Origin of the sequence: Stenotrophomonas forensis (assembly GCF_028752115.1) — a bacterium.
Classification (GTDB): Bacteria; Pseudomonadota; Gammaproteobacteria; order Xanthomonadales; family Xanthomonadaceae; genus Stenotrophomonas; species Stenotrophomonas forensis.
Genome location: NZ_CP082270.1, coordinates 4,141,952 through 4,198,184, shown reverse-complemented (window position 1 = coordinate 4,198,184; position 56,233 = coordinate 4,141,952). Strand labels below are relative to the sequence as shown.

Sequence of the window (56,233 nt, the reverse complement as noted above, 5' to 3'; positions counted from 1 at the left end):
TTTGCGCCGGTAACCGCATCAAGTGGGACAGTCGCCGGTCGTTCTGTCCGCCGCCGGCAGGCCGCAATCAATCTTTAATGCGCAATGCCGCCTGTATTCAGCGGCGGTTTCAGCCGCGGTGCCATTCTCTGGATCGTCGCTTGGTTCCCACGACGAACTGTCCTATCGATGCCGGTAGTGACCGATGGTCGCAGTCGTAGAATCGATCTGACCGAGGCATGGGTTGTGCGGTTGAACCCACCTCGTTCGCGTTGCAGTACGTCGCCTGCCGATGCATCTCCCAGGGCGGGCACGTGCGCCAGACGTGCGCTGAAAGGTCTGTTCCCGGGGAGGGGGCGTATCGGAAGAGCACACTTTTTTGACTTCAGTGACCTGCACCAGGAAACAAGAATGAACGTCCGCGAACTCCTGCAATCCAAGAAAGAAGCTGTCATCACCATCGACGCCGAAGACACCATCGGTGCCGCCGCCCACAAGATGAGCGCGAACAGGATCGCTGCGCTGGTGGTGATGAAGGACGATGCCCCGGTCGGCATCATTTCCGAAAAGGACATCGTGCGTACCCTGGCCGATGACGGCCCGCAGGCCGGCCGCCGGGTGATTTCCAGCGTGCCGACCACCGGCCTGGAAGGCATTGCGCCGGAAGCGACCCTGAAGCAGGCCATGTCGTTGATGACGTACTCGCGGCGCCGTCATCTGATGGTCACCGAGGGCACCCGCCTGGTCGGCATCCTCAGCCTGGGCGACATCGTGAAGAACCTGCTGGGCGAGCTGGAGCTGGAAAAGGCCGTGCTTCAGGACATCTACATGGCCGCTCACTGAAGCGGCATGAGTTGCTGATTGGTTGGGTCGGCCCATCCAGCGTGGGCCGACCTCGATTGTTCTCCCTCTGCAGGATTTCAGGGGCGTGCCAGTCCCAGAGCGGCAGCGTCGATTGATTCTGCTCACTGATTGCCAGATGCTCCTTGAAATGGAGATTCGAGCAGGGGTGGAGAAGTGAACCGGACGGGTGGCGCGCTCGACGCGGATGAAGGGGTGCCGTTGGAGCAGTTACGGGAGCCGATGGGGCGGCAGCTGGAGCTTGTCGCCCATCCCAAGAGCGTTCGCCTTCCTCTGCAGGACATCACGCCTGAGAACTTCGAGAAGCTCGTAGCGCGACTGGCAAACTGCGCGCCCAGTGCCATGTTCAGGGCGCAGCGGATCGGAAAGTCGGGCTCCGCCCAGTCGGGAATTGACGTTCAGTGCAGGGTTTTTGATAGCGATCGCTTTGACTGCTACGAGGCAAAACGGGTCGTCGAGATCCGCCGAGGTACGTTGAAGAAGTGGGTCGGCAGTTTTCTTGAGGGAACGCACGCCGACACGGCTGCCAGTTTCCACCTCTGCACCACTTACGCCGTTTCCGACGAAACGGCCTTGCAGGAAGAGTGGAAGGACTGCGAACGGCTGTTACTGGATCGTCAGATCCATCCTCACCTCTGGGACCGCGCAGTACTCAATGACCTGCTCAGGGAGCAGTGGCAGATCGTTGCTGAGCTTTATGGTGAGGGGGTAGCGAATGGCTTCTGCGTATCTGCCGCGCCGCCGTTGCCGGTTCCCCAGGAAAGCAGCTTCGCCATTCGCAAAGAGACTCTCTACGGCCCGTCGCTCCAGCTCCAAAACCGCAGCATTGCCTGCTCAGTTCATCTTCCTGAGCGTCTTGACCGGCAACTTTCAGCTGCGCTGTCCTTCTCGCGGGCGGACATTTCAGGGATATCCATAGCGCTGTCTTCCCGGGAGCTGCTGGGCTGGGCCCACTGGAGGGTGCATGCAGATGCGTCAATGGAGCGTCCCTATGCCATCCCGCATGCCAACCGTGCAGGGGCATTTTTGCTGATGGGGCGCCACGCAAGACTTTCATTGAACGAGGCGGAGGTGGCGGACCTTGACTGGATTCTCGAGCGCGCCTGGAAGCACATCCATCAGGCTTGCCTGGCGTACGTTTCCGCGTTTCGCTCTTTCGATTTCGAATTGATTCAACATCATCCTTCGGCGGTTGGGCTGATTTCGGTGAAGCCTTGGCTGTGGGCCCAGATGCTGGCATTCGCACGTATTCATGACACCGCACGGGGGGACGGACCATGGCATGTGTTCGACGCATCACGGTCTCTCCTGAAGATCTACACCTGCCGTGACGGAGAGCGCTTCGACCAGGGCTACCACGCAATCATGTACGCGTATTCCGAAGGTGTTATGTGGTCAGACACGCGCAGCAACATCACCATCGGTTGGAGCCCGACGGATCCGCGGACGGCGTGTTCCGTACGAAGGCAATGGGATGCTCGCTTCACTCACGATTGGCTTTTGCAGGAGCTGATCCCGGAAGTGATCCGCTGGGTGGGTTCGGAGGAAAAACGCGGTGCTGCGGCGGCATGGTGGCGCATGCCATCCCGCTCCGCGCAGACGTTGCCACCGCAGGTCTCTGATCTGGCACATTCACTGGCCCGGGAGGGGAAGATGGACGCATGGACCGACGCGGCAAGTGACACGCTGCAGGCTCATGTTGGCGTACTGCAGTCGCACTTCACTTGCCAGGCATCAAAGGCGCCGCTCGGGTTGGAGTGCATGCGCAACGTGTTGGATTGTATTGACTGTGCCCTGCCTTTCTCCCGTCTTCCTACCGAGGGCTACTTGCGCGGGAGTCTGGGGCTCAATGACGCAGGGGATCTGGCCAAGGCAATCCGGAACAAGGCCAGTACTCTTGAAGCAGGTGTCGATTGTTCCGCAATGGATTTTGCCCTGCGTGGTTTGTTGGAAGTGCTTTGCTATGCGCCGAGCCTTCCCATGAGCAATCGGAATCACATTGAACAACTGCTGCAGCCGCTATGGGACCGACGCAACGAGGACGTACTTTGCGAACTTTTCAGTCGGTAGCCCTGGCTGAGGCATCCGTCTGATCACTGGCAGCCTCGTTGCGCGATCTGCCTTCTAGAACGTGACCCTTACCGAGTCGGCGCTGTAGCTCGCCGGGCCGTGGTAGACCACTTCGATGTTGTTGCCGTCCGGGTCGAGCACGAAGGCGCCGTAGTAGCCCGGGTGGTAGGGGCGTTCGCCCGGCGCGCCGTTGTCGGTGCCGCCTGCGGCCAGGGCAGCGGTGTGGAAGGCATCGACCGTGGCCGCATCACGCGCCTGGAACGCCAGATGGTGGCGTCCGGTCAGCTGGCCGGCGGCGGCCTCGCTGCTGGCGCTGGATATGAACAGCTCATCGGCCCAGAAGTAATCATCGCCTTCGCCGGCGATCGGCACGCCAATGGTATCGAACACCGCCTGGTAGAAGCGGCGGCTGGCGGCCAGGTCACGCACCACCAGCTGCAGATGGTCGATCAGTCGCCCGCGGTGCAGTTCCATCGTTTCCATACCAACCTCGCAAAAAAGGGGACGGAGGGGATTAAGTCGCTTCCGGCCAATAGTGCCAGAAACGGCTTAATCCCCTCCGTCCCCTTTCTGGTCAGTTGGCGATGATCTCGACCCAGTAGCCGTCCGGGTCCTTGATGAAGGCCAGGTTCTTCATGCGGCCGTCGGTCAGGCGCTTCTGGAAGGTCACGCCGAGGTCCTCGAAGCGCTGGCAGGCGGCTTCGATGTCCGGCACCGACACGCAGATGTGGCCGAAGCCGCGCGGGTCGCTGTTGCCATCGTGGTAGACCGCGCCGTCCTGGGCCTCGGTGCCATGGTTGTGGGTCAGTTCCAGCACGCCCGGCAGGCCGGCCATCCACAGGCGGCGCTGGGCGTCGTCTTCCGGTACCGCGGCGCCAGCCGGCACGTAGGCCAGGAAGTACAGGCTGAACTGGGCCTCCGGGAAGTCGCGCTTGTCGATCAGCTGGTAACCGAGCACGCGGGTGTAGAAGTCCAGCGAGGCGGTGATGTCCTTCACTCGCAGCATGGTGTGGTTGAACACGAAGCCGCGGGTCTCGGCCGGGGCCTGGGCGGCGACGCCGGGGACATCGCGCAGGGCGGGAATGGTCATGGGGGGAGATCCTTCAGACAGGGCCGTTGCCGGCCGGATGTCCCCATTCTAGCGAGCAGCACCTGACCGCACCGCGACGTACAATGGTCGGATCGCACCGTTCCGTCCCGATACCGATGGCCCGCCATGTCGCAGCGTGAATGGGTGGCTGCTGCCATCCGCAAGATCGAAGCTGATTTCAACCGTTCCGCCGATACCCACCTGATTCCTCTGGCGCTGCCTGGGTTCGAGGGCATCGAGCTGTACCTGAAGGATGAATCGAGCCATCCCACCGGAAGCCTGAAGCACCGGTTGGCGCGCTCGCTGTTCCTGTATGCGCTGGCCAATGGCTGGCTGCGCGAGGGCCGGCCGGTGATCGAGGCCTCCAGCGGCTCGACCGCGGTGTCCGAAGCCTATTTCGCGCGCCTGCTCGGGCTGCCGTTCATCGCGGTGATCCCGGCCACCACCTCGCCGGAGAAGATTGCGGCGATCGAATTCCATGGTGGCCGCTGCCACCTGGTCGAGCGCGCCTGCGACCTCAACTGCGATTCGGAAAAACTGGCCCGCGAAACCGGCGGCCACTTCATGGATCAGTTCACCTACGCCGAGCGCGCCACCGACTGGCGTGCCAACAACAACATCGCCGAATCCATCTTCAAGCAGATGGCCGAGGAACCCAGCCCGATCCCGGAATGGATCGTGTGCAGCCCCGGTACCGGTGGTACCGCCGCGACGCTGGGCCGCTATGTCAGCTATCGCCGGCACGACACCCGCATCCTGTGCGCGGACCCGGAAGTCTCGGTGTTCTTCGATGGCTACAAGGCTGCCGTGGCCGGTGAGCCGGACTGGCGAGGCCTGACCTGCAGCGGTGGTTCGCGCGTGGAAGGCATTGGCCGGCCGCGGGTGGAGCCGAGCTTCATCCCGACCAGTGTCGATGCGATGGTGAAGGTGCCCGACGCGCTGAGCCTGGCCGCGATGCGCCATGTCAGCCGCCAGCTCGGCCGCCGCGTCGGTGGTTCCACCGGCACCAACTTCATCGGCGTACTGCAGGCCGCGCAGTGGATGCGCGAGGCCGGTCACCACGGCAGCATCGTCAGCATCCTGTGCGACAGCGGCGAGCGTTACGCGCAAAGCTATTACGACCCGGCGTGGTACGTGCGGCAGGGCATTGATGTCGAGCGCGCCGATGCGCTGCTGGCGGCAGCGGTGGCCGGGCAGGGCTTGCCGGAACTGCCGTGGAGCAGTCTGGAAGCGCTGTAGCGGCCGTGTAGAGTCGAGCCATGCTCGACTCCGGTAAAGAGCCGTCGAGCATGGCTCGACGCTACATATTCAGTACCCCGCCGCGGTGAACGCATCCAGCACCGCATCACGCAAGGCATCGGGCAGCGCCTCGATGTCCATCGCGCGATCATCCAGGTGCAGGCTGGGGTCCAGCGTGCTGGCGCGGCCCTGGGCCAGGGCCTGCAGCCACAGCAGCACGCAGATCACGAACTCGCGTTCATGGCCCAGCTGCAGCTGGCTGGCGCCGCGCTCGATCACCTCGAACGGGTACCACTCCTGGGCGTCATTGAACGTGCCGCCCTGCTGCAGCACCGCCTGCAGCTGCTGCAGGTGGCGCGGGGCGTCGTCCCCGGCATCGCACAGCGCGGCGATCCAGGTCAGTTCGGCCGGGCTGGCAGACAACGCCAGTGACCGCGCCGCTGGGGCGGATGCAACTGCAGCCAGACCTTCCATGTAGGGCCTCGTTCGGTACGTACCGCTGCGGACTCCCCCGCAGCCAAAGCTTCGAACCGCGACCGTAAGGCCGACGTGAATGCCAGGCGTCACCCCCTTGTCAGCCACGTCCGCCAGCGCCATATGTACCAGGCTGCCCGACTGCCGGGCCCGTACCCTGGAGATCTGCCGTGACCGCTGCCAACCCCCTGCTCGATTTTTCCGGCCTGCCGCGCTTCGAGGCGATCCGCCCCGAGCACGTGGCGCCGGCGCTGGATGTGCTGCTGGCCGAGGCCGAAGCGGCCGTCAGCGCCGCGGAGCAGGTGCAGCCGGTGCGCTGGGAGAGCTTCGTCGCCCCGCTGGATGACGCCACCGAGCGTCTGTGGCGCGCCTGGGGCCTGGTCGGCCACCTGCAGGGCGTGGTCAACACCCCGGAACTGCGCGAGGCCTACAACAGCAACCTGCCGCGGGTGACCCGCTTCGCCAGCGCGCTGGGCCAGAACCTGGCGCTGTACCGCCAGTACCAGGCGCTGGCCGCCAGCCCGGAGGCCGCAGGTTTCGACGAGGCCCAGCGCAAGGTGCTGGACAACACCCTGCGTGATTTCCGCCTGGGTGGTGCCGAGCTGGCGCCCGAGGCGCAGCAGCGCTTCGCAGAGATCAAGGAGGAACTGTCGGCACTGTCGGCGAAGTTCTCGCAGAACGTGCTGGACGCCACCGATGCGTGGTCGCTGATCATCGAGGATGAAGCGCGCCTGGCCGGCCTGCCGGAGGACGTGAAGGCCGCCGCGCACGCTGCGGCGGAAAAGGACGGAAAGCAGGGCTGGAAGCTGACCCTGCAGATGCCGTGCTACCTGCCGGTGCAGACCTGGGCCGAAGACCGTGACCTGCGCGAGATCCTGTACCGTGCCAGTGCGCAGCGTGCGTCCGAATTCGGCGACGACGCGCTGGACAACAGCGGCAACATTGACCGCATCCTGGCCCTGCGTGCGCAGCTGGCCGCGCTGCTCGGCTTCGCTTCCTACGGCGATTATTCGGTAGCGACCAAGATGGCGCAGGACCCGGCCGAGGTGCTGGGTTTCCTGCGTGACCTGGCCACGCGTGCCAAGCCGTTCGCGGCCAAGGATCGCGCCGAGCTGGAGCAGTTCGCGCGTGAACAGCTGGGCATCGACAGCCTGCAGGCCTGGGACCTGGCGTTCGCCGCCGACCGCCTGAAGCAGGCGCGCTACAGCTATTCCGAGCAGGACGTGAAGCAGTACTTCACCGAACCGAAGGTACTGGGCGGCCTGTTCTCGGTGATCGAGCAGCTGTACGGCCTGCGCGCGCAGGAAGACGGCGCGCCGGTCTGGCATGAGGATGTTCGCTTCTTCCGCCTGGTCGATGCGCAGGGCGCGCTGGTCGGCCAGTTCTACCTGGACCTGTATGCGCGCGAAGGCAAGCGCGGTGGCGCGTGGATGGATGATTGCCGCAACCGTCGCGTGCGTGCCGACGGCAGCGTGCAGACGCCGCTGGTCTACCTGGTGTGCAACTTTGGTCGCGGTGCCAATGGCAAGCCGGCTACCTTCAGCCACAACGAAGTGACCACGCTGTTCCATGAAATGGGCCATGGCCTGCACCAGCTGTTGACCCGCATCGGTGAACTGGGCGTGGCCGGCATCAATGGCGTGGAGTGGGATGCGGTGGAACTGCCGAGCCAGTTCATGGAGAACTTCTGCTGGGAATGGGACCACCTGCAGGGCATGACCGCGCACGTCGATAGCGGCGAGCCGCTGCCGCGCGCGCTGTACGAGCGCATGCTGGCCGCGCGCAATTTCCACAGCGGCATGGCCACCGTGCGCCAGCTGGAATTCGGCTTGTTCGACATGCTGCTGCACAGCCAGTTCGAACCGGCGCAGGACAGCGTGCTGGCTCTGCTGGACCGCGTACGCGCGGACGTGGCGGTGAACCATCCGCCGGTCTGGAACCGCTTCCCGCACCAGTTCAGCCACATTTTCGCCGGTGGCTACGCGGCGGGTTACTACAGCTACAAGTGGGCCGAGGTGCTCAGCGCCGATGCCTACGCCGCGTTCGAGGAAGCACCGCAGGCACTGGCTGAAACCGGTGCGCGCTTCCGCGATGAAATCCTGTCGCGCGGCGGCAGCCGTCCGGCTGCGGAGAACTTCAAGGCCTTCCGTGGCCGCGCGCCGCAGATCGACGCGCTGCTGCGCCATTCGGGCATGGCGTAAACCGTTGTGGTGGGTGCCAACCTTGGTTGGCACGTTACCGCTATCCACGCATGGCGTGGATCTACCGGAATGCCGGCCAGCGGCCGGCACTACCGGAGGCCGGTCATTCGGCGTAGATCATCTTCCGGCTCATGCCGCCGTCGACGATGAAGTCCTGGCCGGTGGTGAAGCCGGACAGCGACGACAGCAGGTACACCGCCAGCGCGCCGATGTCCTCGGGGCGGCCAACACGGCCGACCGGGTGCTGGGCGTGATCGGTGGCCGAGTAGTCGGGTTGGTGGCGCCGCGAGGGCGCCTGCCAGGCCGAGGTGCCGATCCAGCCGGGGCTGATGCTGTTGACCCGCACCGCCGGGCCGCTGCTGATCGCCAGCGCGTGGGTGAAGGCGACCAGCCCGCCCTTGGCCGCCGCATAGGCCTCGCTGTGCGCTTCGGACTGCCAGGCGCGGGTCGAGGCGATGTTGATGATCGCGCCCTCAGTGCGGGCCGAGAGTGCCGGCAGCGCGTGCTTGCTGCACAGGAAGGCACCGTGCAGTGACGACAGGCGGCGCTGCCATTCCTCCCACGCCATGTCCTGCAGCAATGTGCCATGCGGGCCGGCCATGCCGGCGTTGTTGACCAGTCCGTCGATACGGCCGAACCGCTGCAGGGCCACGGCGACGAAGTCGCGCACGCTGGCTTCGTCGGTGATGTCCAGGCGCTGGAACGCGGCATCGTCACCGCGCTGCCATTCCGCCAGACACGCCTCGCCGGCCTCCACGTCCAGGTCGCCGATCAGCACGCGTCCGCCGGCGCCGAGCACGGCCTGGGCGACGCCACGGCCGATGCCGTTGGCGCCGCCGGTGACCAGCACCACCTTGCCCGACAGCGGCGCGGCCGGCCATGCGGCAATCGGCGGCACCGTACTCACGTCAGGTCTTCGCCGCGCAGGCGGCGATGCCAGCCGTCCACGCCGATGCGGTCCAGGGTCTGGATGTTGCGCTCGACGATCACGTCCGGGTCCGGATAGACATCCACCGCGCGCGCCACGCTGTCTTCGCGCAGCAGGTGCAGGGTGGGGAAGGGCGCCCGGTTGGTGTAGTTGCTGGCGTCGTCCGCGGCCACGCCGTCGAACTGATAGTCCGGGTGGAAGCTGGCCACCTGCAGGATGCCCTGCAGGTCCAGCGCCTCGATCGCGGCGTCGGCGTTGTCGAGGAAGTCGTTGTAGTCGAGGAAATCGGTCAGCACCTGCGGGTGCACGATCAGCGTGGTGTCGATCTGCTCGGCCGGGGTATCGCGCAGCAGCACCAGCTCTTCGGCCAGTTGTTCGACCAGCGCCTCGGGCGTGGTCGCATCGCTCAGCACGATGCGGACCTGGTCCTTCACGTACACCGCCTTGGCGAACGGACACAGGTTCAGGCCGATCACGATGCGCTCCAGCCACAGGCGGGTGGCGGCGATCGGATCATCGGTGGGCATGTGGGAATGGGTCATGGCGGGCACGTCGGCTGGCGGGGCGGCCATTGTAGGCGCGTCGCCGGCAACGCGCCGTCGTACCTGCCGGTGGCAGCGCCGGGTCACGCCCGGCGCAGGCCTCAGTCGCGGAAGTTGTTGAACTGCAGCGGCAGCTCGAACTTGCCGGCCTTGAGCACGGCAATGGCGTCCTGCAGGTCGTCGCGCTTCTTGCCCTGCACGCGCAGCTTGTCGCCGTTGATCTGGCTTTCCACCTTCAGCTTGGCGTCCTTCAGTGCAGCGGCGATCTTCTTGGCGATCTTCTGCTCGATGCCCTGCTTGACGGTGATCTTCTGTCGGGCCTGGGCCAGGTTGGTCTCGATGTCGCCGAATTCCAGGCTGAGCACGTCGATGCCGCGCGCGGCCAGGCGGGCGCGCAGGATGTCGTTCATCTGCTTGAGCTGGAACTCGGTCGGCGCGGTCTGGTTGATGACATCGCCATCGCGTTCGAATTTCGCCTCCACGCCCTTGAAGTCGAAGCGGGTGGCCAGCTCGCGGTTGGCCTGGTCGATGGCGTTGGTCAGTTCGTGGGTGTCGACTTCGGACACGACGTCGAAGGAAGGCATGGGCGCGGCTCCGCAGGATTCAGTGAGGGCCATTCTATCGTGCCCGACTGCCGCCCTTCTGTAGAGTCGAGCTTGCTCGACTGTTTTGTGAAGAGCAGTCGAGCAAGCTCGACTCTACAGAACGGCGCCAGTCGAGCAAGCTCGACTCTACAGAAGGGCGGCAGTCGGGCATGGCTCGGCTCTACAATCCGGCGCGGTCGGCGATAATGGGCCATGAACGTGCAACGCTCCCCCTCGCGCGCGGTGGCCTGGATGGTCGCGGCAGTCGCCTGTTTCTCGCTGATGGACGCTGGCATGAAGCAGCTGTCGGCCAGCTATCCAACCCTGGAAGTGACCTTCCTGCGCGGCGCGGCCTCATTGCCATTCGTGCTGGTCTGGGTGCTGGTCAGCGCCGGCCCGCGATCGCTGGTACCGCGACGCTGGGGCCTGCACCTGCTGCGTGGCGCGCTGGGCATGGCGATGATCGGCTGCTTCGTGTTCGCCCTGCGCGACCTGCCGCTGTCCACCGCCTACACCATCTATTTCGTCGCCCCGCTGCTGATCGCCGCACTGTCGGTGCCGCTGCTGGGCGAACGGGTCGGGCCGCGGCGCTGGGTCGCCATCGGCATCGGCCTGGTCGGCGTGCTGGTGGTGCTGCGGCCGGGCGTGGACGGCTTCATTTCGGTGCCGGGGTTGATGGTGCTGGCCGCGGCCACCGCCTACGCCGTGGCCGCGATCACGGTCAGCCTGCTGACCCGCACCGATACCTCGCAGTCGATGGTGGTGTGGTTCCTGGTGATCATGGCCGTTGGCGCCGGCCTGCTGGCCCTGCCCGGCTGGGTGCCGCTGCAATTGGCGCACGCGCCGTTGATCGCCGGCATGGGCCTGGCCGGGGCGTTGGGCCAGATCGCCCTGACCAAGGCCTTCCAGCTGGGCGAAGCCTCGATGATCGCGCCGCTGGAGTACAGCGGCCTGGTCTGGGTGATCGGCTGGGATCTGGCCTTCTGGGGCCAGCTGCCGGACGGCTACACCTGGGTGGGCGCGGCGATTATTGTCGCTTCCGGCCTGTACCTGCTGCACCGTGAGCGGGTGAACCGGCAGGAGCCGCCAAAGCCGCTGGACCACCCGTAAGGCGGTTGCCGGCCAGCGGGCGGCACGACCGGGCTGGGCGGCTTAGAACCAAAAGGAATAACATTCCGGCTTATGGCGCGGGCGCGTGAGCGCCGGCGCTGGTAGGCTGCACGCCCCCTTCCGTCACCCAGCCGGTGAGCCACGCCCGTGATCGAGTTCCAGCGCCTGCACAAATCCTATGCCGTTGCCGGCCGCGAAGTCAGCGCGCTGCAACCGCTGGACCTGACCATCGAGGCCGGTGAGGTCTTCGGCATCATCGGCCATTCCGGCGCGGGCAAGTCGACCCTGATCCGCATGATCAACCGCCTGGAAGAACCCAGTGGCGGCCGGTTGCTGATCGGTGGCGAGGATGTCACCGCACTGGACGCCGATGGCCTGCGCGCGCTGCGGCGGCGCATCGGCATGATCTTCCAGCACTTCAACCTGTTGTCGTCGCGCACGGTGGCCGGCAATGTCGCCTTCCCGCTGGAGCTGGCCGGCACGCCGAAGGCGGAGATCGACGCGCGCGTGGCCGAGCTGTTGCAGACCGTGGGCCTGGAGGCGCATGCGCAGAAGTACCCGGCGCAGCTGTCCGGTGGCCAGAAGCAGCGCGTCGGCATCGCCCGCGCGCTGGCGACGCGCCCGCAGATCCTGCTGTGCGACGAAGCCACCAGCGCGCTCGACCCGCAGACCACCGCCTCGGTGCTGTCGCTGCTGTCGAAGATCAACCGCGAGCTGGGCCTGACCATCGTGCTGATCACCCACGAGATGGACGTGATCCGTCGCGTCTGCGATCGCGTCGCCGTGCTCGATGCCGGGCAGATGGTCGAGACCGGACCGGTCACCCGGGTGTTCCTGCACCCGCAGCACCCGACCACGCGCCGATTCGTCAGTGAATCGGAGCATGTCGACGAAGGCGCGCTGCACCGTGATTTCGACGCCGTTGGTGGCCGCATCGTGCGCTTGACCTTCCTCGGCGGCGACACCTACGAGCCCTTGCTGGGCAGCGTCGCGCGCGAGACCGGTGTCGATTACAACATCCTGTCCGGCCGCATCGACCGGATCAAGGACACTCCGTATGGCCAGCTGGTGGTCGCCCTGGTGGGCGGTGACCAGTCCGCCGCGCAGGCCGCGTTCGTGGCCGCCGGCGTGCACGTTGAGGAACTGCGTCGATGATCATCGCCACTGCCGGCGGCTTCTTCCGCCACCTGGATGCGGGCAAGTGGGCCGATATCGGCCAGGCCACCCTCGACACCCTGCTGATGCTGCTCGGTTCGCTGCCACTGACCCTGGCCATAGGCCTGCCGCTGGGCGTGCTGCTGTACCTGTTCGGGGCGCCGCAGATGAAGCGCCGGCCGCTGGCCTATGGCGTGCTGGCGCTGGTGGTGAACCTGCTGCGCTCGGTGCCTTTCATCATCCTGATGATCGTGCTGATCCCGGTCACCCTGTTCCTGATGGGCACCTCGCTGGGCGTGCGCGGCGCGATCGTGCCGCTGGTCATTGGTGCTGCGCCGTTCTATGCGCGCCTGGTCGAGACCGCGCTGCGCGAGGTTGACCGCGGTGTGATCGAAGCGACCCAGGCGATGGGCGCCACCACCTGGCAGCTGGTCACCCGCGTGCTGCTGCCGGAAGCGCGTCCCGGCCTGATCGCCGGTGCCACGGTCACCACCGTGGCCCTGATCGGCTTCACCGCCATGGGCGGTGCGATCGGTTCCGGTGGCCTGGGCGACCTGGCCTTCCGCGACGGCTACCAGCGGTCGCACACCGACGTGGCCCTGGTCACCGTGGTCCTGCTGCTGGTGCTGGTGCAGCTGCTGCAGATGCTGGGCGACCGCCTGGTCGCGCATTACAGCCGCAAGTAACGGGGTGCCGGGCGACGCCCGGCATCGCTCGGGTAGTGCCGGCCGCTGGCCGGCAACCTGCAGAACGTCGATATTGGGCTTGTCATAGCGCGGGACTCTGGAAGCCGCCACGCCCATCAGGAATCGATATCGCCAGACTGGGACTGGCAGCACAGCGCCTTCCTTGGTATGTTCCGTTCAACGTAATACGTTGAACGGAATGATCCGTTCATTCCGCTGCAAGCAGACCCGCGCCCTGTTTGAAGGAACCTGCCCCCGTGCCTGGCGTCCAATCCGGCGCGTGGCAGAACGCAAATTGCAACTGCTCGATTCGGCACAGACGTTGGCCTTCCTTCGCAGCCCGCCCGGGAACCGCCTGGAGGCGCTGTCAGGCGATCGGAGAGGGCAATACAGCCTTCGTATCAACGATCAGTGGCGGCTCTGCTTTACCTGGACCGACAGCGGCGCCGACGCCGTGGAAATTGTTGACTATCACTGAGGTGCCCGCCATGAAGCGTCCCCACAACGGCATGCGCGCCATCCATCCTGGCGAGATCCTGCGCGAAGAGTTCCTGCTGCCCCTGGCGCTGAGCGTGAATGCGCTGGCGAAGGCCTTGGATGTGCCCGCAACGCGACTGCACGCCATCGTGCACGGCCAACGCAGCATTTCGGCGGATACAGCGGCGCGGCTGGCGCGGCATTTCGGTGGGGATGCCGCGTCCTGGCTCGCGATGCAGGCGGCCTACGATCTGAAGACCTTGCCAACACGCAGCGAAATCGAACGCCGGGTGCAGCCACGCGCGGCGTGAAGCCGGTCGCACGGACCCGGCTCCGCAGCCACGATCCGATCAGCGCACGTTCGGTACTTCGTAGCCCAGCTTGCCGACCTGGTCGGGATGCTGCGGCACGCGCTTGAGCTTGTCGGTATTCACGCCGTACTCGTCGCGCAGGCGCTCGGCCAGCTCCTTGTACAGGGCCTTGTCCATGTCCGGCTTGCGCGCGAAGATCCAGGCCATCTCGCGGCCCGGGTAACCGATCAGCGCCCAGGAATAGTCCGGGGCCACTTCCAGCACGCGCGAATGGGTCGGCACGACACGGTAGAACCAGGTACGCCAGCCGTGGTTGCCGCTGTCCGGATCGACACTGGCGCGTGCGCGTACCTCCTGCACCGGTTCACCGAAGCCGTCGCGGTAGCGGTAGGTGATGCCGACCTTGTGCGTGTCGCGAAGCTCGTATTCGTTGACGCTGGCGACATGCCCGCGTTCGATGAAGTTCGGCACGCGGCCGATCACGTACCAGGTCCCCATGAAGCGCTTCAGGTCGATCGGCGCGTCCAGAGCGGCCGCGTCGGTGGCGCGGGACGATGGCGGCTCACTGGCGGCCACGGCGGGGCCCGCCAGCGACAGGGCCAGCAGCACGGCGCAGAACGGGCGGATCGAAGTCATGCGGGAGCGGGCTCCAGTGGGCTTGCACGCGCATGGTCGACTGTGTGCACGCGATCCGTCAATGGTGTCGCAGTCCGTGAGAAGGCCCTTGCCCACGCTGTGTTGCATTGTCCACCGGAGAAGCCCCATGAACGTACGTACCGTCCGTCGCCCTGCAACTGAACGCGTCATCTTCGAGCGCGCCGATCCACGCCTGCTGCGCGGCGTGCAGCAGGTGGCGCTGGCCGGCGTGGCACTGGTGCTGGTCTGGCCGGCCGCACGCGGCAGCAGCGCCTGGCTGGGCTGGCTGCCGATGTGGCTGGTCGGCATGCCGCTGGTGGCGTGGTGGGCACTGCTGCGTTTCCCGCTGCCGCGCCTGTCATGGCTGCGGCTGGCACGTCGTACCGGTGGACAGGCGCGGCGCCGTCCGGCTTCGGCTGCGCGCGGTCGACGCCGCCCGGCGGCCACGGCCTGACCTTCGACACGGGGGCGACCGCGACATTCCGTGCTAGCGTTCCGCGGCTTATGACTGCCTGGAGCTGCAATGTCACGACTCGCTTCCGCCTGCCTGCTGGCCGGCATGATGACCGCTGCCTCGGTGGGGACCGCCGTGGCCGCTGAAGACACCGATCGCTACGCCTGGCTGGAGGACGTCACCGGCGACAAGCCGCTGTCCTGGGTCAAGGAACAGAACGCCAAGTCCGAGGCGCGCCTGGCGCAGACCCCGGCCTTCAAGCAGATGGAGACCAGCATCCGCGAGGTGCTCGACTCCGATGCCAAGATCCCCGGCGTGCAGAAGATCGGCGACTACTACTACAACTTCTGGAAGGACCAGCAGCACGAGCGCGGCCTGTGGCGGCGCACCACGCTGGCCGAGTACCGCAAGGCCTCGCCGCAGTGGGAGACCGTGCTCGACCTGGACGCGCTGAACAAGGCCGAGGGCGAGAACTGGGTCTGGCACGGCGCCGACTGCCTGCGCCCGGACTACAGCCGCTGCCTGATCGCGCTGTCGCGCGGCGGCGCCGATGCCGACGTCACCCGCGAGTTCGACCTGGCCAACAAGACCTGGATCAAGGACGGCTTCTTCCGTCCGGAGTCGAAGGGTGGCCTGAACTGGATCGACCGCGACACCGTGTTCGTCTACACCGACTTCGGTGCCGGCACGATGACCACGTCCGGCTATCCGCGCGTGGCCAAGCTGTGGAAGCGCGGCACGCCGATGGCCTCGGCCAGCGTGGTGTACGAAGGCAAGCCGGAAGACATGTACATCGCGGCGATGCACGATGACACCCCGGGCTTCGAGCGCAACCTGGTCAGCCGCACGCTGGCGTTCTACAACAACGAGATCTACCTGCGTGGCGACGACGGCACGCTGACCAAGATCGACGCGCCGAACTCGGCCGAGAAAGGCCTGCACAAGCAGTGGCTGACCCTGGAGCTGCGCGATCCGTGGACCGTGGGTGGCAAGACCTATGCGTCCGGTTCGCTGCTGGCGACCAAACTGGACGACTTCCTGGCCGGCAAGCGTGACTTCGAGGTGCTGTTCACCCCGACCGCGACCACCTCGCTGGCCAGTGCCACCTGGACCAAAAGCCACCTGGTGCTGAACGTGCTGGACGACGTCAAGAACCGCCTGTCGGTGCTGACTCCGGGCGCCGATGGCTGGCAGACCAGCCGCTTCGTCGGTGCGCCGGCCTTCGGCACGCTGGGCGTGGCCGCCGTGGACAGCAACGACAGTGACGCGGTGTGGCTGACCGCCACCGACTACCTGACCCCGACCACGCTGGCCCTGGCCGAGATCGGCCAGCCGCCGGAAACGTTGAAGACCATGCCGGCCTTCTTCGATGCCAAGGGCAAGGTGATCGAGCAGCACTTCGCCACCAGCAAGGACGGCACCCGCGTGCCGTACTTCGTGGTGCACGACAAGGCGATGAAGCTGGATGGCTCCAATCCGACCCTGCTGTACGGCTACGGTGGCTTCGAGATCTCGCTGACCCCGAGCTACTCCGGTGGCATGGGCCGCGCCTGGCTGGAGAAGGGCGGCGTGTACGTGGTCGCCAACATCCGTGGCGGTGGCGAGTACGGCCCGCGCTGGCACCAGGCGGCGCTGAAGCAGAACCGCCACAAGGCCTATGAAGACATGGCCGCGGTGGCGCGTGACCTGGTCAAGCGCAAGATCACCACCGCCAGGCACCTGGGCGTGCAGGGCGGCAGCAACGGCGGCCTGCTGACCGGCAACATGCTGACCCAGTACCCGGAACTGTTCGGTGCGGTGGTGGTGCAGGTGCCGCTGCTGGACATGAAGCGCTACAGCCACCTGCTGGCCGGCGCCTCGTGGATGGCCGAGTACGGCAACCCGGACACCAGTGACTGGGAGTTCATCAAGACCTTCTCGCCGTACCACCTGTTCGACGCGAAGAAGAACTACCCGCCGGTGCTGTTCACCACCTCCACCCGCGATGACCGCGTGCACCCGGGCCATGCCCGCAAGATGGCGGCGAAGATGATCGACGCCGGCAAGGACGTGACCTACTACGAGAACATCGAAGGCGGTCACGGCGGCGCAGCCAACAATGCGCAGGCAGCGCATATGTCGGCGCTGGCCTACAGCTTCCTGTGGGAGCGGTTGGGCGGCAAGTGATGAAATGAAAAACGCCGCCCCAGGGCGGCGTTTTTCTTTGGGTTCCATGCATCCACGCCATGCGTGGATGCCGTTTGCGCGGGGCGATCAGGCGCCCCAGCTTTTCAATCCACGCGCAATCCGTGCCACCGCTTCCTGCAATCGCGGCACTTCCTGCGTGTACGCCAGGCGCACGTGCTGGTTGGCGCGATGGAAGCCGAAATCCAGGCCCGGGGTGAACGCCACGTGCTCGGTTTCCAGGAAGTGGGCACAGAACGCCTGCGCGTCGTCGGTGAACGCGCTGACATCGGCATACAGGTAGAACGCGCCCTGCGGTTCGACTTCGATGCGGAAGCCCAGTTCGCGCAACGCGGGCAGCAGGAAGTCACGGCGCTGGCGGAACGCTTCGCGGCGCTGCTCGAAGATCGCCATCGATTCCTCGCTGAAGCAGGCCAGCGCTGCATGCTGGGCAATGCTCGACGCGCTGATGTACAGGTTCTGGGCAAGCTTCTCCAGATCAGGCACGGCCGCAGGCGGTGCCACCAGCCAACCCAGCCGCCAGCCGGTCATGCCGAAGTACTTGGAGAAGCTGTTCAGCACGAACGCGCTGTCGTCCACCTGCAGCACGCTGGGCGCGTCCAGGCCGTAGGTCAGGCCGTGGTAGATCTCGTCCACCACCAGGTGGCCACCGCGTGCGTGCAGGCTCTGCGACAGTGCCGCCAGTTCATCAGCGGACAGCACGGTGCCGGTCGGATTGGCTGGTGAGGCAACCAGCGCGCCGACACTGTCGGCATTCCAGTGCTGTTCCACCAGCGAAGGGGTCAGCTGATAGGCGGTTTCCGGGCCGACCGGCACCAGCTGTGCGCCGCCTTCGACCAGGCGCAGGAAGTGGCGATTGCAGGGATAGCCCGGGTCGGCCAGCAGCCAGTGGCGGCCGGGATCGACCAGCAGGCTGCTGGCCAGCAGCAGCGCACCGGAACCACCCGGGGTGACCAGGATGCGCTCGGGGTCGATATCCAGCGCGTAGTGGCTGCGATAGAAGCCGCTGATCGCCTGGCGCAGGGCCGGCAGGCCGCGTGCGGCGGTGTAGCGGGTGTGGCCGGAGGACAGTGCGGCCTGGCCGGCGCGCACCACGGGTTCGGCGGTGGTGAAGTCCGGTTCGCCGATCTCCAGATGGATCACATCATGGCCGGCCTGTTCCAGCGCCTGCGCGCGGGCCAGCAGGGACATCACGTGGAACGGGGCGATTTCATGGCTGCGCCGGCTGTAGCCCGGCGTGTGGGGCAGGGTACTCATGCGCCCATGGTACGCCGCGCGCCGGGGGTAATGCCGGCCGCTGGCCGGCAACGTCGGGATGAACTGTCCGCTGCAGTGGTAGAGTCGAGCTTGCTCGACTGCTGTTGCGGTCAGTCGAGCAAGCTCGACTCTACCTGTGCCATGGACGCCATTGCGTAACCGCACCTGGAGCCTTATCTCATGAAATCCACCCTCTGCCTGTTGCTTGCCAGCCTGATGACCACCACCGCTACCGCTGCCACTCCGCCCGTTCCGCCGGATGCCGCCAAGCATCCGCACGTGGTCAAGGCGCCGTTCGGCGCGACCCGCAACGACGACTATTACTGGCTGCGCGACGACAAGCGCGAGAACAAGGACATGCTGGCCTACCTGCAGGCCGAGAATGCCTACGCCGACCAGCTGCTGGCACCGCTGAAGCCGCTGGAAGACACCCTGTACAAGGAGATCGTCGGCCGCATCAAGCAGGACGATTCCAGCGTGCCGGCGCGCGAGCGCGGCTACTGGTACTACAGCCGCTTCGAGACCGGCCAGGACTACCCGATCCATGCGCGCCGCAAGGGTGGCATGGATGCGGCCGAGGAAATCCTGCTGGACGTCAACACGATGGCGGCCGGCAAGGGCTACTTCAGCGTCGGCTCGATGGAAGTCAGCCAGGACAACCAGCTGCTGGCCTGGGCCGACGATGACGTCGGCCGTCGCCAGTACACGATCCGCTTCAAGGACCTGACCACCGGCAAGGTGCTGCCCGATGTGATCACCGGCAGCTCCGGCGATCTGGTCTGGGCCGACGATAACCGCACCGTGCTGTACGTCGAGAACGATCCGGAAACCCTGCTGACCGTGCGCGTCAAGAAGCACGTGCTGGGCACCCCGGCCAGCGCCGACAGCGTTGTCTACGAAGAGAAGGACGACAGCTTCTACATGGGCATCGGCCGCACCCGCGACGATCGCTTCATCACCATCGGCGTGCACAGCACCGTGTCCTCGGAAGAGCGCTATGCGCCGGCCAGCGACCCGACCACCTTCACCGTGCTGGCGCCGCGCCAGCGCGACGTCGAGTACGACGCCGATCACTACGACGGCCGCTGGGTGATCCGCACCAACGATGGCGCGAAGAACTTCAAGCTGGTTACCGCACCGACCGACGCGACCTCGCGCGCGCAGTGGAAGGACTGGATCGCACACGACGATGCGGTGTTCATCGAAGGCTTCGAGCTGTTCGACAGCTATACCGCCATCGCCGAACGTTCCGAAGGCCTGGAGCGCATCCGCCTGCTGTTCAAGGACGGCCACAGCGATTACGTGAAGGCCGACGAGCCGGCGTACTCGATGGGCCTGGGCGACAACACCGAGGCTGATACGCCGTGGCTGCGCTACGTCTACACCTCGATGACCACCCCGACCACTGTGTTCGAGCTGAACACCGCCACCGGCGAGCGTCGCCAGCTGAAGCAGCAGCCGGTGATCGGCTATGACGCCTCGAAGTACGAGACCGATCGCGTCTGGATCACCGCGCGCGATGGCGTGAAGGTGCCGGTGTCGCTGGTCTACCGCAAGGGCTACCAGAAGGACGGCAAGGGCGCGCTGTTCCAGTACGCCTATGGCAGCTACGGCATGTCGATGGACCCGTACTTCAACCAGACCGCGGTGAGCCTGCTCGATCGTGGCGTGGTGTATGCCATCGCCCACATCCGCGGTGGCCAGGAGATGGGCCGCGACTGGTACGAGAACGGTAAGCTGCTGCACAAGCAGAACACCTTCAACGACTTCATCGACGTCACCCGGGGCCTGGTGGCGCAGGGCTGGGCGGCGAAGGATCGCGTCGCCGCCTCCGGTGGCAGTGCCGGTGGCCTGCTGATGGGTGCGGTGGCCAACCAGGCGCCGCAGGACTACCGGGTGATGGTGGCGCAGGTGCCGTTCGTCGACGTGGTCACCACCATGCTCGACCCGACCATTCCGCTGACCACCAATGAGTACGACGAGTGGGGCAACCCGGAGCAGAAGCCGTTCTACGACTACATGCTGTCCTACTCGCCCTACGACAACGTGAAGAAGCAAGCCTATCCGGCGCTGTTCGTCGGTACCGGCCTGTGGGACTCACAGGTGCAGTACTGGGAGCCGGCCAAGTGGGTGGCCAAGCTGCGTGACGACAACGCCGGCCATTACCCGATCCTGTTCCGCACCAACATGGAAGCCGGCCACGGTGGCAAGTCGGGGCGCTTCCAGCGCTACCGCGAGCTGTCCGAGTCGTATGCGTTCGTGCTGCAGCAGCTGGGCATCGTCCAGCCGTGATCGCAACGGGGTGCCGGGCGTTGCCTGGCACCCTGAACCGGTATCCTTCGGCCATGAGCGCGCCTGATCCTTCCGCCCCCCGCGACGTCCCCACGCCACCGCGCGTGGTGCGTTTCCGCTGGGCGTGGTGGCTGCTGGCCTACGTCAGCCTGGGAACCGGCATCGTCGGCATCTTCGTGCCGGGGCTGCCGACCACCGTATTCATCCTGATCTCGGCCTGGGCCGCCTCGCGCGGTTCCGAACGCCTGCACACGTGGCTGATTCAGCATCCGCGCTTCGGCCCGGCCATCGCCAACTGGCAGGCGCATGGTGCGGTCAGCCGCTACGGCAAGTGGATGGCCACGATCACCATGGCGGTGTGTGCCGCCATCATGCTGTGGTGCGTGCCGATCGCCTGGGTGAAGTGGTTCTCGATCGGCAGCATGACCGTGGTGGCGATCTGGCTGTGGACGCGGCCGTTGCCGCCGCCGGAGCGGTAGTGCCGGCCGCTGGCCGGCAACGCGTTCCCCTGCACCAACCGCTCAGCCGCCAATGGCTATACTCGGGGCATGAAGATCCCCCATCGAAACGTCATCCTGATTCCGCTGGCAGCGGCCTCGCTGCTGTTCCTTGCCGCCTGCGGCAACAAGGGCCCGCTGGTACTGCCGCAGAAGCCGGTGCCGGTGGAAGAAGCCGTCGAGCCGGCTGCCGAACCCGCCACCGAGGCGACCCCGGCGCAGACCGAGGGCAGCGGTACTCCGGCCACGACCGCGGACCCGGCCGCACCGACCACCCCGCCGGCGCCCGCGCCCGCGAAGAAGGCGGGCGGCGGGAATGGGTAAGGCCGGTTCCAGCGCCCTGCGCTTCAGCAAGATGCATGGCGCGGGCAATGATTTCGTAGTGATCGACCTGCGTGACGGCACCGCGCCGCCCACGCCCGAGCTGGCCGCGCGCCTGGCGGATCGCCATACCGGCGTGGGCTGTGATCAGATCCTGACCATCGAAGCGCCGCGTGCGGACGGTTCGGTGGCCTCGTACCGGATCTGGAATGCCGACGGTTCCAACTCCGAGCAGTGCGGCAACGGCGCGCGCTGCATTGCCGCGTGGCTGGTGCGCGAGGGCAGTGCGCAGGGCGATGCGTTCGTCATCGACAGCCCGCTGGCCAGCCATGAAGTGAAGGTGCTGGGCGATGGCCAGTTCGCGGTGACCATGGGCGTGCCGGCATTCGAGCCGGCCAACGTGCCGCTGGTGGGTTTTGCCCACCCGCGCGAGGAATACCTGCTGCCGCTGCAGGGCGAGAGCGTTCGGTTCGCCGCGGTGTCGATGGGTAACCCGCATGCGGTGATCGAAGTGGGCCTGATCGACGCGGCGCCGGTCGAGCGCGTCGGTGCCCTGCTGCAACAGCACGCGTCGTTCCCGCGCTCGGTGAACGTGGGTTTTGCCCAGGTGATGGGCCCGGACCATGCGCGCCTGCGCGTGTTCGAGCGTGGCGTCGGCGAAACCCTGGCCTGCGGCAGTGGCGCCTGCGCCGCTGCGGTGACCCTGATGCAGCGTGGCCGCCTGCAGCACGATGCCCGCATCAGCCTGCCTGGGGGCGACCTGCGCATCCAGTGGCCGGGCGACGGCCAGCCGGTGGTGATGGCGGGCCCGACCGCATTCGTCTTCGAAGGGGAGTGGATCGCATGACCGAAACCGTCGACAAGCTCGGGGCCCATGAAGTCGCTGCCTGGTTGCGGCGGCATCCGGGCTTCCTCAAGCAGTTCCCGGACCTGGCCCTGACCCTGGTGGTGCCGCGTGACGACGGCCCGACCGCATCGCTGGCCAGCTACCAGCTGGAAGTGCTGCGCGAGAAGAACCGCGAGCTGGCACGACGGTTGGCCGACCTGGCCGCGACCGCGCAGGTCAATGAACGCCTGGCGGTGCGCACGCACCAGCTGACCCTGGCGCTGATGAAGCAGGACAATGCCGCCGACACCCTGCGCGCGATGGCCGCATCGTTGCAGGAAGACTTCGCCGGCGATCTGGTGCGGCTGGTGGTGCACACGCCGGTGGCCGGACTGGAACAGGCCGACTGGCTGCAGGTGATCGCCGCCGATGATCCGCAGCTGGGTCCGTTCCGCGATTGCCTGAAGGATGGCGAGCCGATCTGCGGCCGCCTGCAGCCGGAAAAGAATGCCGTGCTGTATGGCGTGCGCAGCGAGGAAGTGCAGACCACCGCACTGCTGCCGCTGCCCGGTGTGGGCCTGATCGCGGTCGGCAGCCATGACCCGAACCGCTTCTACCCGGGCATGGGGACGTTGTTCCTGCGCATGATGGGCGACGCCTTGACCACTGGCCTGAAGCGCTTCGCCGGCTGAGCAGGACACGACGACGATGAGCGCGGTACAGGCCTTCCTGCAGCACCTGCAGGTGGAGCGGCGGATGTCGGCGCACACGCTCGACGCCTACCGCCGCGACCTGGACGCGCTGTCGGTATGGGCCGAGCCGCGTGGCATGGCCGTGGAAGCGCTTGATGCCGAAACGCTGCGCCAGTTCGTCGCCGATGAGCATCGCCGTGGGCTGTCGGCCAAGAGCCTGCAGCGCCGCTTGTCCGCCTGCCGCAGTTTCTACGCCTGGCTGCTCAAGCACGGCCGCATCGAGGTCAGCCCGGCGGCGACGCTGAAAGCGCCGCGTGCACCGCGGCGGTTGCCGCAGGTGCTCGATGCCGACGAAGCGGTGCAGCTGGTCGAACTGGAACCGGAAGGTGAACTCGGCCGCCGCGATCGCGCGCTGCTGGAGCTGTTCTATTCCTCGGGCCTGCGCCTGAGCGAAGTCTGCGCGCTGACCTGGCGCGACCTGGACTTCGCCAGCGGCCTGGTCAACGTGATGGGCAAGGGCAATCGCCAGCGCCGGGTACCGTTCGGCCGGCCGGCACGCGAAGCACTGCAGGCGTGGCGTGCGGAAAGCGGGGGCGGCCCGGCCTCGCCGGTGTTTCCCGGCCGCAACGGGCCGATCAGCCAACGCGCGGTGCAGATCCGCATCCGCCAGCTGGCGCAGCGCCAGGGCCTGTTCAAGCACGTGCATCCGCACATGCTGCGGCACAGTTTCGCCAGCCACATCCTGGAATCGTCCGGCGACCTGCGTGGCGTGCAGGAACTGCTCGGCCACGCCGACATCGCCACCACGCAGATCTACACCCACCTCGATTTCCAGCACCTGGCCAAGGTCTACGACGCCGCGCATCCGCGTGCCAAGCGCCGCAGCAAGGGCGACAAGGCTGAATAGCCGGCCCTTGATCTGGATCAGGGCAGGTCGGATGCAACCGGCGCACCGTGGCCGCAGGCCACGAGGACAGCGCCACCATGGCGAAGCCGATTCCCCTGCATCCCAAACACCCCGAGCGTATCTGCTGGGGCTGCGACCGCTACTGCGCGGCCGACGCGCTGGCCTGCGGCAATGGCTCCGGCCGCACCCAGCATCCGATCGAGACGCAGGGTGAAGACTGGTACCTCGCCTGGGGGATCGAGCCCAATCCGGAGCGGCCTTCGCAAGCAAAGCGCTGAACGGCAGCCATCCGCGCAGGCTTGATCGCACCCGGCGCTGTCCCCATGTCCCGTGAACAGCTATCGGAGGCCGCATGGACCCCAGTCAGAACCCCAACGTTTTCCACGCCACCACCATCGTCTGCGTCCGTCGCGGCGAGCATGTGGCCATTGCCGGCGACGGCCAGGTCACGCTGGGCCACACCGTGATGAAGGGCAATGCGCGCAAGGTGCGCCGCCTGGGCCGCGACGGCCAGGTGCTGGCCGGCTTCGCCGGCGCCGCCGCCGATGCCTTCACCCTGTTCGAGCTGTTCGAGGCCAAGCTGGAAAAGCACGGCCAGCTGCAGCGCGCGGCGGTCGAGCTGGCCAAGGATTGGCGCACCGAGCGCCGCCTGGGCAAGCTGGAGGCCCTGCTGGCGGTGGCCGACAAGGAAACCTCGCTGATCATCAGCGGCACCGGCGATGTGATCGAGCCGGAGGACGGCATCATCGCCATCGGTTCCGGTGGCTCCTATGCACTGTCGGCCGCCCGCGCGCTGATGGCGCACACCGAACTGGATGCGCGCACCATCGCCAGTGAAGCGATCGGCATCGCCGGCGACATCTGCATCTACACCAACCGCAACGTGGTGGTCGAGGAGCTCTGAGGGTTGTGCCGGCCGCTGGCCGGCACCCTCATGATCCCCCACGCGCGTGCCTGGTTGCCGGCCAGCGGCTGGCAGTACCGACAACGAATCCGTGAGCACATCCATGTCGAAGATCGAAGTTTCCTCCGCCACCATGACCCCGCGCGAGATCGTGCAGGAACTGGACCGGCACATCGTCGGCCAGCACGACGCCAAGCGCGCGGTGGCCATCGCCCTGCGCAACCGCTGGCGCCGCATGCAGCTGGTGCCCGAGCTGCGCAATGAAGTGATGCCGAAGAACATCCTGATGATCGGCCCGACCGGCGTCGGCAAGACCGAGATCGCGCGCCGCCTGGCCACGCTGGCCAACGCGCCGTTCGTCAAGGTCGAAGCGACCCGCTTCACCGAAGTGGGCTACGTCGGCAAGGACGTCGAGCAGATCATCCGTGACCTGGCCGATACCGCAGTGAAGCTGTACCGCGAACAGGCCAAGGTGCGCGTGCGTACGCAGGCCGAAGAACGCGCCGAAGACCGCATCCTCGATGCGCTGTTGCCGCGCCGCAGTGGCGGCATCGGTTTCGATCCGGAAGTGGCCCGCAACGAGCCGTCGGCGCAGGACAACGAGACCCGCATCAAGTTCCGCAAGATGCTGCGCAATGGCGAACTGGACGAACGCGAGATCGAACTCGACCTGGCCGCCAATGTCAGCATGGACATCATGACCCCGCCGGGCATGGAGGAAATGGGCCAGCAGCTGAAGTCGATGTTCGCCAACCTCGGTGGCGGTGCCAAGGCGCACAAGCGCACGCTGACCATCAAGGCCGCGCGCCCGCTGCTGATCGAGGAAGAAGCCGGCAAGCTGGTCAACGAGGACGATATCCGCACCGCGGCGATCGAAGCCTGCGAACAGCACGGCATCGTCTTCATCGACGAGATCGACAAGGTCGCCAAGCGTGGCGATAACGTGGGCGGCGGTGATGTGTCGCGCGAAGGCGTGCAGCGCGACCTGCTGCCGCTGGTGGAAGGCTCCAACGTGTCCACCAAGTACGGCACGATCAAGACCGACCACATCCTGTTCATCGCATCGGGTGCGTTCCACCTGGCCAAGCCCAGCGACCTGATTCCGGAGCTGCAGGGTCGCTTCCCGATCCGCGTGGAGCTGGGCGCGCTGAGCAAGAACGATTTCGTGCGCATCCTGACCGAGCCGAAGGCCGCGCTGACCAAGCAGTACGAAGCGCTGCTGGCCACCGAGGGCGTCAAGGTCAGCTTCACCGCCGATGCCATCGAGCGCCTGGCCGAGATCGCCTTCCAGGTGAACGAGCGCCAGGAAAACATCGGTGCGCGCCGCTTGCATACCGTGCTGGAGCGCCTGCTGGATTCGCTCAGCTACGAGGCGCCGGACCGCGATGGTGAAACGCTGGCCATCGACAGTGCCTACGTCGATGCCCACCTGGGCGAACTGGTGCAGGACCCGGACCTGAGCCGCTATATCCTGTAACGCACAAGGCCGCCGAAAGGCGGCCTTTTTTTGGCGCGAAGGGCATCCATGCATGGCGTGGATTCACTGTCTGGCGCGGTAGGCCCGCAGTACCTGGTCGATCACCGCGTTGGTGCGGGCGGCACTGAGGCCAGTCGAGGGCGAGCGTCCGTGGCCGCGTAGTTCATCCACGAGGGTGGCAATCAACGGCTGCTGGATAGATGGCGGGTTCGGGATCTCGAACGCCTGCATGCCCGCGTCGGTTTCCAGCAGCACCGGGACGTCATCGAAGGTGGCAAAACGCAGCTGCCCATGGTCGCCGGTGATTTCGATCTCATCCTGGCGCCGGAATGCGCAGAAACTCCACTGCGCGATGCCGTGCGCACCGGTTCCGGTGCGAAAGCACATCGAGACGCTGTCCTCGGCGGCATACGCGCCTGCCTGAGAACTGGCCAGGCCGCTGACATCGCTCAGCGGGCCCAGCAGATGGTCGAGCAGGTCCAGGGTGTGCGAGCCGAGATCGACGAACAGGCCGCCGCCGGAGATCGCGGGGTTGGTCCGCCAGAAGTCCGGCGATGTGGCATGCGCCGAGTGTGGCCGATGCAGGGTCGCGCGCACGCTGCGCGGCGTACCGATCGCGCCGCTGTCCAGCAACTGCTTGACCTTCGCGAAGCGGGGCAGGGCGCGGCGGTAATAGGCAACGAACACCGGTACGCCACTGCGTGCGCTGGCCTCCAGAATGCGCACGCACTCGCCATGGTCCATGGCCATGGGCTTTTCGATATAGACCGGCTTGCCCGCCGCAATGGCCTGCAACGCGTACTGCATGTGGGTGGAGGGCGGCGTGGCGACGTAGATCGCGTTCACCTCCGGATCGGCGATGAGCGCATCGGCATCGGCATACCAGCGGGGAATCGCATGGCGCCGTGCGTAATCCTCGGCCAGTGCCGTATTGCGCCGCATCACTGCAGCCACCCGTGAACCGGGCGTGCCGGCCAGCGCAGGGCCACTCTTCTTTTCGGTGACGCTGCCGCAACCGATGAAGCCCCATACCACGTTGCCCAGGATCATCGCTGCGTTTCCGGGGAGAAGCAGGGAGGGTGCAGGGCCGCGGCGCCAGGCGCAACCCGGTTCACGCCTCCGGCAACGGCTCGGGCACCGTTCCGGGCACGAATACGCCGTCTTTCACGTAGGCGGCCAGGGTCATGTCCAGCGCGAGCATGCCGTCGCGCTTGAGGTCCATCAGTTCCGGTTCGACCATCGCCCCATGCAGCACGCCCAGCACCGTGGCGTGCAGCATGCGCGCGGCGATCTTCGGGTCGGCGCCGTCGCGCAGCTGGCCCAGGTCCCCGGCGCGACGCAACGCCCGTTCCATGCGGTCCAGTGCATCGCGGAAACCGGCCTGCTGCATTTCGGTCAGCACCCTGGTGTCGGCCGAGGCATCGCTGCGCAGCATGATCTCCATGGTCTTGCGCAGGCGCTCGTCCTCGGACAGCTCGATGAACGAGTGGATCATCACCGCGCGCAGGTCTTCCACCGGGGTATCGCGCTGGTCGGTGGAGGTGCGTTCCAGTTCCTGCATGAAGGGCAGGTGCACGCGCTCGACGATCGCGGTCAGCACCTCGCTCTTGTTCTTGAAGTGCCAGTACACCGCGCCACGGGTGTAGCCGGCGCGCGCGCCGATCATCTCCAGCGTGGTACGGGCCACGCCGTGTTCATGGAAGCAGGCTTCGGCGGCGTCAAGGATGCCTTCCCGGGTTGCCTGGGTGTCCTCTTTGGTCTTGCGGGCCATGGGTGTGGGTACGAGTGCGGGTGAAACGTGGCTGAATTGTACCGGTTTACAAACAAACACGCATGTATGTATATTTCGCACCCATCATTCCCGTCGTGTGCGTGGCAGGCCCGTTCTGGCTACCACTCACCGCCGGCATGCGTTGTCTGCTGGCGCTTCTGGCCCGTATCAGCGTTTTTTGAGATTCCTTCCCCTAAGAGCCTTTCCGTCATGTTGCTGAGCCGAATCCGACCCTTCGCGCTGTCGCTGGCCATCGCCGCGACCGTGGCTGCCTGTGGCGGCCAACCCCAGGCCCCCGAACAGGGCCCGGGTGACGTCACCGTGGTCACGCTGAAGTCCGAGACCGTGGGCCTGACCCGCGAACTGCCCGGCCGTACCAATGCCTTCCTGGTGGCCGAAGTGCGCCCGCAGGTCAATGGCATCGTTGCCAAGCGCCTGTTCACCGAGGGCGGCATGGTCAAGGCCGGTGAGCCGCTGTACCAGCTCGATGACGCCAGCTACCGCGCCCAGGCCAACAACGCCCGCGCCCAGCTGGCCCGCGCCGAAGCCACCGCCAACGCCGCCCGGCTGAGCGCCAAGCGCATCACCGAGCTGGCCAAGGTCGACGCGGTCAGCCAGCAGGACCTGGAAAACGCCGTGGCCGCGCAGAAGCAGGCCGAGGCCGATGTCGGTGCCGCCAAGGCCTCGCTGGACGCGGCCAACGTCACCCTCGGCTACGCCCGCATCACCGCGCCGATCAGCGGCCGCATCGGCAAGTCCAGCGTCACCCAGGGTGCGCTGGTCAGCGCCGGCCAGGCCAACGCGCTGGCCACCGTGCAGCAGCTGGACCCGATCTATGTGGACCTGACCCAGTCCTCGGCCGAGCTGCTGCAGCTGCGTCGCGAACTGGCCGCCGGCCGCCTGCAGGACAACCAGACCCTGCCGGTCAGCATCCTGATGGAAGACGGCAGCACCTTCGAGCACAAGGGCACGCTGGAGTTTTCCGAGGTCAGCGTCGATCCGGCCACCGGCAGCTTCGGCCTGCGCGTGAAGGTGGACAACCCCGACGGCCTGCTGATGCCGGGCATGTACGTGCGTGCGGTGATCGGCGGCGGCGTGCGCAGCGATGCGGTGCTGGTGCCGATGCAGGGCATCGCCCGTGATCCGAAGGGCGACACCACGGCGATGGTGGTCGACAAGGACAACAAGGTCGAAGTGCGCCCGGTCAAGGTCAGCCGCACGGTCGGCGACAAGTGGCTGGTCGATGACGGCCTGAAGGCCGGCGACAAGGTCATTGTCGAAGGCCTGCAGAAGATCGGCCCCGGCATGCCGGTCAAGGCCACCGAGAAGGGCGCTGCACCGGCCAAGCCGGCGGCAGCCGCCCAGCCTGCCGCCCCGGCCGGCGACGCGAAGTAAGCGGAGAACCCCATGGCACGCTTTTTCATCGATCGACCCATCTTTGCATGGGTGATCGCCATCATCATCATGCTCGCCGGCGGCCTGGCCCTGTTCAAGCTGCCGGTCTCGATGTACCCCAACGTCGCACCGCCGGCGGTGGAAATCAGCGCCACCTATCCGGGTGCATCGGCCAAGGTGGTCGAGGACTCGGTGACGCAGATCATCGAGCAGAACATGAAGGGCCTTGATGGCCTGATCTACTTCTCCTCCAACAGCTCGTCCAACGGCCAGGCCACCATCACCCTGACCTTCGAGAGCGGCACCAACCCGGACATCGCCCAGGTGCAGGTGCAGAACAAGCTGCAGCTGGCCATGCCGCTGCTGCCGCAGGAAGTACAGCGGCAGGGCATCAACGTGGCCAAGTCCAGCTCGGGCTTCCTGAACGTCATCGCGTTCGTGTCCGAGAATGGCAGCATGGACGCCAACGACATCGCCGACTACGTCGGTTCCAACGTCGTCGACCGTCTGAGCCGCGTGCCGGGCGTGGGCAACATCCAGGTGTTCGGTGGCAAGTACGCCATGCGCATCTGGCTGGACCCGAACAAGCTGCACACCTACGGCCTGTCGGTTGCCGAAGTGACGGCAGCGGTGAAGGCGCAGAACGCCCAGGTGGCCATCGGCCAGCTTGGCGGTGCGCCGTCGGTCAAGGGCCAGCAGCTCAACGCCACCATCAACGCGCAGTCGCGCCTGCAGACCCCGGAACAGTTCCGCAACATCATCGTGCGCGGTGCGCAGGACGGTGCCGAACTGCGCCTGGGTGATGTCGCCCGCGTCGAACTGGGTGCCGAGTCCTACGACTTCGTCACCCGCTACAACGGCCAGCCGGCCAGCGGCCTGGCGGTCACCCTGGCCACCGGCGCCAACGCGCTGGACACCGCGGCCGGTGTGGATGCCGCGCTGCAGGACATGAAGAGCTTCTTCCCGGCCGGGCTGAAGGCCGAGATCCCGTACGACACCACCCCGTTCGTGCGCGTGTCGATCAAGGGCGTGGTGCAGACCCTGATCGAAGCGATCGTGCTGGTGTTCGTGGTGATGTACCTGTTCCTGCAGAATTTCCGCGCCACCCTGATCCCGACCATCGCCGTGCCGGTGGTGCTGCTGGGTACCTTCGGCGTGCTGGCGATGCTGGGCTTCTCGGTGAACATGTTGACCATGTTCGCGATGGTGCTGGCGATCGGCCTGCTGGTGGACGATGCCATCGTGGTGGTGGAGAACGTCGAGCGCATCATGTCCGAGGAAGGACTGTCGCCGCTCGAAGCGACCCGCAAGTCGATGGGCCAGATCACCGGCGCGCTGGTGGGTATCGGCCTGGTGCTGTCGGCGGTGTTCGTGCCGATGGCCTTCATGAGCGGCTCCACCGGCGTTATCTACCGCCAGTTCTCGGCCACGATCGTCTCGGCGATGGCGTTGTCGGTGCTGGTGGCGATCGTGCTGACCCCGGCGCTGTGCGCGACCATGCTCAAGCCGCTGAAGAAGGGTGAGCACCACGTCGCGCACAAGGGCTGGTCCGGTCGATTCTTCAACGGTTTCAACCGTGGTTTCGACCGCACCAGCGAAAGCTACCAGCGTGGCGTGCGCGGCATCATCCACCGTCCGTGGCGCTTCATGGGCATCGTGGCGGCGCTGTTCGTGCTGATGGGCGTGCTGTTCGTTCGCCTGCCCAGCTCGTTCCTGCCCAACGAAGACCAGGGCGTGCTGATGGCGCTGGTGCAGGCGCCGGTCGGTGCCACCCAGGAACGCACGCTGGAATCGATCACGGCACTGGAAAACCACTTCCTGCAGAACGAGAAGGATGCGGTGGAATCGGTGTTCTCGGTGCAGGGCTTCAGCTTCGCCGGCATGGGACAGAACGCGGGCATGGCCTTCGTCAAGCTGAAGGACTGGAGCGAGCGTGACGCCGACAACGGCGTGATGCCGATCACCGGGCGCGCGATGGCGGCACTGGGCCAGATCAAGGATGCCTTCATCTTCGCCTTCCCGCCGCCGGCCATTCCGGAACTGGGTACCGCCTCGGGCTATACCTTCTTCCTGAAGGACAACAGCGGCCAGGGCCACGAGGCCCTGGTGGCCGCGCGCAACCAGCTGCTGGGGCTCGCCGCCGGCAGCAAGAAGCTGGCCAACGTGCGCCCGAACGGCCAGGAAGACACGCCGCAGTTCCGCATCGACATCGATGCGGCCAAGGCGACCTCGCTGGGGCTGTCGATCGACCAGATCAACGGCACGCTGGCCGCCGCGTGGGGCAGTTCGTACATCGATGACTTCGTCGATCGCGGTCGCGTCAAGCGCGTGTTCGTGCAGGCCGACCAGCCGTTCCGCATGGTGCCGGAGGACTTCGACCTCTGGTCGGTGAAGAACGACAAGGGCGAGATGGTGCCGTTCAGTGCATTCGCCAGCAAGCACTGGGACTACGGTTCGCCGCGCCTGGAGCGCTACAACGGTGTGTCGGCGATGGAAATCCAGGGCGAACCGGCCCCAGGCGTCGCCTCCGGTGATGCCATGGCCGAGATCGAACAGCTGGCCAAGCAGCTGCCGGCGGGCTTCGGCATCGAATGGACGGCGATGTCCTACCAGGAACGCCAGGCTGGCTCGCAGACGCCGCTGCTGTACACGCTGTCGCTGATGATCGTGTTCCTGTGCCTGGCCGCGATGTATGAAAGCTGGAGCGTGCCGACCGCCGTGCTGCTGGCCGCCCCGCTGGGCATCCTCGGCGCGGTACTGGCCAACACCTTCAAGGGCCTGGAACGCGACATCTACTTCCAGGTGGCGATGCTGACCACGGTGGGCCTGACCAGCAAGAACGCGATCCTGATCGTCGAGTTCGCCAAGGAAAACCTGGAGAAGGGCGCCAGCCTGATCGAGTCGATCATGCATGCCGTGCGCGACCGCCTGCGCCCGATCGTGATGACCTCGCTGGCTTTCGGCATGGGCGTGGTACCGCTGGCGATCTCCACCGGTGCCGGCTCCGGCGCCAAGCAGGCGATCGGCACCGGCGTGCTCGGCGGCATGATCGTCGGCACCGTGCTCGGCGTGTTCTTCGTGCCGCTGTTCTTCGTCGTGGTGCAGCGCGTGTTCAAGCGCAAATCCTCCACGTAAGCGAAACGGTCATGCCGGCCACTGGCCGGCATGACCTCCTGCCATCCGGCAGTACCGATGGAAGCCATCCCATGAAAAGTGCATCCCTGTTCCTTTCCATTGCCGCCGCGCTTGCGCTGGCCGGCTGCTCCACCCTGGTGCCGAAGAACACCGCCGTCGCGCCGGCCATTCCGGCGCAGTGGCCGGCCGAGGCCACGCAGGGCCAGGTGGCCGATGTTGCCGCCGTCGGCTGGCGCGACTTCTTCACCGACGCGCGACTGCAGCAGGTGATCGACCAGTCGCTGCAGAACAACCGCGACCTGCGCGTGGCCGTGCTCAACGTGGAACGCGCACGCGGCCAGTACCGCGTGCAGCGCGCCGACCGCGTACCCGGCGTGGCCGTCACCGGCCAGATGGAGCGCCAGGGCACCGACGCCGGCGTCACCGAGCAGTTCACCGCGGGCGTGGGTGTGGCCGAGTTCGAGCTGGACCTGTTCGGCCGCGTGCGCAACCTCAGCGAGGCAGCGCTGCAGCAGTACTTCGCTGTGGCGGCCAATCGCCGCAATGCGCAGCTGAGCCTGGTGGCCGAGACCGCCACGGCGTGGCTGACCTATGGTGCCGACGCACAGCGGCTGAAGATCGCCGATGCCACGCTGAAGACCTACGAGGATTCGCTGCGCCTGGCCGAAGCCCGCCATGAGCGCGGCGGCAGTTCGGCACTGGAACTGACCCAGACCCGCACGCTGGTGGAAACCGCGCGCACCGATGCCGCACGCCTGCGTGGGCAGCTGGCCCAGGACCGCAACGCGCTGGCACTGCTGGCCGGTGGTCAGCTGGATCCGTCGCTGCTGCCGGACAGCATCGAACCGCAGCTGCTGGCGCTGGCACCGCCGCCGGCTGGCCTGCCCAGCGACGTGCTGCTGCAGCGCCCGGACATCATGGCCGCCGAACACCAGCTGCTGGCTGCCAACGCCAACATCGGCGCGGCACGTGCGGCGTTCTTCCCGAGCATCTCGCTGACCGGCAGCATCGGCAGTGGTTCGAGCGAACTGTCCAACCTGTTCGACAGCGGCACCCGCGTGTGGAGCTTCCTGCCGAAGATCACCCTGCCGATCTTCCAGGGCGGCAAGCTGCGCGCCAACCTGGCCATCGCCAATGCGGACCGCGATATCGCGCTGGCGCAGTACGAGAAGTCAATCCAGGTCGGCTTCCGCGAAACCGCCGACGCGCTGGCGCTGAATGTCAGCCTGGATGAGCAGGTGAGTGCACAGCAGCGCCTGGTGGATGCGGCCGAACAGGCCAACCGCCTGTCACAGGCGCGCTACGACGCCGGCCTGGACAGCTTCGTCACCCTGCTCGATGCACGGCGTACCGCCTACAACGCGCAGCAGACGCAGCTGCAGGCGCAGCTGGCCCAGCAGGCCAACCGCATCACGTTGTACAAGGTGCTGGGCGGCGGCTGGCACGAGCGCGGGTAAGCAGCGCTTCTGGTGGGTGCCAACCTTGGTTGGCACGAATGCGTCAGCGCAGGCGGCTGGCCCTGTGCCAACCAAGGTTGGCACCTACCTCGATGATCGGTGGGAGTGCCGGCCGCTGGCCGGCATTGTCATTCCAGGGCCTGCTACACCGCCTCATCGTCGCGGCGGGTGGCATGGCAGGCGCGCACCCGTGCCAGCGCGTCGCCGGCTTCGCGCGCCATGCGCTCGTACTCGCGGCGGATCTCTTCCAGTCGCTCTTCGTCCAGCTCTTCCAGGTCGAGCAGCTCGTTGTTGGCCTCGGCCGTCGCGCGGATCAGCTCGTCGAGCTTGATCTGCATCGCCGCGGTGTCCGAGTTCTGCGTGTGCTGGATCAGGAACACCATCAGGAAGGTGATGATGGTGGTACCGGTGTTGATCACCAGCTGCCAGGTGTCGTTGAAACCGAACAGCGGGCCACTGATGCCCCAGATCACCACGATCGCGACCGCAGCCAGGAAGGTCCACGGCGAACCGGTGGCGGCCGCGGCCTTCTTGGCGATCGTATTGAACAGGTTTCTTGCTTTCATCGTCGTCGTCCCACTCAGGTGACGAGGATGATCGGCAGTGGCTTGTGCAGGGGCCGTGCAGCTCAGGCGCGCAGGCGCGGAGCGTCCTGCAGGCGCACCCGGCTGGTCTGGTAGACGTGCTGCCAGCAGCGGTCGACGAATTCGCGGGCCTGGGCTTCACTCAGGCGCGGCATGATCTGCAGGGCGTACTGGGTCTGGAACATCTCGTCGCGCTGCGCATTGCTGGCGCGCGGCTGGGTGATCAGCGAATCGCAGGCGAACTTGATCCACGGTACGTACGAGCCGAACGAATTGTGCGGCAGTGCGCCGTCGGCATGCTGGCGGCGCCAGTGGTCAAGCTCGGCGTCTACGTTGATGACCGGGGGAATGGTGGGAACTTCAGCGTGCATGTCGATCCAATCGGTTGAAGTGGATGGGAGTGGGGGTTCATCGCAGTGTGGCCTGAGCGGCAGTGGATGCCGCGTCAGGGAGATGTGCAGCCAGCGTTGCGATTGCCGATCAGTTGCGCATGCTCGACCGCGCCCATTTCTTCGGCCATGTCGGCCATTGCGTTGCACAGGCGCTCGTGGTCGAGCGGACGGCCTTGTACCAGTTCCAGCTGCAGGCCCTGGTAGGCCGTCCAGAACAGGGCGCCACGCTGATGCAGCGCGAACTGCTGCTGCAGGCGCGTGCGGATGGCGGCGAGGATCGGGTCGGGCGTGGGGCGTACGGCGTGCGCGCACATGGCTGGCTCCGCCGGGGAAGGAAGTCCCGGTAACCCCACCCTAGGCGCCCTGCGCGGGTGGGGTGTTACCGCAGCGTGTGCAGGCAGTCCAGCTGACTGTGCACGGGTTCACAGCAATCGCCGCAAACGCTGCCGGCACTAGGGCGTGCCAGCGCTGAAGCGTTCATTAAGCAGGTTCAACAGTACGCTGCGCAGTGCTCATTCGCCGATGTCTTCGTTCCAGATCTCCGGATGCTGCGCAATGAAGCTGCCGAGCAGATCGACGCATTCCTGGCTGTCGAGATCGATCACGTTGACGCCGTTTTCGCGCAGCCAGTCGATGCCGCCCTGGAAGGTACGCGATTCGCCCACCACCACCGTGCCGATGTTGAACTGGCGCACCAGCCCCGAGCAGTACCAGCACGGGGCCAGGGTCGTGACCATGATGGTGTCCTGGTAGCGGCGCTGGCGGCCGGCCTTGCGGAACGCATCGGTCTCGCCGTGCACCGATGGGTCGCCTTCCTGCACGCGCCGGTTGTGGCCACAGCCGAGCAGGCGGCCGTCGTTGTGGTACAGCGCCGCGCCGATCGGCACGCCGCCTTCGGCCAGGCCCTGGCGGGCTTCGGCGATGGCGGTCTGCAGCAGGGCCTGGTAGTCGGGCGTGGTGATCATGCGGGGCTCCGGTAAGTCGTGGCCCGCCATGATACGGGCAGGGGGTGCCGCTGGCTCCCGGCGGTGCGATAATCGGGGCCATGAGCGAATCCCCCTACAAAGCCGGTACCACCCATTTCGGGTTCCGCGACGTCGCCGCCAAGGACAAGCAGAAGCTGGTCGGCCAGGTGTTCACGTCGGTCGCGCGCAACTACGACCTGATGAACGACCTGATGAGCCTGGGCGTGCACCGGGCGTGGAAGCGCTACTACGTGGCGACCGCGCAGGTGAAGCCGGGTGATCGCGTGCTCGACCTGGCCGGTGGCACCGGCGACATCGCCGCCCTGCTGAAGGAGCGCGTGGGCGCCGAAGGCTCGGTGGTGCTGGGCGACATCAACGCCGGCATGCTGTCGGTCGGCCGTGACCGCCTGACCAACCGCGGCCTGGTGCTCGGCCTGGACTACGTGCAGTGCAACGCAGAGGCCCTGCCGTTCCCGGACAACAGCTTCGATCTGGTCACCATCGCCTTCGGCCTGCGCAACGTGACCGACAAGGACGCCGGCCTGCGCGAGATGTATCGCGTGCTGAAGGTGGGCGGCCAGGCCCGCGTGCTGGAGTTCTCCGAAGTCACCGCCGACTGGTTCAAGCCGATCTACGACTTCCATTCGTTCCGGATCCTGCCCAAGCTGGGCAAGCTGTTCGCCAACGATTCGGACAGCTACCAGTACCTGGCCGAGAGCATCCGCAAGCACCCGCCGCAGGACGAACTGAAGGCGATGATGGGGCAGGCCGGTTTCGAGCGCTGCCACTACAAGAACCTGACCGGCGGCATCGTCTCGATCCATTCCGGCTACAAGCTGTAAGTCGTGCCTTGGTAGGTGCCAACCTTGGTTGGCACGCCCCGACCGCGATCATCCGCTCTGGTGGGTGCCGACCTTGGTCGGCACGGGCCTGCCGCGAGCGATGAAAGATCCGTGCCAGCCAAGGTTGGCACCCACCTGTAGATGCCAACCTTGGTTGGCATGCGCCGGAGGCGCAGGGTCGGCCCCACCCGCCATTACCCCGCACCGCGCAACGCCTGCGCGGCCGGAGGGAGGTACCATTGGGGGTCTGATCCCCGTAACGGTCCCGATTCATGCGTAATCCGCTGATGCTCCTTCCGCTGGCCGTGGCCCTGGCCGCCGGCTGCTCCCAGGAGGCGGCCGCGCCCGCCGCCGCCCCGACTGCCGCAAAGGCCCCCGCCGCCCCCGTGAACGCCGAGAACCGCAGCCACGACGAAAGCTCGTACGCCGAGCCGGACAAGGTCGTCATCAAGGACGTCGCGCTGGATCTGAAGCTGGACTTCGACCAGAAGCAGATCGGCGGCACCGCCACCTACACCCTGGAATGGAAGCAGAAGGACGCCAAGCAGCTGGTGCTCGACACCCGCGAGCTGAGCGTGTCCAAGGTCGAGGCCGTCGCCGCCGATGGCGCGCGCAGCCCGCTGAAGTTCGAGCTGGCCGCCGCTGACAAGGTGTTCGGCAGCAAGCTGACCATCGAAGCCCCGGAGCAGCCGGCCAAGGTGGAAGTGACCTACCACACCGCACCGACCGCTTCGGGCCTGCAGTGGCTGGCGCCGTCGATGACCGAGGGCAAGAAGCTGCCCTTCATGTTCAGCCAGTCGCAGGCCATCCACGCCCGTTCCTGGGTGCCGCTGCAGGACACCCCGAGCGTGCGCTTCACCTACAGCGCGCACGTGGTCTCGCGCCCGGACGTGATGGTGCTGATGAGCGCCGACAACGATCCGAAGGCCGCGCGTGACGGTGACTACACCTTCAAGATGCCGCAGCCGATTCCGTCGTACCTGTTGGCCATCGCCGCCGGCGACCTGGTGTTCGAGCCGATCTCCGGCCGCTCCGGCGTCTGGGCCGAGCCGACCATGGTCAACAAGGCCGCCAAGGAATTCGAAGACACCGAGAAGATGATCGGTGCCGCCGAGAAGCTGTACGGCGAATACCGCTGGGGCCGCTACGACATGCTGGTGCTGCCGCCGTCGTTCCCGTTCGGCGGCATGGAGAACCCGCGCCTGACCTTCGCCACCCCGACCGTGATCGTCGGCGACAAGTCGCTGGTGTCGCTGGTGGCCCACGAACTGGCGCACAGCTGGTCGGGCAACCTGGTGACCAACGCCAGCTGGAAGGACATCTGGCTCAATGAAGGCTTCACCACCTACGTCCAGGGCCGCATCACCGAAGCCCTGTACGGCAAGGAGATGGCCGAGATGGAGAAGCAGATCGACCAGACCGACCTGCTGGCCGAAGTGAAGGACATGAGCCCGGCCGACCAGGCGCTGGCACTGCCGCCGCTGAACGAGCGCGACCCCGACGAAGCCCTCAGCCAGGTCGCCTACGTCAAGGGTTCGTGGTTCCTGGAGTTCCTGGAACAGCGCTTCGGCCGCGAGACGTTCGATCCGTTCCTGCGTGGCTGGTTCGATGACCACGCCTTCCAGAGCGCGAACACCGACCAGTTCGTCGAGTACCTGAAGAAGAACCTGCTGCCGAAGAATCCGTCGGCAGTGACCGAGGCTGAACTGAAGGCCTGGCTGGACGAGCCGGGCATCCCGGCGTTCGCGGTCAAGGCGCAGTCGCGCAACTTCAGCAGCGTCGATACCGCGCGGATCGCCTTCGCCAGCGCCGGCACCGTGCCGAGCAGCCAGGTCATCGCCGACTGGAGCACGCAGGAATGGGTGCGCTTCATCGACGGCCTGGGCGCCACCCAGCCGCTGGACAAGCTGGCCACGCTGGACAAGGCGTTCCACTTCACCGGTACCCCGAATGGTGAGATCGCCATGCGCTGGTATCCGCTGGCGATCCGCAGCGGTTACGAGCAGGCCAACGAAGGGGCCGCTGCATTCATCGAGCGCGTCGGCCGTCGCAAGCTGATCATGCCGATCTACGCTGAACTGGTGAAGACGCCGAAGGGGCTGGAGCTGGCCAAGCAGGCCTTCGAGAAGGCCAAGCCGGGCTACCACCCGATCACCACCGCCTCGGTGCAGGACATGTTGGCCAAGGCCGAAGCCAAGTAAGCAGAAAGCGCCGGGCACCCCCCGGCGCTTTTTTGTAGAGTCGAGCCATGCTCGACTGGCTCTTCAACAGCAGTCGAGCATGGCTCGACTCTACAAGAATGCGAAAACACCAAGGACCTCCGCATGAAACGACTGATCCTGCTCACCGCCTGCACCCTGGCCCTGGCCGCCTGCAGCAACCCCGAGGAAGAGCGCAAGGCGCAGGAAGCCGCCGCGGCCGCTGTGCAGGCGCAGAAGGAAGCCAAGGCCGAGGACGTCGCCAAGCAGTACGACATGGCCGTGGCCGCGCAGGACTGGGAACGCGCACGCCTGCATGGCGCTTCGCTGCTGGACCAGTACAAGGACACCGCCGCGGCCGAGCGGATCGCCGCCGGCTTCGATGAGGTCAAGGCCAAGGGCGACGCCGCGCGCGACCTGCGCCGCATGCAGGCGCTGTGGCAGTACAACCAGATTCCGGTGGGCAACAAGGGCAACCAGGTCTCTGCCCAGATCTACAGCAAGGAACGGGTGGACGTGGATGGCAGCGGTGCCAAGCCGGTGCAGCTGGTGTTCCGCGATCACCCGGAATGGAAGCGGCACGCCTACCTGGTGCTGCAGGCCGGCGATTTCCGCTGCCCGCAGTGCACGGTGAAAGTGACCGTGGACGACGGCAAGCCGGTGTCGATGGCCGCCTGGCGGCCAAAGACCGATGAAGCCATTGCGATGTTCATCACCGACCAGAAGGCGCTGTGGAAGCTGGCGCGCAAGGGCAAGTCGATCAGCATCGAGTTCCCGGTCAAGGCCGGCGGCACGCGCACGGCCGTGTTCGAAACCGGCGGTGTCGACGCCAGCCGCATGCCGCAGTGGTGGCAGTGATGATCGCAACGGGCAGCGCAGTGCACGCGTTGTCCGCGATCCGGCACTGGGTGTTCGACATGGACGGCACGCTGACGGTAGCCGTGCATGACTTCGCGGCGATCCGCCGCACGCTGCAGATCGCCGCCGAGGAAGACATCCTCGACCATATCGCCGCGCTACCGGACGCACCGGCACGGGCCAAGCGCGAGTGGCTGCTGGATCACGAACGCGCGCTGGCCGAGGACGCACTGCCGGCGCCGGGCGCGGTGAAGCTGCTGCGCGCGCTGGCGGCCGCAGGCTGTCGGCTGGGCATCCTGACCCGCAACGACCACGCGCTGGCGAAGCTGACGCTGGAGGCGATCGGAGTCGGCGAACTGTTCGACGATGCCGACATCATCGGCCGCGATGAAGCCGTGCCCAAGCCTTCACCGGATGGCCTGCAGCAGCACCTGCGGCGCTGGGGCGTTTCCGCCGGGCAGGCGGTGATGGTCGGGGACCACGCCTACGATCTGGAGTGCGGCCGCGCTGCGGGCACCCACACCGTGCTGGTCAACCTGCCGGAAAACCCATGGCCGGACTGCACCGACTGGCATTTCGCCGACTGCCGCGACCTGTTGGCCGCATGGCTGCAGAAGGGGTAGTGCCGGCCGCTGGCCGGCAGTGTCGACCCGGGTCGACACCTACCAGGGTAAAGCGTGTCGACCAAGGTCGACACCTACCAACAGCATTCCCGGTAGCGCATCGGGTGGAAAGCCCCCTTGTTGTTCAAGGGGGCGCGCCGAAGGCGCGGGGATAAGGTGGAATGCGCGGGCAATTTGGTTACGCGCTAAGCGCGTAGCCAAATTGCTGCTTGAACTGCTCGTTGAACTCATCGAAGGTGAAGCGCTGGTTCTGGGTGCCGGGGTGTTCGACCTTCAGCGCGCCCATCAGGTTGCCCATGCGGCCGATGGTCAGCCAGTCGTAGCCCTTCTGGATGCCGTAGATCAGGCCGGCACGGAAGGCGTCGCCACAGCCGGTCGGGTCGACCACGCGGCGCTCGTGCGCCGGCGGGATGTCGTAGCTCTTTTCCGGGGTGTGGATGACCGCGCCCTTCGGGCCGCGCGTGGTGATGTAGGCCTTGACCCGGCTGACGATCTCCTTTTCGTCCCAGCCGGTGCGTTCCTGCAGCAGATTCGACTCGTAGTCGTTGACCACCACGTAGTCGGCCTGGTCGATGAAGGCACGCAGCTCCGGGCCGTTGAACAGCGGCATGGCCTGGCCCGGGTCGAAGATGAACGGGATGCCGTCCTCGTGGAACTCCTGCGCGTTCTGGATCATGCCCTCGCGGCCGTCCGGGCCGACCAGGCCCAGGGTCACGCCCGGCACGCCACGCACGTGGTTCTCGTAGGAGCGCATCATCGCGCCCGGATGGAAGGCGGTGATCTGGTTGTTGTCGTGGTCGGTGGTGATGAACGCCTGCGGAGTGAACAGCTCATCGATCACGCGCACGCGGGTCAGGTCGATGCCCAGGCCTTCGAAGTATTCGCGGTACGGGCCGAAGTCCGAACCCACGGTGCCCATCGGGATCGGCTGGCCGCCCAGCAGGTGCAGGTTGTAGGCGATGTTGCCGGCGCAGCCACCGAACTCGCGGCGCATGCGCGGCACCAGGAAGGACACGTTCAGGATGTGCACCTTGTCCGGCAGGATGTGATTCTTGAACTGGTCCGGGAACACCATGATGGTGTCGAAGGCAAGAGAACCACAGATCAGAGCGGACATCGATGTAAGCCTATGCGGTGAATTTTGGGATGGGCCGGCCCGGTTCAGCGGGCAAGCAAACGGCGCCCTTGGGCGCCCGACGGCGCAAAGGTTACCCGCTGGTGCCGCTCAGGGCCAGAACCGGGTGAGACCGGATCAGGCCGAAAGCCTGTGAAGACGCGGGTTCAGCTAGTTTTTTCCTTGCTCGGCGGCAGGCGGGTTGCTAGGCTTGTCGGCCTCGATTTCTGCCCATTTTTTCGCCATCCCGCGGCGGGCACGACACCCCTCAGGACTCCTTCCTCAGATGTTCAAGAAACTCCGTGGCATGTTCTCCAACGACCTGTCCATCGACCTGGGCACGGCCAACACCCTCATCTACGTGCGCGGGCAGGGGATCGTGCTGAACGAGCCGTCGGTCGTGGCCGTGCGTCAGGACCGTGCCATTGGCGGCACCCGTTCGGTGGCAGCCGTAGGCGCCGAGGCCAAGCAGATGCTGGGCCGTACCCCGGGCCACATCACCACCATCCGCCCGATGAAGGATGGCGTCATTGCCGACTTCACCTACACCGAGGCGATGCTCAAGCACTTCATCAAGAAGGTGCACAAGTCGCGCGTGCTGCGCCCGAGCCCGCGCGTGCTGGTCTGCGTGCCGGCCGGCTCGACCCAGGTCGAGCGCCGCGCGATCAAGGAATCGGCCGAGGAAGCCGGCGCCCGTGACGTGTTCCTGATCGAAGAGCCGATGGCCGCGGCGATCGGCGCCGGCATGCCGGTGACCGAAGCCCGTGGCTCGATGGTCATCGACATCGGCGGCGGCACCACCGAAGTGGCGGTGATCTCGCTCAACGGCATCGTCTATTCGGCGTCGGTCCGCATCGGCGGCGACCGCTTCGACGAGTCCATCACCAACTACGTGCGCCGCAACCACGGCATGCTGATCGGTGAAGCCACCGCCGAGCGCATCAAGGTCGAGCTGGGCTGCGCCTACCCGCAGGCGGAAGTGATCGAGATGGAAATCTCCGGCCGCAACCTCGCCGAGGGCGTGCCGAAGATGATCAAGATCAGCTCCAACGAGGTGCTCGAGGCCCTGCACGAGCCGCTGTCGGGCATCGTCAGCGCGGTCAAGCTGGCGCTGGAGCAGACCCCGCCGGAACTGTGCGCCGACGTCGCCGAGCGCGGCATCGTGCTGACCGGTGGTGGCGCCCTGCTGCGCGACCTGGACCGCCTGATCTCCGAGGAAACCGGCCTGCACGTGCAGGTGGCCGACGATCCGCTGACCTGCGTGGCCCGCGGCGGTGGCCGTGCGCTGGAGCTGGTCGATATGCACGGCAACGAGTTCTTTGCGCCGGAGTAAGCCGTCCCGGCTGCCTGCGCCCGCAGCGCCCCTCCGGGGTGCGGCCCGCCATGAGGGTGGGCCGGCACCGGCGGGGCGCCCGCGTGTTTCCCTTCCGCCTTCTGCCAGTTGAATCGTTGCCGTGCCGCCCTACGCCGGACCTCCCGTCGCTTCCCGATCCGGTGATGCCGCCAGCCCCTTGCGGCTGCTGGCTTATCTCGCACTGGCCATCACCCTGATCGTGCTTGACGACCAGGCCGGCTGGCTCGCGCAGCTGCGCGGGCAGGCCAACAGCCTGGTGCAGCCGGTGTGGGCGCTGGCGGGCCTGCCGGGCAAGCTCGGCAACCAGGTCAAGGATTCGGCGGCCAGCCATGGCCAGCTGGTCAACGAGAATCGTGAACTGCGCAACCAGCTGCTGCTGGCCAACGCGCGCCTGACCCGCCTGCAGACCGCCGCGCTGGACAACGCCCAGCTGCGCGAACTGCTGAACGTGGCCGAGCGCAGTGGCCTGGATGTGCAGCTGGCACCGGTGCTGGACATCGACCTGGACCCGGTGAAGCAGCGGCTGGTGCTCGACGCCGGCAGCCGCGAAGGCGTGCATGTCGGGCAGGCGGTGATCGATGCCGGCGGCCTGATGGGCCAGGTGATCAGCGTCACCGGCGGCACCTCCACCGTGCTGCTGCTGACCGACCCCGACCACGCGGTACCGGTCACCGTGGCCCGCAACGGCGTGCGCCTGATCGTCTACGGCCGCGGCGACAAACTGGAACTGCGCGACATTCCGCTCAGCGCTGGTGTGGAAGTGGGCGATGAGATCGTGACTTCCGGTCTGGGTGGCCGCTTCCCGGCCGGCTTCCCGGTCGGCACCATCACCGGCCTGCGTCCGGACGATACCCATGCCTTCCTGGTCGGCGAACTGAAGCCGGCGGCCCAGCTCGACCGCGGCCGCGACGTGCTGCTGCTGCGCCCGGGCGCGGCGATCCGGATTCCGCCGGAACTGCGCCTGCAGCTGGAAGCCACCGCGCCGGGCGGCCCGGCCACGGGTGCCACCGCGCCTGCGCCAGCCACAACGACGCCGGCTCCGGCCAGTGCTCCGGTAGTGCCGGCCGCTGGCCGGCAACAGCCCTCGTTGCAAACGAGGACTGTTGCCCCCGCATCCCACCTTACCCCCGCGCCTTCGGCGCGCCCCCCTCAACAAGAGGGGGGCTTTCCCCCAGCCGGGTCCACGGTAGTGCCGGCCGCTGGCCGGCAACCGACCACGCCGGAGGCCCAACGATGAGCCGCCTGCGCGACAACCCGTGGGTGCTGCCGGCCAGCCTGGTGGTGGCGCTGCTGCTGGGCCTGCTGCCGCTGCCGGCGCTGCTGCAGCCGCTGCGCCCGTACTGGCTGGCGCTGGTACTGGCGTACTGGGTGATCGAAGCGCCCGAACGCGTCGGCCTGGGCGTCGCCTTCGCCAGTGGCGTGATCGCCGACCTGCTATACGGCGGCGTTCTCGGTGAACAGGCGCTGCGGCTGGTGATGCTGGCCTTCATCCTGCAGCGCTTCCGTGCCCGCATCCGCTTCTTCCCGATGTCGCAGCAGATGCTGGCCATCGGCGGCCTGCTGTTCAACGACCGCATCGTCAGCGCGCTGGTCCACATCCTGGTGGGCGAGCCGACGCTGCCGTGGTCGTACTGGTGGGCGCCGCTGCTGGGCATGGGCCTGTGGCCGCTGGTGTTCGTGCTGCTGGACGCGGTGCGCTTCGGCAAGCGCGGGCGCTGAGCCATGATTCCGCGCCGCCAGGTCAAGAACCCGCACGCCGAAGCCGAACAGTTCCGCCGTCGCGCGGCGCTGGGTTTCCTGGGCGTGCTTGTCTGCCTGCTGGGCCTGGGCGGCTGGTACTTCAAGCTGCAGGTGCTGGACCACGATGTCTATGCCACGCGCTCGGAGGCCAACCGCATCAAGCCGCGGCCGGTGGTGCCCGGGCGCGGCATGATCTACGACCGCAACGGCCGCCTGCTGGCCGAGAACGTACCGGCCTTCCGCCTGGACGTGACCCCGGACAAGGTCAAGGACATGGACGCCACCCTCGAAGGGCTGGCGAAGATCATCAGCATCAGCCCGGAAGAACTGGAAGCGTTCAACAAGTCGCGCAAGGCGCGCCGCAAGTTCCTGCCGGTCACGCTGAAGCTGCGCATGAGCGACGAGGAGATGGCGCGCTTCGCCGTCGACCGCTGGCGCTTCCCCGGCGTCGAGCTGGAGCCCTACCTGACCCGCCGCTACCCCTACGGCGATCTGTTCGCGCACATCATCGGCTACGTCGGCCGCGTCGATGACAAGGATCTGGAGATCCTCGGTGAAGGCAATGCGGCGCTGACCCACATCGGCAAGTCCGGCCTGGAGCGCTATTACGAGCAGCAGCTGCGCGGCAAGGTCGGCTACGAGCAGGTCGAAACCAACGTGCAGGGCCGTGCGATCCGCACCATCGGCCGTGTCGCCGCGCAGTCCGGTGCCGACCTGCGGCTGTCGATCGACGCCGACCTGCAGCGGGCCATGGTCGCCGCCTTCGGCGACCAGGAAGGCTCGGCGGTGGCGATGGACCCGCGTACCGGCGAAGTGCTGGCGATGGTCAGCCTGCCGTCCTACGACCCCAACCTGTTCGTCAACGGCATTTCCCATGCCGACTTCAAGGCGCTGAACGAGAACCCGTCGCGGCCGCAGTTCAACCGCCTGGTGCTCGGCGGCGTCGCCCCGGGCTCCACGCTGAAACCGCTGATCGGCCTGGCCGGCCTGGATTCGGGCGTGCGCCGCCCGGAAGACAAGGTGCTGTCCACCGGCATGTTCTACCTGCCCGGCACCTCGCGCGGCTGGGGTGACGCCCACCGCGGCGGCCACGGCTGGACCGACCTGCGCAAGTCCATCGCCGAGTCGGTCAATACCTACTACTACAAGTTGGCGCTGGACCTGGGCATCGAGCGCTTCGACCACTACATGGAGTACTACGGCTTTGGCCAGCCGACCGGCATCGACCTGACCGGCGAAATCGGCGGCATCCTGCCGTCGCCGGCTTACAAGCGGAAGACCCGCAAGGAAGCCTGGTACCCCGGCGATACGGTCAACATCAGCATCGGCCAGGGCGACTGGAAGGTCACCCCGCTGCAGCTGGCGCGTGGTGTCAGCGCGCTGGCCGACGGCCAGTTGCGCACCCCGCACCTGGTGATCCAGCAGCGCGACGGCTTCGACAGCGACTGGGCGGCGACGTCGCCCGGCGAGATCAAACCGGTCAGCCCCAACCCCAGCAACCTGCAGGCGGTGCGTGAGGGCATGATGGCGACCATGCGGCCCGGCGGCAGCGGTTGGCGCGTGGCAGTGGGTGCGCCGTACGTGATGGCCGGCAAGACCGGTACCGCGCAGGTCATCAGCCGCAAGGGCACGGCCGCCGTGAATCCGAAGAGCCTGCCGATGCACCTGCGCCACCGCGCGCTGTTCGTCGGCTTCGCGCCGGTCGAGAACCCGGTGATCGCGATCGCGGTGGCGGTGGAGGGTGGCGGCTACGGTGGTTCGGCGGCCGCGCCGATCGCACGCAAGGTGTTCGACGCCTACCTGCTGGGCAAGATGCCTGAAGGCATGCAGCCGCTGGACAGCGAGCGCGGCACCACCGCCATCGGCGCCACCGCGTTCGACAACGAAGATGCCGGTGCGCGCCAGGCCGGTGATCTGGCCGCCGCGCAGCTGGCCGAGCACCCGGTGCTGGTCGGCGTGCCTGCGCCCGAACCGGCACCCGCGCCGGCTCCGGCACCGCCGCCGGGCACACCGGCTGCCGCCGCGCTGCCGGCCACGCCGCGTCCCACCTCTGCGGAGCCCGCACGATGAAGGTGTTCCTGCGCTGGGCCGGCGACATGCTGCGCCGCTTCTTCAGCACGCTGGACTGGGTGTTGTGCCTGGCGCTGGGCGCGTTGATGGTGATCGGCCTGGCCACCTTGAAGAGCGCCGGTGGCGACAGCCTGGTGATGGCCCAGGGGGCGCGTTTCGCGGTGGGCATGGCCGCACTGTGGGGCATCTCGCGGGTGCCGATCCTGCGCATCCGCTCAGCCACGCCGATGATCTACGCGATCTCGATGATCCCGCTGCTGGCGGTGTTCGTACTCGGCACCGGCAAATACGGACGGCAGTGGCTGGACCTGAAGTTCTTCTACCTGCAGCCGGCCGAGCTGCTGAAGGTCAGCCTGCCGATGATGGTGGCCTGGTACCTGCACCGGATGCCGCTGCCGCCGCGCTTCAACACCGTGCTTGTGGCGCTGGTCATCATCGGCGTACCGACCGGGCTGGTGATGCTGCAGCCGGACTTCGGCACCGGCGTGCTGATCGCTGCCAGTGGTGTGTTCGTGCTGCTGCTGGCGGGCCTGCCGTGGTGGTGGGTCGGCCTGGGCGTGGGGGGCGTGGCTGCGGTCGCGCCGCTGGCCTGGTTCTGGTTGCTGCGGCCGTACCAGAAGGACCGCATCATGATGTTCCTGGACCCGGAGATGGATGCGCTGGGCGCGGGCTGGAACATCATCCAGTCGAAGATCGCGATCGGTTCCGGCGGCTTCGACGGCAAGGGCTGGGGCGAGGGCTCGCAGTCGCACCTGAACTTCATTCCCGAGCAGACCACCGACTTCGCGTTCTCGGTGCTGAGCGAGGAATTCGGCTGGATCGGCGTGGCCACCGTGCTGGCGTTGTACCTGGTGGTGATCGGGCGCTGCCTGTGGATCGCCAGCCAGTCGCGCGATTCCTATTCGCGGCTGCTGGCCGGTGCCACCGGCCTGGCGTTCTTCGTGTACGTGCTGGTCAACGGCGGGATGATTTCCGGCCTGCTGCCGGTGGTGGGCGTGCCGATGCCACTGATCAGCTACGGCGGCACCTCGGCGGTATCGCTGCTGGCCGGCTTCGGGCTGGTGATGGCAGTGCGCAGCCACAATCCGGTACACGGCGGCTACGGCTGAGCCCGGCTCCGCCGCCTTCGTAGAGTCGAGCTTGCTCGACTGCTTCTGTTGCTGCATGAAAGGCAGTCGAGCACGGCTCGACTCTACAAATGCAGCTGCCGCATGACAGCTTCACGCAAGCACGCATTGCTACCGTGCCCGCGTGGAATGGAAACGACTGTTTGGCGGCTGCCGTGAGGCGGTGCGCACGATCGACCTGCCGTTGCTGGTTGCGCTGTTGATCCTGATGGGCGCCGGCCTGGCGGTGCTGCACAGCGTGTCCGGCCCGGTGGCCGGGCAGGCCGCGCGCTTTGCCGGTGGCCTGCTGGCGATGTGGCTGCTGTCGCGGGTTTCGCTGCTGCGCCTGCGCGCGTGGACACCGGCGTTGTATGCGCTGTCGATGCTGCCGCTGATGGCGGTGTACGTGATCGGTACCGGCAAGTACGGGCAGCGCTGGCTCAACCTGGGTGTGTTCTACCTGCAACCGTCCGAGCTGCTCAAGCTCAGCCTGCCGCTGATGATGGCCTGGTACCTGCACCGGCAACCACTGCCGCCGTCGCCGCGCACGGTGCTGACCGCCGCGGTGCTGATCGGAGTTCCCGCGGTACTGATCCTGATGCAGCCCAACCTGGGCACCGCCACGCTGGTCACCGCCAGCGGCGTGTTTGCGTTGTTGCTGGCCGGCCTGCATTGGGGCTGGGTGGCCACTGGCGCGACCGGGCTGGCGCTGGCCGCACCGCTGGCGTGGTTCGGCCTGCTGCGGCAGTACCAGAAGGATCGCGTGCTGACCTTCCTCGACCCGGCGGCGGACCCCCTCGGCACCGGCTGGAACATCCTGCAGTCGCGCATCGCGATTGGCTCCGGTGGCTGGCAGGGTCGCGGCTGGGGGCAGGGCACGCAGGCCACGCTGGATTTCCTGCCCGAGTACACGACCGACTTCGCGTTTTCAGTGTTGGCCGAAGAGTTCGGATGGATCGGTGTGGCGACGGTGTTCGCGCTCTACCTGTTCGTGGTCGGGCGCTGCCTGTGGATCGCGGTGCACGCGCGCGACACGCACGCACGGTTGCTGGCCGGCAGCCTGGGGCTGGCGTTCTTCGTCTATGTCCTGGTGAATGGTGGAATGATTTCCGGCCTGCTGCCGGTGGTGGGCATTCCGATGCCGTTGATCAGCTATGGCGGGACATCGGCGGTTTCGCTGTTGGCCGGTATCGGGTTGGTGATGGCGGTGCGCGGGCACCGGCCGGTGCACGGGGGATAGGGGTTCCAGCCAACGGCGCCGCCCCTCGTGGGTGGTCGCGTAACGCAGGTCATGTAATTGGGGCGGGCGCGGTGGGTTCGCGGGACACGCCGTAAACCCGTCCCTAGGGGCTCGATGGCGCCATCCATGGCGCCAACGGTCCCGCGAACCCACCGCGCCCGCCCCCTGACAGTTTTCGGGCGCGTCCACCCACGAAAAGAAAAAAGAAGATCAAAAGCAAAAGCGGCCTGGCGGATCGCTTCATTGCCTTGTGTAGAGCCAAGCCGTGCTCGGCTCACGAGCAAGCGCAGCGCGCGACCCGCTTTTGATCTTTTTTCTTCTCCGTGGGTGGCAGGCCACCGACATCTGTCAGAGGGCGGTCGGGTTGGGTCCGCGGGGGTGTCAGCCGCATGGATGTGGCTGCCAAGCCCCCAAGGATGGGTTCACGGCGTCCCCCGCGGACCCGACCCGACCGACCCACTCGCTGCTTCTGCTTTCTGCGACAAATCCAACCCACCCACGAGGGGCTGCGCCGTTGGCTGGAAATTTCCTGACTCTGCGCAACGCCCGTTGTGGAAGCGTTCTCACAGCAGCCCGCAGCTGCATTGCCACTGACCGAAGTCCATAAAAAATGTAATCCGGTTCACACTTTTACGCTGCGTTGATCCTGATCAATGGACTTGTCGTAATCGGCCTGCACAATGGCGGCCCGTTCGGCACGGCGCGCCGTCAATCGTTGCAGCGCGAGGGGGCGTCGGGCGGGAAGCAGTACTGATCCAACGGGTACAGGGAGCGCGGGGTACTGCCACTGGGGAGCGGCAGCCGCGCAAGGTACCGACCGGATCCGGTCGCCGGTTGCGTCTGCGGGGATGGGGGCGCAACCGGCAACCTCTATCTGAATGGGGTGGGTCGATCACGACGTCTTCACATTTCCCACTGAACGCGGGCAAATCGTTGTGATTCATGGTGTTAGGGGTTTTAATTCATCCATGACCTGCTAACCTGCGACGATGATTCGACGCACTCTGGCCTGCATGCTCACCCTCGGCCTGGTCGCCTGCGCGACCCAGCCGAAGTCCCCACCGTCTTCGCCCCAGGCCAGCAGTACGCCGCGCCAGCCCGCCAGCAAGGCCCATGGCCCGGCCGAGGCCGCGCCCGAAGCCACTGCGGCCACCGCGCCGCCGGTCGATCTCACCCCGGTGCCGTTCGAGGTCGCGCGGGCCCGCTTCATTGCCGATACCGCCAAGCGCTATGGCCTGAAGCCGGAGCAGATCAGCAGCGTGCTCGACCAGGCGCAGGTGCGCCAGCCGATCATTGCTGCCATGTCGCGCCCGGCCGAACGGGTCAAGCCGTGGAACGAGTACCGGCCGATGTTCATCAGCAAGGCGCGTATCGACGGCGGCCGCGCGTTCCTGGCGCAGCATCGCGCCGAGCTTGATCGCGTGCAGCAGCGTACCGGCGTGCCGGCCGAAGTGATCGTGGCGATCATCGGCGTGGAAACCAGTTACGGCAAGAATGCCGGCAGCCATCGCGTGCTGGATGCGCTGTACACGCTGGCGTTCTACTACCCGCGCAGCGGCGATCCGGCCAAGCTGGAACGCGAAGTGCGCCGCGAGCTGTTCTTCCGCGACGAACTGGCCAAGCTGTTCGAACTGGGCCGCGAAGAGAAGCTGGACATCACCACGCTCAAGGGCAGCTATGCCGGTGCGATGGGCATGGGCCAGTTCATGCCGTCCAGCTATCTCGATTACGCGGTGGACGGTAACGGCGATGGCCGCCGTGACCTGTTCAACAGCTATGACGACGTGTTCTCGTCCATCGCCAACTACTTCGTGAAGAAGGGCGGCTGGGTGCGTGGCGGCCAGGTCGCCGTGCCGGCCACGCTGGCGCCGGGGCGCGAGGAGTTCAACCCGACCGAGTGGATGCCCACCTGGTCGCTGGCCGACCTGGCGCAGCGTGGCTACCAGCCGAGCGCGCCGGTGAAGCCCGGTGCCACCGCTACCCCGATCACGCTTGAAGGCAGCACCGGCAAGCAGTACTGGCTGGGCTTCCAGAACTACTACGCGATCACCCGCTACAACCTCTCGAAGATGTACGCGATGGCCGTGTTCCAGTTGTCCCAGGCCATCGCCGGACAGGAGCTGCCCCCGGCATGAACATCAGATGGTTGGCCCCAGGCTTGATCGTCCTCGCGCTGGCGGCCTGCAGCAGCGCGCCGAAGAAGCCGGCCACGGCCGGCCATGGTGGCAAGTCCAGCGGCACGCTGGTGCAGGGCCGCGGATCGCGCCCGGCGCATTGCCCAGACGGTTCCCCGTACGCGGCGGCCAAGGAAGACCTGAGCACCCGCGGCAACTACACCGCCGGTGGCCTGTACAAACCGGGCGTGCGCGACAGCACGCCGGACTACATTCCCAACGTGGCCTGCATTCCCGAGCCGGAAGTGACCGCCGAGGAACGATCGGCGATCGGCAACAAGTCGCCGTACGTGGTGCTGGGCAAGTCGTACAACGTGCTTGACGACACCCGCAACTACGTCGAGCGCGGCACCGCGTCGTACTACGGCGCCAAGTTCCATGGCCGCCTGACCTCCAACCGCGAGGTCTACGACATGTACCAGTTCACCGCCGCGCACAAGACGCTGCCACTGCCCAGCTTCGCCCGCGTGACCAACCTCGACAACGGCGAGTCGGTGATCGTGCGCGTCAACGACCGGGGGCCGTTCCATGATGGCCGCGTGGTTGACCTGAGCTATGCCGCCGCCGTGCGCCTGGGCATCACCCAGCGCGGCACCGGCAATGTCGAAGTGCGCGCACTGCAGCCGGGCGAGAGCAACCTGCTGGCGCAGAAGCCGTCGCGCCGCGAGCGCCGCGCCGCCGAAGCGGCCGCCGCCACCGCCGTGGCCAGTGCACGACCGGCACCGGCGGCGCGGGTCGCCGCCGACAGCGACATCGATCGCCTGGTCCAGCGTCTGCCGGCCGACGGCATGCCTGCACGCGGCCAGCCGGCCACCACCCAGGGCGTAGCCAGCACCGCGCCGGACGTGGCGGTCAGCAGCCTGCCACCGAGTGCACTGCCGGTGCGCAGCTCCGCACCGGCACCGGTTGCGGTGGCCAGCGCGGCACCGCGTGCGGCTGCGCCGGCCCCGGTACGTTCCGCCCCGACGACACCCAGCCTGTCGCAGCAGGTGGTCGGCGCAGTGATGGTGCAGGTCGCCAGCTTCTCCAACCGCGACAACGCCAACCGCGCGATGGGCCAGCTCAATGCCGCAGGCATCGTCGGCGCCACCATCAGCGACATCGCGGCCGGTGGCCGCACCCTGTTCCGCCTGCGCGTACCCGCCAGCGACCATGCCAGTGCCGCGGAACTTGTCGGCCGCATCGCCGGTCTGGGCCTGGGTTCGCCGCAGATCGTCAAGGATTGAACCGCCCGGGCCGGTGCTGCCGGCCCGTGCTCCCCCGGCCTTACAATGGCCGTTACGTTCCACCCTCCATTCCCGGCCGTCCCCTGGAGCCTGCTGTCCAATGAATTTCCGTTCCGCCGCCACTGCCCTGGCCGCCACCCTGGTGGTGGGTCTGGCTTCCGCCCAGACGCCGCTGCCGACTCCGGCCACGCCGGCGCCTGCCGCCGCCGCTGCTGCCCCGGCCACTGTCGCCACTCCGCCGGCCCCGGCGCCGAGCGTGTCCAAGGCCTGGGTGCTGATGGACTACGCCACCGGCCAGGTGCTGGCCGGCGAAAACGTCCACGAGCAGCTGGCCCCGGCCAGCATCACCAAGGTGATGACGTCCTACGTGATCGCCGCCGAGGTCAAGAACGGCAAGGTCCGTGCGGACGACCAGGTGATGATGAGCGAGCGCGCCTGGCGCGAAGGTGGCGCCGGTACCGATGGCAGTTACAGCGGCTTCCCGGTCAACCAGACCGCACGCCTGGAAGACATGGAAAAGGGCATGGCGATCCAGTCCGGCAACGACGCCGCGATCGCCCTGGCCGAACATGTGGCCGGCAGTGAAGAAGCCTTTGCGTCGCTGATGAACAGCTACGCCGCCAAGATCGGCATGAAGGACTCGCACTTCGTCAACGCCCACGGCCTCACCGCGCAGGGCCACCACAGCACCGCCTACGACCTGGCGCTGCTGGGCCGCGCGATGGTGCGCGACTACCCGGAAACCTACGCGTACAACAAGATCAAGGAATTCCAGGTCGGCAACATCAAGCAGCCGAACCGCAACCTGCTGCTGTGGCGCGATGGCAGCGTCGACGGCATCAAGACCGGCCACACCTCCGAGGCCGGTTACTGCCTGATGAGCTCGGCCCAGCGCGGTGACCAGCGCCTGATCGCCGTGGTGCTGGGTGGCGCGTCGGAAAAGCAGCGCGCCGATGACAGCCTGGCCCTGCTGAACTGGGGCTTCCGCTTCTTCGAGACCCACCGCCTGTACGAGCCGGGCAAGGCCGTGGCCGAGCACAAGGTCTGGAAGGGCACCACCGACAAGGTGCAGCTGGGCGTGGCCCAGCCGATGCTGGTCAGCGTGCCGCGTGGCCGCTACAACGACCTGAAGCCGAGCATCGATGTGCCCAAGACCCTGGAGGCACCGTTCACCGCCGGCCAGCAGGTCGGTACCGTGAAGGTCACCCTGGATGGCAAGGTCATCGCCGAAGCACCGCTGGTGGCGGTGGCCGCCGTCGAGCAGGCCGGCTTCTTCAAGCGCCTGTGGGACAGCTTCTGGATGTGGTGGGAATCGGAATGATCCACGCCGCGGCGTGGTGAACGAAAAGGCCGGCGAAAGCCGGCCTTTTCTGTTTCGGGATGGCGGTTGCGGATGCGGGTAGTGCCGGCCGCTGGCCGGCTCCTCATCAATCCATCCGGATATGCCAGCAGCCGGCCAGCGGCCGGCACTACCATCGGCCCCTCGCTTACAGCGAGCGGCTGATGGTGAAGCTGCCGAACACCGGGGCCTCGCGCTGGCCGTAGAACTCGCGGGTGCTGTGGTAGCGCGCCACCGCGAACTTCCAGCGGCCATGGGTCAGCGCCATGCCGTAGCCGCCCTGGGCGACCACGTGGCGCTTATCGACGCTGTGGCTGCTGCGGAACGTGTTGCCGTCCAGGGTGATGTCGCGGATTACCCAGGCCGCGTCGGTGGTGACGAACATGTGCCACGACCAGCCGCTGGGACGGCCGCCACGCGTCGGCGCGGTGTTCTCGCCGGCCGGACGCAGCGGCGTGCTGCCGAAATCATCGGGCAGCTTCCAGCCGAAACGTACTTCGCCACCGGCATTGGCCTTGGTCTCCAGGTTGCCGATCGCACCGCCGTAGTGGCTGATCGCATCCCAGCCCCAGCCGCCGGCATTGACGCTGGCATCGGCCGGCCAGCGGCGCATGCGCTCGTGGGTCAGCATGAACAGCGGTTCGTTGTGCAGCTGGTTGTCCCAGCCTTCGAACTTCTTGTCATTGAGGATGTCGTGCACCGCATCCTGCACCTGCTTGCCCTGTGCCCATGGACCGACCACGCCCAGCGTCAGCTGGGTGGTCTGCAGGCGGTCGCCGCTGCGCGCGTTGAAGCCGAAGCTGGCGATCAGCACGCCGGCATACGGTCGATCATCCTTGATCAGGTCGCGGCGGGCCGGATCGGTCGGGGTGAAAATGCCCTGGCCGATACTGAAGATCATGTTCTGCTGCTCGAACCTGCCCGGGTGCAGGCCTTCCAGGTACTGGTTCACCCAGCGCGCCATCCGGGGCAGGCAGGGGTCATCGGTGTAGTCGACCAGGTTCGGCGAGACCAGGGTCAGCTGGGCGCCGTTGGTGTAGCCCTGGTCCTGGTGGCGGCCACCGAACAGGTCGTTGTCGACGCGGATGTTGACCTGGGGCGGGTGGTCGCGCATCGCATCCGGGCCGCATCGTTCGGCGGCCTGGGCGGCAAGGGGGAGGGCAGCGGCAAGCAGGCCGGACAGCCCGAGGGCTGCAACGCGGGGGTGGGAAGGGGGGCTCATCGGGGCGCGGGTTCTTTTGTCGATTTCAGCCGCGACACGGTACCCCCAGGTGGTCGCCAAAACGACCACATGGCGCTCACTTGTCTGTTCCGAAAACAACATTGTCCAACCGACACAATGTGATACGTGGAGTCGGGGCGGGCCCGCCGGCGGGCGCCATCACCCGGGTTGGCCAAATCTGTCGTGATCTGCACTTTCCAGTCAGCTGCGGTTGTGGTTGGGTCCCTGCATGCCCTATCCTCTGCGCCGGCGCCTGGGGAGGCGCCACCAAAGGATTCAGGTCCCAGACCCTTTCTCAACCCATGGATTGTGCTTCGCCGTTGGCGAAGTGCTGGATGACTCATATGAACAAATCGAATTCGCTCGCCCCCGTGCTGGCCTGCGCGCTGCTGGGTGCCGGCCTGTTGGGCGTCAGTGCCCCGGCGTCGGCCGGTCTGCGCGACAGCTTCGCCAACAGCCGCACCTCTGCCCAGGAGCAGAGCAAGAAGGGCCAGGCCGAGATTCCGGTCTGCACCAAGCCGCTGGGTTCCATCTCGGTGATCGAGCCGGAAGACGTGGTGAACTGGTGGACCGGCCAGCAGCTGCCGGCGCCTTCGAAGCTGATCAAGGTCTTCGTCAACAAGTCCAAGTGCTTCACCCTGGTGGACCGTGGCGTCGGCATGGCCGCTGCCCAGGCCGAGCGTGCGCTGGCCAGCGAAGGCCAGCTGCGCGGCCGCTCCAACATCGGCAAGGGCCAGATCCGCGCCGCCGACTACGTGCTGGTGCCGGACCTGATCTCGCAGAACAGCAATGCCGGCGGCAACGCCATCGGTGGCCTGCTGGGCGGCCTGATCGGCGGCAAGGCCGGTGCGGTGGTCAGCGGCCTGAACTTCCGCAGCAAGACCGCGGACGTGACCCTCACCCTCACCGACGTGCGCTCCTCCGAGCAGGTGGCCATCGTCGAGGGCAACTCGAAGAAGACCGACCTGGGCTGGGGCGCCGGTGGCGGCCTGTTCGGCGGCGGCGGCATCGGCGCGATGGGCGTGGGTGGCTATGCCAACACCGAAATCGGCCAGGTGATCACCCTGGCCTACCTGCAGGCCTACACCAACATGGTGGCCGAGCTGGGCGGCCTGCCGGCCAATGCCTCGGCGGCCAATTCCGGCCAGGCAGTGACCATGCTCAAGGCTGGTCGCCTGCTGGCCAATGCCAAGGGCACCGGTGCGCCGGTGCGCTCGCTGGAGCCGGGCATGCTGCTGTACCCCACCGGCGTCAAGGAAGGCACCATGTGGGAA

The 56,233-nt window shown here is 66.8% G+C and carries 53 protein-coding genes (1 of these 53 only partly in view); 37 read left to right on the top strand and 16 right to left on the bottom strand.

Annotation, left to right across the window (positions count from 1 at the left end; genetic code table 11):
- The first annotated feature begins 390 nt into the window (after window positions 1-390).
- Both K5L94_RS19235 and K5L94_RS19230 read left to right on the top strand, forming a co-directional pair.
- A complete protein-coding gene (locus K5L94_RS19235; protein ID WP_053450852.1) occupies window positions 391-822 on the top strand; it encodes a CBS domain-containing protein in 432 nt (143 codons plus the stop codon).
- Window positions 823-996: 174 nt separating this feature from the next.
- The gene (locus tag K5L94_RS19230; RefSeq protein ID WP_053450851.1) at window positions 997-2,910 is read left to right on the top strand and encodes a hypothetical protein; all 1,914 of its coding nucleotides are present in this window, start codon (window positions 997-999) and stop codon (window positions 2,908-2,910) included.
- A 54-nt stretch (window positions 2,911-2,964) separates the two neighbouring features.
- On the opposite strand, the gene K5L94_RS19225 is transcribed toward K5L94_RS19230, so the two are convergent.
- Complete coding sequence (locus K5L94_RS19225; RefSeq protein ID WP_274511166.1) at window positions 2,965-3,393, bottom strand: VOC family protein; 429 nt, start codon at window positions 3,391-3,393, stop codon at window positions 2,965-2,967.
- Between the two features lie 91 nt (window positions 3,394-3,484).
- A complete protein-coding gene (gloA, locus tag K5L94_RS19220) occupies window positions 3,485-4,000 on the bottom strand; it encodes a lactoylglutathione lyase (RefSeq protein WP_053450849.1) in 516 nt (171 codons plus the stop codon).
- 126 nt (window positions 4,001-4,126) lie between these two features.
- Between gloA and K5L94_RS19215 the strand changes: the two genes are divergently transcribed.
- Window positions 4,127-5,239: a PLP-dependent cysteine synthase family protein gene (locus K5L94_RS19215; RefSeq protein WP_053450848.1), complete on the top strand. Its 1,113-nt coding sequence runs from the start codon at window positions 4,127-4,129 to the stop codon at window positions 5,237-5,239.
- A 69-nt stretch (window positions 5,240-5,308) separates the two neighbouring features.
- Here the strand turns inward: K5L94_RS19215 and K5L94_RS19210 are convergent, their stop codons facing one another.
- Window positions 5,309-5,713 (bottom strand): hypothetical protein, encoded by a 405-nt coding sequence (locus K5L94_RS19210; protein ID WP_006471153.1) that lies wholly within the window; start codon window positions 5,711-5,713, stop codon window positions 5,309-5,311.
- A 170-nt stretch (window positions 5,714-5,883) separates the two neighbouring features.
- On the opposite strand from K5L94_RS19210, the gene K5L94_RS19205 reads away from it, so the two are divergent.
- Entirely contained in the window at window positions 5,884-7,914 is a 2,031-nt protein-coding gene (locus tag K5L94_RS19205; protein WP_053450847.1) for a M3 family metallopeptidase, read from the top strand.
- Between the two features lie 103 nt (window positions 7,915-8,017).
- On the opposite strand, the gene K5L94_RS19200 is transcribed toward K5L94_RS19205, so the two are convergent.
- The 3 genes from K5L94_RS19200 to K5L94_RS19190 all read right to left on the bottom strand — a co-directional run bounded on the left by K5L94_RS19200 (window position 8,018) and on the right by K5L94_RS19190 (window position 9,968).
- Window positions 8,018-8,821, bottom strand: coding sequence for an SDR family oxidoreductase (locus K5L94_RS19200; protein WP_053450846.1), 804 nt, complete (start codon window positions 8,819-8,821; stop codon window positions 8,018-8,020).
- Complete coding sequence (locus K5L94_RS19195; RefSeq protein WP_053451384.1) at window positions 8,818-9,384, bottom strand: DUF1415 domain-containing protein; 567 nt, start codon at window positions 9,382-9,384, stop codon at window positions 8,818-8,820. Before K5L94_RS19195 ends, K5L94_RS19200 begins: the two co-directional genes overlap by 4 nt.
- A gap of 101 nt (window positions 9,385-9,485) precedes the next feature.
- Window positions 9,486-9,968, bottom strand: a complete 483-nt coding sequence (locus K5L94_RS19190) for a YajQ family cyclic di-GMP-binding protein (protein WP_164241413.1) — start codon at window positions 9,966-9,968, stop codon at window positions 9,486-9,488.
- Between the two features lie 213 nt (window positions 9,969-10,181).
- On the opposite strand from K5L94_RS19190, the gene K5L94_RS19185 reads away from it, so the two are divergent.
- The 5 genes from K5L94_RS19185 to K5L94_RS19165 all read left to right on the top strand — a co-directional run bounded on the left by K5L94_RS19185 (window position 10,182) and on the right by K5L94_RS19165 (window position 13,707).
- Window positions 10,182-11,078 carry a DMT family transporter gene (locus tag K5L94_RS19185; protein WP_006471120.1) on the top strand — a complete coding sequence of 299 codons (897 nt, stop codon included), beginning with the start codon at window positions 10,182-10,184 and terminating at the stop codon, window positions 11,076-11,078.
- Window positions 11,079-11,225: 147 nt separating this feature from the next.
- A complete protein-coding gene (locus tag K5L94_RS19180; protein ID WP_006471119.1) occupies window positions 11,226-12,233 on the top strand; it encodes a methionine ABC transporter ATP-binding protein in 1,008 nt (335 codons plus the stop codon).
- Complete coding sequence (locus K5L94_RS19175; protein ID WP_006471118.1) at window positions 12,230-12,919, top strand: methionine ABC transporter permease; 690 nt, start codon at window positions 12,230-12,232, stop codon at window positions 12,917-12,919. The genes K5L94_RS19180 and K5L94_RS19175 overlap by 4 nt, the downstream gene beginning before the upstream one ends.
- A 199-nt stretch (window positions 12,920-13,118) precedes the next feature.
- Window positions 13,119-13,397, top strand: coding sequence for a type II toxin-antitoxin system RelE/ParE family toxin (locus tag K5L94_RS19170; RefSeq protein WP_053450845.1), 279 nt, complete (start codon window positions 13,119-13,121; stop codon window positions 13,395-13,397).
- 10 nt (window positions 13,398-13,407) lie between these two features.
- A complete protein-coding gene (locus K5L94_RS19165) occupies window positions 13,408-13,707 on the top strand; it encodes a HigA family addiction module antitoxin (RefSeq protein ID WP_006471116.1) in 300 nt (99 codons plus the stop codon).
- Window positions 13,708-13,746: 39 nt separating this feature from the next.
- Here K5L94_RS19165 and K5L94_RS19160 read toward each other — a convergent pair whose 3' ends face one another.
- Complete coding sequence (locus K5L94_RS19160; RefSeq protein WP_080374966.1) at window positions 13,747-14,343, bottom strand: lipocalin family protein; 597 nt, start codon at window positions 14,341-14,343, stop codon at window positions 13,747-13,749.
- Between the two features lie 127 nt (window positions 14,344-14,470).
- Here K5L94_RS19160 and K5L94_RS19155 point away from each other — a divergent pair, with 127 nt between their 5' ends.
- On the top strand, window positions 14,471-14,797 hold the full coding sequence (locus K5L94_RS19155) for a hypothetical protein (protein ID WP_053450844.1): 327 nt from the start codon (window positions 14,471-14,473) through the stop codon (window positions 14,795-14,797).
- Window positions 14,798-14,866: 69 nt separating this feature from the next.
- On the top strand, window positions 14,867-16,963 hold the full coding sequence (locus K5L94_RS19150) for a prolyl oligopeptidase family serine peptidase (RefSeq protein ID WP_053450843.1): 2,097 nt from the start codon (window positions 14,867-14,869) through the stop codon (window positions 16,961-16,963).
- Window positions 16,964-17,050: 87 nt separating this feature from the next.
- Here K5L94_RS19150 and K5L94_RS19145 read toward each other — a convergent pair whose 3' ends face one another.
- Window positions 17,051-18,238: a pyridoxal phosphate-dependent aminotransferase gene (locus tag K5L94_RS19145; RefSeq protein ID WP_053450842.1), complete on the bottom strand. Its 1,188-nt coding sequence runs from the start codon at window positions 18,236-18,238 to the stop codon at window positions 17,051-17,053.
- Between the two features lie 180 nt (window positions 18,239-18,418).
- On the opposite strand from K5L94_RS19145, the gene K5L94_RS19140 reads away from it, so the two are divergent.
- From K5L94_RS19140 to hslU, 9 genes are all read left to right on the top strand, one after another.
- Complete coding sequence (locus K5L94_RS19140) at window positions 18,419-20,530, top strand: S9 family peptidase (protein ID WP_053450841.1); 2,112 nt, start codon at window positions 18,419-18,421, stop codon at window positions 20,528-20,530.
- A 53-nt stretch (window positions 20,531-20,583) separates the two neighbouring features.
- A complete protein-coding gene (locus K5L94_RS19135) occupies window positions 20,584-21,009 on the top strand; it encodes a YbaN family protein (RefSeq protein ID WP_053450840.1) in 426 nt (141 codons plus the stop codon).
- Between the two features lie 69 nt (window positions 21,010-21,078).
- The gene (lptM, locus tag K5L94_RS19130) at window positions 21,079-21,351 is read left to right on the top strand and encodes an LPS translocon maturation chaperone LptM (RefSeq protein WP_164086605.1); all 273 of its coding nucleotides are present in this window, start codon (window positions 21,079-21,081) and stop codon (window positions 21,349-21,351) included.
- Window positions 21,344-22,195 (top strand): diaminopimelate epimerase, encoded by an 852-nt coding sequence (gene dapF / locus K5L94_RS19125; RefSeq protein ID WP_164086606.1) that lies wholly within the window; start codon window positions 21,344-21,346, stop codon window positions 22,193-22,195. The genes lptM and dapF overlap by 8 nt, the downstream gene beginning before the upstream one ends.
- Window positions 22,192-22,866: a DUF484 family protein gene (locus K5L94_RS19120; RefSeq protein WP_274511165.1), complete on the top strand. Its 675-nt coding sequence runs from the start codon at window positions 22,192-22,194 to the stop codon at window positions 22,864-22,866. Before dapF ends, K5L94_RS19120 begins: the two co-directional genes overlap by 4 nt.
- A gap of 16 nt (window positions 22,867-22,882) precedes the next feature.
- Entirely contained in the window at window positions 22,883-23,773 is an 891-nt protein-coding gene (gene xerC, locus K5L94_RS19115) for a tyrosine recombinase XerC (RefSeq protein ID WP_008265281.1), read from the top strand.
- 77 nt (window positions 23,774-23,850) lie between these two features.
- Window positions 23,851-24,051 carry a DUF3079 domain-containing protein gene (locus K5L94_RS19110; protein ID WP_006471087.1) on the top strand — a complete coding sequence of 67 codons (201 nt, stop codon included), beginning with the start codon at window positions 23,851-23,853 and terminating at the stop codon, window positions 24,049-24,051.
- A gap of 74 nt (window positions 24,052-24,125) precedes the next feature.
- On the top strand, window positions 24,126-24,677 hold the full coding sequence (gene hslV, locus K5L94_RS19105) for an ATP-dependent protease subunit HslV (protein WP_005411093.1): 552 nt from the start codon (window positions 24,126-24,128) through the stop codon (window positions 24,675-24,677).
- A 103-nt stretch (window positions 24,678-24,780) separates the two neighbouring features.
- Complete coding sequence (hslU, locus tag K5L94_RS19100) at window positions 24,781-26,154, top strand: ATP-dependent protease ATPase subunit HslU (RefSeq protein ID WP_006471086.1); 1,374 nt, start codon at window positions 24,781-24,783, stop codon at window positions 26,152-26,154.
- A gap of 63 nt (window positions 26,155-26,217) precedes the next feature.
- Here hslU and K5L94_RS19095 read toward each other — a convergent pair whose 3' ends face one another.
- Together K5L94_RS19095 and smeT are read right to left on the bottom strand one after the other, a co-directional pair.
- The gene (locus K5L94_RS19095) at window positions 26,218-27,204 is read right to left on the bottom strand and encodes a Gfo/Idh/MocA family protein (RefSeq protein ID WP_274511164.1); all 987 of its coding nucleotides are present in this window, start codon (window positions 27,202-27,204) and stop codon (window positions 26,218-26,220) included.
- 61 nt (window positions 27,205-27,265) lie between these two features.
- On the bottom strand, window positions 27,266-27,925 hold the full coding sequence (smeT, locus tag K5L94_RS19090) for an efflux transporter SmeDEF transcriptional repressor SmeT (protein WP_180879377.1): 660 nt from the start codon (window positions 27,923-27,925) through the stop codon (window positions 27,266-27,268).
- 210 nt (window positions 27,926-28,135) lie between these two features.
- On the opposite strand from smeT, the gene smeD reads away from it, so the two are divergent.
- The 3 genes from smeD (at window position 28,136) to smeF (ending at window position 33,912) form a co-directional block, all read left to right on the top strand.
- Window positions 28,136-29,320 carry a multidrug efflux RND transporter periplasmic adaptor subunit SmeD gene (smeD, locus tag K5L94_RS19085; protein ID WP_008265543.1) on the top strand — a complete coding sequence of 395 codons (1,185 nt, stop codon included), beginning with the start codon at window positions 28,136-28,138 and terminating at the stop codon, window positions 29,318-29,320.
- 12 nt (window positions 29,321-29,332) lie between these two features.
- Window positions 29,333-32,455 carry a multidrug efflux RND transporter permease subunit SmeE gene (smeE, locus tag K5L94_RS19080; protein WP_053450834.1) on the top strand — a complete coding sequence of 1,041 codons (3,123 nt, stop codon included), beginning with the start codon at window positions 29,333-29,335 and terminating at the stop codon, window positions 32,453-32,455.
- Window positions 32,456-32,526: 71 nt separating this feature from the next.
- On the top strand, window positions 32,527-33,912 hold the full coding sequence (smeF, locus tag K5L94_RS19075; RefSeq protein WP_274511163.1) for a multidrug efflux RND transporter outer membrane subunit SmeF: 1,386 nt from the start codon (window positions 32,527-32,529) through the stop codon (window positions 33,910-33,912).
- 143 nt (window positions 33,913-34,055) lie between these two features.
- On the opposite strand, the gene K5L94_RS19070 is transcribed toward smeF, so the two are convergent.
- The 4 genes from K5L94_RS19070 to K5L94_RS19055 form a co-directional block, all read right to left on the bottom strand.
- A complete protein-coding gene (locus tag K5L94_RS19070) occupies window positions 34,056-34,478 on the bottom strand; it encodes a low affinity iron permease family protein (protein ID WP_008267004.1) in 423 nt (140 codons plus the stop codon).
- Between the two features lie 62 nt (window positions 34,479-34,540).
- Window positions 34,541-34,867 carry a hypothetical protein gene (locus K5L94_RS19065; RefSeq protein ID WP_008266057.1) on the bottom strand — a complete coding sequence of 109 codons (327 nt, stop codon included), beginning with the start codon at window positions 34,865-34,867 and terminating at the stop codon, window positions 34,541-34,543.
- Between the two features lie 74 nt (window positions 34,868-34,941).
- Entirely contained in the window at window positions 34,942-35,202 is a 261-nt protein-coding gene (locus tag K5L94_RS19060; protein WP_053450832.1) for a hypothetical protein, read from the bottom strand.
- Between the two features lie 198 nt (window positions 35,203-35,400).
- Window positions 35,401-35,853: a nucleoside deaminase gene (locus K5L94_RS19055; protein WP_106469155.1), complete on the bottom strand. Its 453-nt coding sequence runs from the start codon at window positions 35,851-35,853 to the stop codon at window positions 35,401-35,403.
- An 80-nt stretch (window positions 35,854-35,933) separates the two neighbouring features.
- Between K5L94_RS19055 and ubiE the strand changes: the two genes are divergently transcribed.
- The 4 genes from ubiE to K5L94_RS19035 all read left to right on the top strand — a co-directional run bounded on the left by ubiE (window position 35,934) and on the right by K5L94_RS19035 (window position 40,374).
- Complete coding sequence (gene ubiE / locus K5L94_RS19050; protein ID WP_006471026.1) at window positions 35,934-36,695, top strand: bifunctional demethylmenaquinone methyltransferase/2-methoxy-6-polyprenyl-1,4-benzoquinol methylase UbiE; 762 nt, start codon at window positions 35,934-35,936, stop codon at window positions 36,693-36,695.
- Window positions 36,696-36,967: 272 nt separating this feature from the next.
- Window positions 36,968-38,896, top strand: coding sequence for a M1 family metallopeptidase (locus tag K5L94_RS19045; protein ID WP_274511162.1), 1,929 nt, complete (start codon window positions 36,968-36,970; stop codon window positions 38,894-38,896).
- Between the two features lie 123 nt (window positions 38,897-39,019).
- Window positions 39,020-39,751, top strand: a complete 732-nt coding sequence (locus K5L94_RS19040; RefSeq protein ID WP_053450830.1) for a hypothetical protein — start codon at window positions 39,020-39,022, stop codon at window positions 39,749-39,751.
- Entirely contained in the window at window positions 39,751-40,374 is a 624-nt protein-coding gene (locus K5L94_RS19035) for an HAD family hydrolase (protein ID WP_053451382.1), read from the top strand. Before K5L94_RS19040 ends, K5L94_RS19035 begins: the two co-directional genes overlap by 1 nt.
- A 178-nt stretch (window positions 40,375-40,552) precedes the next feature.
- On the opposite strand, the gene K5L94_RS19030 is transcribed toward K5L94_RS19035, so the two are convergent.
- The gene (locus tag K5L94_RS19030; RefSeq protein ID WP_053450829.1) at window positions 40,553-41,491 is read right to left on the bottom strand and encodes a carbohydrate kinase family protein; all 939 of its coding nucleotides are present in this window, start codon (window positions 41,489-41,491) and stop codon (window positions 40,553-40,555) included.
- A gap of 283 nt (window positions 41,492-41,774) precedes the next feature.
- Between K5L94_RS19030 and K5L94_RS19025 the strand changes: the two genes are divergently transcribed.
- From K5L94_RS19025 to K5L94_RS18985, 9 genes are all read left to right on the top strand, one after another.
- A complete protein-coding gene (locus K5L94_RS19025; protein ID WP_005419402.1) occupies window positions 41,775-42,821 on the top strand; it encodes a rod shape-determining protein in 1,047 nt (348 codons plus the stop codon).
- A 121-nt stretch (window positions 42,822-42,942) separates the two neighbouring features.
- Entirely contained in the window at window positions 42,943-44,079 is a 1,137-nt protein-coding gene (mreC, locus tag K5L94_RS19020; RefSeq protein ID WP_053450828.1) for a rod shape-determining protein MreC, read from the top strand.
- On the top strand, window positions 44,076-44,561 hold the full coding sequence (mreD, locus tag K5L94_RS19015) for a rod shape-determining protein MreD (protein WP_008265483.1): 486 nt from the start codon (window positions 44,076-44,078) through the stop codon (window positions 44,559-44,561). Before mreC ends, mreD begins: the two co-directional genes overlap by 4 nt.
- A gap of 3 nt (window positions 44,562-44,564) precedes the next feature.
- Window positions 44,565-46,652 carry a penicillin-binding protein 2 gene (mrdA, locus tag K5L94_RS19010; RefSeq protein WP_053450827.1) on the top strand — a complete coding sequence of 696 codons (2,088 nt, stop codon included), beginning with the start codon at window positions 44,565-44,567 and terminating at the stop codon, window positions 46,650-46,652.
- On the top strand, window positions 46,649-47,761 hold the full coding sequence (gene rodA, locus K5L94_RS19005) for a rod shape-determining protein RodA (protein ID WP_053450826.1): 1,113 nt from the start codon (window positions 46,649-46,651) through the stop codon (window positions 47,759-47,761). The genes mrdA and rodA (K5L94_RS19005) overlap by 4 nt, the downstream gene beginning before the upstream one ends.
- 142 nt (window positions 47,762-47,903) lie before the next feature.
- Window positions 47,904-48,998 carry a rod shape-determining protein RodA gene (rodA, locus tag K5L94_RS19000; protein ID WP_164086616.1) on the top strand — a complete coding sequence of 365 codons (1,095 nt, stop codon included), beginning with the start codon at window positions 47,904-47,906 and terminating at the stop codon, window positions 48,996-48,998.
- 989 nt (window positions 48,999-49,987) lie between these two features.
- Window positions 49,988-51,133 (top strand): lytic murein transglycosylase B, encoded by a 1,146-nt coding sequence (gene mltB / locus K5L94_RS18995; protein WP_274511161.1) that lies wholly within the window; start codon window positions 49,988-49,990, stop codon window positions 51,131-51,133.
- A complete protein-coding gene (locus K5L94_RS18990) occupies window positions 51,130-52,398 on the top strand; it encodes a septal ring lytic transglycosylase RlpA family protein (protein WP_053450825.1) in 1,269 nt (422 codons plus the stop codon). Before mltB ends, K5L94_RS18990 begins: the two co-directional genes overlap by 4 nt.
- 100 nt (window positions 52,399-52,498) lie before the next feature.
- Window positions 52,499-53,719, top strand: a complete 1,221-nt coding sequence (locus tag K5L94_RS18985) for a D-alanyl-D-alanine carboxypeptidase family protein (protein WP_008264856.1) — start codon at window positions 52,499-52,501, stop codon at window positions 53,717-53,719.
- A 166-nt stretch (window positions 53,720-53,885) separates the two neighbouring features.
- Here K5L94_RS18985 and K5L94_RS18980 read toward each other — a convergent pair whose 3' ends face one another.
- Window positions 53,886-54,959 (bottom strand): lipid A deacylase LpxR family protein, encoded by a 1,074-nt coding sequence (locus tag K5L94_RS18980; protein WP_053450824.1) that lies wholly within the window; start codon window positions 54,957-54,959, stop codon window positions 53,886-53,888.
- Window positions 54,960-55,303: 344 nt separating this feature from the next.
- Here K5L94_RS18980 and K5L94_RS18975 point away from each other — a divergent pair, with 344 nt between their 5' ends.
- Window positions 55,304-56,233, top strand: the 5' portion of a protein-coding gene (locus K5L94_RS18975) for a CsgG/HfaB family protein (RefSeq protein ID WP_008267582.1). 63 nt of this gene lie beyond the right edge of the window; only the first 930 of its 993 coding nucleotides appear in the window; its start codon is at window positions 55,304-55,306; its stop codon lies beyond the right edge, outside the window.

Bases quoted from the DNA above. Each gene is read 5' to 3' on its own strand.
- xerC (WP_008265281.1), top strand. From the start codon at position 22,883: ATGAGCGCGGTACAGGCCTTCCTGCAGCACCTGCAGGTGGAGCGGCGG.
- K5L94_RS19065 (WP_008266057.1), bottom strand. From the start codon at position 34,867: ATGCACGCTGAAGTTCCCACCATTCCCCCGGTCATCAACGTAGACGCC.
- K5L94_RS19040 (WP_053450830.1), top strand. From the start codon at position 39,020: ATGAAACGACTGATCCTGCTCACCGCCTGCACCCTGGCCCTGGCCGCC.
- K5L94_RS19210 (WP_006471153.1), bottom strand. From the start codon at position 5,713: ATGGAAGGTCTGGCTGCAGTTGCATCCGCCCCAGCGGCGCGGTCACTG.
- K5L94_RS19150 (WP_053450843.1), top strand. From the start codon at position 14,867: ATGTCACGACTCGCTTCCGCCTGCCTGCTGGCCGGCATGATGACCGCT.
- K5L94_RS19190 (WP_164241413.1), bottom strand. From the start codon at position 9,968: ATGCCTTCCTTCGACGTCGTGTCCGAAGTCGACACCCACGAACTGACC.
- K5L94_RS19140 (WP_053450841.1), top strand. From the start codon at position 18,419: ATGAAATCCACCCTCTGCCTGTTGCTTGCCAGCCTGATGACCACCACC.
- ubiE (WP_006471026.1), top strand. From the start codon at position 35,934: ATGAGCGAATCCCCCTACAAAGCCGGTACCACCCATTTCGGGTTCCGC.
- K5L94_RS19225 (WP_274511166.1), bottom strand. From the start codon at position 3,393: ATGGAAACGATGGAACTGCACCGCGGGCGACTGATCGACCATCTGCAG.
- K5L94_RS19185 (WP_006471120.1), top strand. From the start codon at position 10,182: ATGAACGTGCAACGCTCCCCCTCGCGCGCGGTGGCCTGGATGGTCGCG.
- K5L94_RS19155 (WP_053450844.1), top strand. From the start codon at position 14,471: ATGAACGTACGTACCGTCCGTCGCCCTGCAACTGAACGCGTCATCTTC.
- dapF (WP_164086606.1), top strand. From the start codon at position 21,344: ATGGGTAAGGCCGGTTCCAGCGCCCTGCGCTTCAGCAAGATGCATGGC.
- K5L94_RS19235 (WP_053450852.1), top strand. From the start codon at position 391: ATGAACGTCCGCGAACTCCTGCAATCCAAGAAAGAAGCTGTCATCACC.
- K5L94_RS19095 (WP_274511164.1), bottom strand. From the start codon at position 27,204: ATGATCCTGGGCAACGTGGTATGGGGCTTCATCGGTTGCGGCAGCGTC.
- mrdA (WP_053450827.1), top strand. From the start codon at position 44,565: ATGATTCCGCGCCGCCAGGTCAAGAACCCGCACGCCGAAGCCGAACAG.
- K5L94_RS19215 (WP_053450848.1), top strand. From the start codon at position 4,127: ATGTCGCAGCGTGAATGGGTGGCTGCTGCCATCCGCAAGATCGAAGCT.
- K5L94_RS19045 (WP_274511162.1), top strand. From the start codon at position 36,968: ATGCGTAATCCGCTGATGCTCCTTCCGCTGGCCGTGGCCCTGGCCGCC.
- lptM (WP_164086605.1), top strand. From the start codon at position 21,079: ATGAAGATCCCCCATCGAAACGTCATCCTGATTCCGCTGGCAGCGGCC.
- K5L94_RS19070 (WP_008267004.1), bottom strand. From the start codon at position 34,478: ATGAAAGCAAGAAACCTGTTCAATACGATCGCCAAGAAGGCCGCGGCC.
- K5L94_RS19135 (WP_053450840.1), top strand. From the start codon at position 20,584: ATGAGCGCGCCTGATCCTTCCGCCCCCCGCGACGTCCCCACGCCACCG.
- K5L94_RS19195 (WP_053451384.1), bottom strand. From the start codon at position 9,384: ATGACCCATTCCCACATGCCCACCGATGATCCGATCGCCGCCACCCGC.
- K5L94_RS19170 (WP_053450845.1), top strand. From the start codon at position 13,119: ATGATCCGTTCATTCCGCTGCAAGCAGACCCGCGCCCTGTTTGAAGGA.
- smeE (WP_053450834.1), top strand. From the start codon at position 29,333: ATGGCACGCTTTTTCATCGATCGACCCATCTTTGCATGGGTGATCGCC.
- K5L94_RS19060 (WP_053450832.1), bottom strand. From the start codon at position 35,202: ATGTGCGCGCACGCCGTACGCCCCACGCCCGACCCGATCCTCGCCGCC.
- rodA (WP_053450826.1), top strand. From the start codon at position 46,649: ATGAAGGTGTTCCTGCGCTGGGCCGGCGACATGCTGCGCCGCTTCTTC.
- K5L94_RS19030 (WP_053450829.1), bottom strand. From the start codon at position 41,491: ATGTCCGCTCTGATCTGTGGTTCTCTTGCCTTCGACACCATCATGGTG.
- K5L94_RS18985 (WP_008264856.1), top strand. From the start codon at position 52,499: ATGAATTTCCGTTCCGCCGCCACTGCCCTGGCCGCCACCCTGGTGGTG.
- K5L94_RS19175 (WP_006471118.1), top strand. From the start codon at position 12,230: ATGATCATCGCCACTGCCGGCGGCTTCTTCCGCCACCTGGATGCGGGC.
- K5L94_RS19160 (WP_080374966.1), bottom strand. From the start codon at position 14,343: ATGACTTCGATCCGCCCGTTCTGCGCCGTGCTGCTGGCCCTGTCGCTG.
- K5L94_RS18990 (WP_053450825.1), top strand. From the start codon at position 51,130: ATGAACATCAGATGGTTGGCCCCAGGCTTGATCGTCCTCGCGCTGGCG.
- K5L94_RS19120 (WP_274511165.1), top strand. From the start codon at position 22,192: ATGACCGAAACCGTCGACAAGCTCGGGGCCCATGAAGTCGCTGCCTGG.
- smeD (WP_008265543.1), top strand. From the start codon at position 28,136: ATGTTGCTGAGCCGAATCCGACCCTTCGCGCTGTCGCTGGCCATCGCC.
- K5L94_RS19110 (WP_006471087.1), top strand. From the start codon at position 23,851: ATGGCGAAGCCGATTCCCCTGCATCCCAAACACCCCGAGCGTATCTGC.
- smeF (WP_274511163.1), top strand. From the start codon at position 32,527: ATGAAAAGTGCATCCCTGTTCCTTTCCATTGCCGCCGCGCTTGCGCTG.
- smeT (WP_180879377.1), bottom strand. From the start codon at position 27,925: ATGGCCCGCAAGACCAAAGAGGACACCCAGGCAACCCGGGAAGGCATC.
- hslV (WP_005411093.1), top strand. From the start codon at position 24,126: ATGGACCCCAGTCAGAACCCCAACGTTTTCCACGCCACCACCATCGTC.
- K5L94_RS18980 (WP_053450824.1), bottom strand. From the start codon at position 54,959: ATGAGCCCCCCTTCCCACCCCCGCGTTGCAGCCCTCGGGCTGTCCGGC.
- K5L94_RS19165 (WP_006471116.1), top strand. From the start codon at position 13,408: ATGAAGCGTCCCCACAACGGCATGCGCGCCATCCATCCTGGCGAGATC.
- K5L94_RS19025 (WP_005419402.1), top strand. From the start codon at position 41,775: ATGTTCAAGAAACTCCGTGGCATGTTCTCCAACGACCTGTCCATCGAC.
- gloA (WP_053450849.1), bottom strand. From the start codon at position 4,000: ATGACCATTCCCGCCCTGCGCGATGTCCCCGGCGTCGCCGCCCAGGCC.
- K5L94_RS19145 (WP_053450842.1), bottom strand. From the start codon at position 18,238: ATGAGTACCCTGCCCCACACGCCGGGCTACAGCCGGCGCAGCCATGAA.
- mreD (WP_008265483.1), top strand. From the start codon at position 44,076: ATGAGCCGCCTGCGCGACAACCCGTGGGTGCTGCCGGCCAGCCTGGTG.
- mltB (WP_274511161.1), top strand. From the start codon at position 49,988: ATGATTCGACGCACTCTGGCCTGCATGCTCACCCTCGGCCTGGTCGCC.
- hslU (WP_006471086.1), top strand. From the start codon at position 24,781: ATGTCGAAGATCGAAGTTTCCTCCGCCACCATGACCCCGCGCGAGATC.
- K5L94_RS19035 (WP_053451382.1), top strand. From the start codon at position 39,751: ATGATCGCAACGGGCAGCGCAGTGCACGCGTTGTCCGCGATCCGGCAC.
- K5L94_RS19055 (WP_106469155.1), bottom strand. From the start codon at position 35,853: ATGATCACCACGCCCGACTACCAGGCCCTGCTGCAGACCGCCATCGCC.